The 54,953-nt window shown below is 64.5% G+C and carries 56 protein-coding genes, 1 tRNA gene and 3 pseudogenes (1 of these 60 running past the window's edge); 38 read left to right on the top strand and 22 right to left on the bottom strand.

Annotation, left to right across the window (positions count from 1 at the left end):
* On the top strand, positions 1 to 2,275 hold the 3' portion of the coding sequence (gene clpA, locus AUC69_RS12075) for an ATP-dependent Clp protease ATP-binding subunit ClpA (RefSeq protein ID WP_069442367.1). Its footprint begins 167 nt before the window's first position; the window shows 2,275 of its 2,442 coding nt (coding positions 168-2,442); its start codon lies off the left edge, out of view; its stop codon occupies positions 2,273 to 2,275.
* Here the strand turns inward: clpA and AUC69_RS12070 are convergent.
* Entirely contained in the window at positions 2,272 to 2,697 is a 426-nt protein-coding gene (locus AUC69_RS12070; RefSeq protein ID WP_069442407.1) for an HIT family protein, read from the bottom strand. The genes clpA and AUC69_RS12070 overlap by 4 nt on opposite strands.
* A 227-nt stretch (positions 2,698 to 2,924) precedes the next feature.
* Between AUC69_RS12070 and AUC69_RS12065 the strand changes: the two genes are divergently transcribed.
* Positions 2,925 to 3,128, top strand: a complete 204-nt coding sequence (locus AUC69_RS12065) for a dodecin family protein (protein WP_069442366.1) — start codon at positions 2,925 to 2,927, stop codon at positions 3,126 to 3,128.
* A 15-nt stretch (positions 3,129 to 3,143) separates the two neighbouring features.
* Here the strand turns inward: AUC69_RS12065 and AUC69_RS12060 are convergent, their stop codons facing one another.
* Genes AUC69_RS12060 through AUC69_RS12050 form a run of 3 tightly spaced genes read right to left on the bottom strand, consistent with a single transcriptional unit; the run spans position 3,144 to position 5,604 of the window.
* Positions 3,144 to 4,370: a GNAT family N-acetyltransferase gene (locus AUC69_RS12060; RefSeq protein ID WP_083239392.1), complete on the bottom strand. Its 1,227-nt coding sequence runs from the start codon at positions 4,368 to 4,370 to the stop codon at positions 3,144 to 3,146.
* Between the two features lie 2 nt (positions 4,371 to 4,372).
* Positions 4,373 to 5,116 carry a glycerophosphodiester phosphodiesterase family protein gene (locus tag AUC69_RS12055; RefSeq protein WP_069442365.1) on the bottom strand — a complete coding sequence of 248 codons (744 nt, stop codon included), beginning with the start codon at positions 5,114 to 5,116 and terminating at the stop codon, positions 4,373 to 4,375.
* Positions 5,117 to 5,139: 23 nt separating this feature from the next.
* Complete coding sequence (locus AUC69_RS12050; RefSeq protein ID WP_069442364.1) at positions 5,140 to 5,604, bottom strand: RidA family protein; 465 nt, start codon at positions 5,602 to 5,604, stop codon at positions 5,140 to 5,142.
* A 166-nt stretch (positions 5,605 to 5,770) separates the two neighbouring features.
* Between AUC69_RS12050 and AUC69_RS12045 the strand changes: the two genes are divergently transcribed.
* The 3 genes from AUC69_RS12045 (at position 5,771) to AUC69_RS12035 (ending at position 8,658) form a co-directional block, all read left to right on the top strand.
* The gene (locus tag AUC69_RS12045) at positions 5,771 to 6,637 is read left to right on the top strand and encodes a cell envelope integrity EipB family protein (protein ID WP_069442405.1); all 867 of its coding nucleotides are present in this window, start codon (positions 5,771 to 5,773) and stop codon (positions 6,635 to 6,637) included.
* A gap of 267 nt (positions 6,638 to 6,904) precedes the next feature.
* On the top strand, positions 6,905 to 7,279 hold the full coding sequence (locus tag AUC69_RS12040) for a response regulator (RefSeq protein WP_069442404.1): 375 nt from the start codon (positions 6,905 to 6,907) through the stop codon (positions 7,277 to 7,279).
* A gap of 2 nt (positions 7,280 to 7,281) precedes the next feature.
* The gene (locus AUC69_RS12035; protein ID WP_069442363.1) at positions 7,282 to 8,658 is read left to right on the top strand and encodes a PleD family two-component system response regulator; all 1,377 of its coding nucleotides are present in this window, start codon (positions 7,282 to 7,284) and stop codon (positions 8,656 to 8,658) included.
* 607 nt (positions 8,659 to 9,265) lie between these two features.
* On the opposite strand, the gene rpmG is transcribed toward AUC69_RS12035, so the two are convergent.
* The 3 genes and pseudogenes from rpmG to topA form a co-directional block, all read right to left on the bottom strand.
* Positions 9,266 to 9,433 (bottom strand): 50S ribosomal protein L33, encoded by a 168-nt coding sequence (gene rpmG, locus AUC69_RS12030; RefSeq protein ID WP_069442362.1) that lies wholly within the window; start codon positions 9,431 to 9,433, stop codon positions 9,266 to 9,268.
* 62 nt (positions 9,434 to 9,495) lie between these two features.
* A complete protein-coding gene (locus tag AUC69_RS12025; RefSeq protein ID WP_244500237.1) occupies positions 9,496 to 9,825 on the bottom strand; it encodes a DUF983 domain-containing protein in 330 nt (109 codons plus the stop codon).
* 361 nt (positions 9,826 to 10,186) lie between these two features.
* Positions 10,187 to 14,973 (bottom strand): annotated as a pseudogene (gene topA, locus AUC69_RS18650) (type I DNA topoisomerase); the annotation flags it as partial.
* A 263-nt stretch (positions 14,974 to 15,236) separates the two neighbouring features.
* On the opposite strand from topA, the gene AUC69_RS12010 reads away from it, so the two are divergent.
* Entirely contained in the window at positions 15,237 to 15,443 is a 207-nt protein-coding gene (locus AUC69_RS12010) for a hypothetical protein (RefSeq protein ID WP_069442360.1), read from the top strand.
* A gap of 4 nt (positions 15,444 to 15,447) precedes the next feature.
* On the opposite strand, the gene dprA is transcribed toward AUC69_RS12010, so the two are convergent.
* The 4 genes and pseudogenes from dprA to AUC69_RS11990 all read right to left on the bottom strand — a co-directional run bounded on the left by dprA (position 15,448) and on the right by AUC69_RS11990 (position 19,515).
* On the bottom strand, positions 15,448 to 16,599 hold the full coding sequence (gene dprA / locus AUC69_RS12005; RefSeq protein ID WP_069442359.1) for a DNA-processing protein DprA: 1,152 nt from the start codon (positions 16,597 to 16,599) through the stop codon (positions 15,448 to 15,450).
* Positions 16,574 to 17,209, bottom strand: coding sequence for a glycerol-3-phosphate 1-O-acyltransferase PlsY (gene plsY / locus AUC69_RS12000; protein ID WP_069442358.1), 636 nt, complete (start codon positions 17,207 to 17,209; stop codon positions 16,574 to 16,576). The genes dprA and plsY overlap by 26 nt, the downstream gene beginning before the upstream one ends.
* A gap of 31 nt (positions 17,210 to 17,240) precedes the next feature.
* Positions 17,241 to 18,494: pseudogene (gene pyrC, locus AUC69_RS11995) on the bottom strand (dihydroorotase).
* Between the two features lie 67 nt (positions 18,495 to 18,561).
* Positions 18,562 to 19,515, bottom strand: coding sequence for an aspartate carbamoyltransferase catalytic subunit (locus AUC69_RS11990; RefSeq protein ID WP_069442357.1), 954 nt, complete (start codon positions 19,513 to 19,515; stop codon positions 18,562 to 18,564).
* Positions 19,516 to 19,754: 239 nt separating this feature from the next.
* Here AUC69_RS11990 and AUC69_RS17670 point away from each other — a divergent pair, with 239 nt between their 5' ends.
* Together AUC69_RS17670 and AUC69_RS11980 are read left to right on the top strand one after the other, a co-directional pair.
* On the top strand, positions 19,755 to 19,910 hold the full coding sequence (locus AUC69_RS17670) for a DUF5993 family protein (RefSeq protein WP_204377325.1): 156 nt from the start codon (positions 19,755 to 19,757) through the stop codon (positions 19,908 to 19,910).
* Positions 19,911 to 19,925: 15 nt separating this feature from the next.
* Positions 19,926 to 20,483: a disulfide bond formation protein B gene (locus AUC69_RS11980; protein ID WP_069442355.1), complete on the top strand. Its 558-nt coding sequence runs from the start codon at positions 19,926 to 19,928 to the stop codon at positions 20,481 to 20,483.
* On the opposite strand, the gene ruvX is transcribed toward AUC69_RS11980, so the two are convergent.
* Positions 20,480 to 20,968 carry a Holliday junction resolvase RuvX gene (ruvX, locus tag AUC69_RS11975; protein WP_069442354.1) on the bottom strand — a complete coding sequence of 163 codons (489 nt, stop codon included), beginning with the start codon at positions 20,966 to 20,968 and terminating at the stop codon, positions 20,480 to 20,482. The genes AUC69_RS11980 and ruvX overlap by 4 nt on opposite strands.
* Before the next feature lie 23 nt (positions 20,969 to 20,991).
* Here ruvX and AUC69_RS11970 point away from each other — a divergent pair, with 23 nt between their 5' ends.
* The 11 genes from AUC69_RS11970 (at position 20,992) to AUC69_RS19410 (ending at position 29,035) form a co-directional block, all read left to right on the top strand.
* Positions 20,992 to 21,693, top strand: a complete 702-nt coding sequence (locus AUC69_RS11970; protein ID WP_069442402.1) for a metal-dependent hydrolase — start codon at positions 20,992 to 20,994, stop codon at positions 21,691 to 21,693.
* 105 nt (positions 21,694 to 21,798) lie between these two features.
* Positions 21,799 to 22,086 (top strand): Asp-tRNA(Asn)/Glu-tRNA(Gln) amidotransferase subunit GatC, encoded by a 288-nt coding sequence (gene gatC, locus AUC69_RS11965; protein WP_069442353.1) that lies wholly within the window; start codon positions 21,799 to 21,801, stop codon positions 22,084 to 22,086.
* Between the two features lie 12 nt (positions 22,087 to 22,098).
* Positions 22,099 to 23,586 carry an Asp-tRNA(Asn)/Glu-tRNA(Gln) amidotransferase subunit GatA gene (gene gatA / locus AUC69_RS11960; RefSeq protein ID WP_083239389.1) on the top strand — a complete coding sequence of 496 codons (1,488 nt, stop codon included), beginning with the start codon at positions 22,099 to 22,101 and terminating at the stop codon, positions 23,584 to 23,586.
* Positions 23,583 to 23,978 carry a RidA family protein gene (locus tag AUC69_RS11955; RefSeq protein ID WP_069442352.1) on the top strand — a complete coding sequence of 132 codons (396 nt, stop codon included), beginning with the start codon at positions 23,583 to 23,585 and terminating at the stop codon, positions 23,976 to 23,978. The genes gatA and AUC69_RS11955 overlap by 4 nt, the downstream gene beginning before the upstream one ends.
* Positions 23,979 to 24,023: 45 nt before the next feature.
* Entirely contained in the window at positions 24,024 to 24,167 is a 144-nt protein-coding gene (locus tag AUC69_RS19070) for a chorismate mutase (RefSeq protein ID WP_280136647.1), read from the top strand.
* The gene (locus AUC69_RS19065; protein WP_280136646.1) at positions 24,164 to 24,298 is read left to right on the top strand and encodes a chorismate mutase; all 135 of its coding nucleotides are present in this window, start codon (positions 24,164 to 24,166) and stop codon (positions 24,296 to 24,298) included. The genes AUC69_RS19070 and AUC69_RS19065 overlap by 4 nt, the downstream gene beginning before the upstream one ends.
* A 9-nt stretch (positions 24,299 to 24,307) precedes the next feature.
* A complete protein-coding gene (gene gatB, locus AUC69_RS11945; RefSeq protein ID WP_069442351.1) occupies positions 24,308 to 25,780 on the top strand; it encodes an Asp-tRNA(Asn)/Glu-tRNA(Gln) amidotransferase subunit GatB in 1,473 nt (490 codons plus the stop codon).
* Between the two features lie 52 nt (positions 25,781 to 25,832).
* Positions 25,833 to 26,807 carry a quinone oxidoreductase family protein gene (locus AUC69_RS11940; protein WP_069442350.1) on the top strand — a complete coding sequence of 325 codons (975 nt, stop codon included), beginning with the start codon at positions 25,833 to 25,835 and terminating at the stop codon, positions 26,805 to 26,807.
* 111 nt (positions 26,808 to 26,918) lie between these two features.
* Positions 26,919 to 28,643 (top strand): ArnT family glycosyltransferase, encoded by a 1,725-nt coding sequence (locus AUC69_RS11935; RefSeq protein WP_069442349.1) that lies wholly within the window; start codon positions 26,919 to 26,921, stop codon positions 28,641 to 28,643.
* Positions 28,644 to 28,778: 135 nt separating this feature from the next.
* Entirely contained in the window at positions 28,779 to 28,946 is a 168-nt protein-coding gene (locus AUC69_RS11930) for an SEL1-like repeat protein (protein ID WP_342018585.1), read from the top strand.
* A complete protein-coding gene (locus AUC69_RS19410) occupies positions 28,904 to 29,035 on the top strand; it encodes a hypothetical protein (protein ID WP_342018584.1) in 132 nt (43 codons plus the stop codon). Before AUC69_RS11930 ends, AUC69_RS19410 begins: the two co-directional genes overlap by 43 nt.
* Before the next feature lie 41 nt (positions 29,036 to 29,076).
* On the opposite strand, the gene AUC69_RS11925 is transcribed toward AUC69_RS19410, so the two are convergent.
* Entirely contained in the window at positions 29,077 to 29,808 is a 732-nt protein-coding gene (locus tag AUC69_RS11925) for a hypothetical protein (RefSeq protein ID WP_069442348.1), read from the bottom strand.
* A gap of 262 nt (positions 29,809 to 30,070) precedes the next feature.
* Here AUC69_RS11925 and AUC69_RS11920 point away from each other — a divergent pair.
* The 10 genes from AUC69_RS11920 (at position 30,071) to AUC69_RS11870 (ending at position 39,422) form a co-directional block, all read left to right on the top strand.
* A tRNA-Ser gene (locus AUC69_RS11920) sits at positions 30,071 to 30,163 on the top strand.
* 511 nt (positions 30,164 to 30,674) lie between these two features.
* A complete protein-coding gene (gene ccoN, locus AUC69_RS11910; protein ID WP_083239388.1) occupies positions 30,675 to 32,348 on the top strand; it encodes a cytochrome-c oxidase, cbb3-type subunit I in 1,674 nt (557 codons plus the stop codon).
* Between the two features lie 9 nt (positions 32,349 to 32,357).
* Positions 32,358 to 33,092 carry a cytochrome-c oxidase, cbb3-type subunit II gene (ccoO, locus tag AUC69_RS11905; protein ID WP_069442345.1) on the top strand — a complete coding sequence of 245 codons (735 nt, stop codon included), beginning with the start codon at positions 32,358 to 32,360 and terminating at the stop codon, positions 33,090 to 33,092.
* Between the two features lie 10 nt (positions 33,093 to 33,102).
* On the top strand, positions 33,103 to 33,279 hold the full coding sequence (locus tag AUC69_RS11900) for a cbb3-type cytochrome c oxidase subunit 3 (RefSeq protein ID WP_069442344.1): 177 nt from the start codon (positions 33,103 to 33,105) through the stop codon (positions 33,277 to 33,279).
* A gap of 3 nt (positions 33,280 to 33,282) precedes the next feature.
* Entirely contained in the window at positions 33,283 to 34,146 is an 864-nt protein-coding gene (ccoP, locus tag AUC69_RS11895; protein WP_069442343.1) for a cytochrome-c oxidase, cbb3-type subunit III, read from the top strand.
* Positions 34,147 to 34,249: 103 nt separating this feature from the next.
* Positions 34,250 to 35,686 (top strand): cytochrome c oxidase accessory protein CcoG, encoded by a 1,437-nt coding sequence (gene ccoG / locus AUC69_RS11890; protein WP_141700762.1) that lies wholly within the window; start codon positions 34,250 to 34,252, stop codon positions 35,684 to 35,686.
* The gene (locus AUC69_RS11885) at positions 35,683 to 36,279 is read left to right on the top strand and encodes a FixH family protein (protein WP_069442341.1); all 597 of its coding nucleotides are present in this window, start codon (positions 35,683 to 35,685) and stop codon (positions 36,277 to 36,279) included. The genes ccoG and AUC69_RS11885 overlap by 4 nt, the downstream gene beginning before the upstream one ends.
* Entirely contained in the window at positions 36,197 to 38,374 is a 2,178-nt protein-coding gene (locus AUC69_RS11880; RefSeq protein ID WP_069442340.1) for a heavy metal translocating P-type ATPase, read from the top strand. Before AUC69_RS11885 ends, AUC69_RS11880 begins: the two co-directional genes overlap by 83 nt.
* Positions 38,371 to 38,529, top strand: a complete 159-nt coding sequence (gene ccoS / locus AUC69_RS11875) for a cbb3-type cytochrome oxidase assembly protein CcoS (RefSeq protein ID WP_069442339.1) — start codon at positions 38,371 to 38,373, stop codon at positions 38,527 to 38,529. The genes AUC69_RS11880 and ccoS overlap by 4 nt, the downstream gene beginning before the upstream one ends.
* A complete protein-coding gene (locus AUC69_RS11870) occupies positions 38,529 to 39,422 on the top strand; it encodes a hypothetical protein (RefSeq protein WP_069442338.1) in 894 nt (297 codons plus the stop codon). Before ccoS ends, AUC69_RS11870 begins: the two co-directional genes overlap by 1 nt.
* Before the next feature lie 7 nt (positions 39,423 to 39,429).
* On the opposite strand, the gene AUC69_RS11865 is transcribed toward AUC69_RS11870, so the two are convergent.
* The 6 genes and pseudogenes from AUC69_RS11865 to AUC69_RS11845 all read right to left on the bottom strand — a co-directional run bounded on the left by AUC69_RS11865 (position 39,430) and on the right by AUC69_RS11845 (position 44,647).
* Positions 39,430 to 39,714 carry a hypothetical protein gene (locus AUC69_RS11865; protein ID WP_083239400.1) on the bottom strand — a complete coding sequence of 95 codons (285 nt, stop codon included), beginning with the start codon at positions 39,712 to 39,714 and terminating at the stop codon, positions 39,430 to 39,432.
* Between the two features lie 38 nt (positions 39,715 to 39,752).
* Complete coding sequence (locus AUC69_RS11860; protein WP_069442336.1) at positions 39,753 to 40,691, bottom strand: patatin-like phospholipase family protein; 939 nt, start codon at positions 40,689 to 40,691, stop codon at positions 39,753 to 39,755.
* A gap of 7 nt (positions 40,692 to 40,698) precedes the next feature.
* Positions 40,699 to 43,024 (bottom strand): annotated as a pseudogene (gene lon / locus AUC69_RS11855) (endopeptidase La).
* A 174-nt stretch (positions 43,025 to 43,198) separates the two neighbouring features.
* The gene (locus AUC69_RS18010; protein WP_204377324.1) at positions 43,199 to 43,402 is read right to left on the bottom strand and encodes an Hsp20/alpha crystallin family protein; all 204 of its coding nucleotides are present in this window, start codon (positions 43,400 to 43,402) and stop codon (positions 43,199 to 43,201) included.
* Complete coding sequence (locus AUC69_RS18005; RefSeq protein WP_204377323.1) at positions 43,399 to 43,554, bottom strand: hypothetical protein; 156 nt, start codon at positions 43,552 to 43,554, stop codon at positions 43,399 to 43,401. Before AUC69_RS18005 ends, AUC69_RS18010 begins: the two co-directional genes overlap by 4 nt.
* Positions 43,555 to 43,873: 319 nt before the next feature.
* Positions 43,874 to 44,647: a FecR family protein gene (locus AUC69_RS11845; RefSeq protein WP_083239386.1), complete on the bottom strand. Its 774-nt coding sequence runs from the start codon at positions 44,645 to 44,647 to the stop codon at positions 43,874 to 43,876.
* Positions 44,648 to 45,134: 487 nt separating this feature from the next.
* Between AUC69_RS11845 and AUC69_RS18000 the strand changes: the two genes are divergently transcribed.
* Positions 45,135 to 45,338 (top strand): hypothetical protein, encoded by a 204-nt coding sequence (locus AUC69_RS18000; RefSeq protein WP_204377322.1) that lies wholly within the window; start codon positions 45,135 to 45,137, stop codon positions 45,336 to 45,338.
* Here AUC69_RS18000 and AUC69_RS17995 read toward each other — a convergent pair.
* Positions 45,335 to 45,520 carry a hypothetical protein gene (locus tag AUC69_RS17995; protein ID WP_204377321.1) on the bottom strand — a complete coding sequence of 62 codons (186 nt, stop codon included), beginning with the start codon at positions 45,518 to 45,520 and terminating at the stop codon, positions 45,335 to 45,337. The two genes, AUC69_RS18000 and AUC69_RS17995, sit on opposite strands and share 4 nt — an antisense overlap.
* A gap of 125 nt (positions 45,521 to 45,645) precedes the next feature.
* On the opposite strand from AUC69_RS17995, the gene AUC69_RS17105 reads away from it, so the two are divergent.
* On the top strand, positions 45,646 to 46,038 hold the full coding sequence (locus AUC69_RS17105) for a hypothetical protein (RefSeq protein ID WP_141700760.1): 393 nt from the start codon (positions 45,646 to 45,648) through the stop codon (positions 46,036 to 46,038).
* A 158-nt stretch (positions 46,039 to 46,196) separates the two neighbouring features.
* Here AUC69_RS17105 and AUC69_RS11835 read toward each other — a convergent pair whose 3' ends face one another.
* Together AUC69_RS11835 and AUC69_RS11830 are read right to left on the bottom strand one after the other, a co-directional pair.
* Positions 46,197 to 47,396, bottom strand: a complete 1,200-nt coding sequence (locus tag AUC69_RS11835) for a FecR family protein (protein ID WP_069442334.1) — start codon at positions 47,394 to 47,396, stop codon at positions 46,197 to 46,199.
* A gap of 66 nt (positions 47,397 to 47,462) precedes the next feature.
* A complete protein-coding gene (locus AUC69_RS11830; RefSeq protein ID WP_069442333.1) occupies positions 47,463 to 48,680 on the bottom strand; it encodes a tetratricopeptide repeat protein in 1,218 nt (405 codons plus the stop codon).
* 311 nt (positions 48,681 to 48,991) lie between these two features.
* On the opposite strand from AUC69_RS11830, the gene AUC69_RS11825 reads away from it, so the two are divergent.
* From AUC69_RS11825 to AUC69_RS11800, 7 genes are all read left to right on the top strand, one after another.
* Positions 48,992 to 50,536 carry a bifunctional aminoglycoside phosphotransferase/ATP-binding protein gene (locus AUC69_RS11825; protein ID WP_244500236.1) on the top strand — a complete coding sequence of 515 codons (1,545 nt, stop codon included), beginning with the start codon at positions 48,992 to 48,994 and terminating at the stop codon, positions 50,534 to 50,536.
* Positions 50,537 to 51,024: 488 nt separating this feature from the next.
* On the top strand, positions 51,025 to 51,246 hold the full coding sequence (locus AUC69_RS18645) for a septal ring lytic transglycosylase RlpA family protein (protein ID WP_244500235.1): 222 nt from the start codon (positions 51,025 to 51,027) through the stop codon (positions 51,244 to 51,246).
* On the top strand, positions 51,159 to 51,494 hold the full coding sequence (locus tag AUC69_RS18640; RefSeq protein WP_069442331.1) for a hypothetical protein: 336 nt from the start codon (positions 51,159 to 51,161) through the stop codon (positions 51,492 to 51,494). Before AUC69_RS18645 ends, AUC69_RS18640 begins: the two co-directional genes overlap by 88 nt.
* Entirely contained in the window at positions 51,491 to 51,796 is a 306-nt protein-coding gene (locus AUC69_RS17515; RefSeq protein WP_069442330.1) for an SPOR domain-containing protein, read from the top strand. Before AUC69_RS18640 ends, AUC69_RS17515 begins: the two co-directional genes overlap by 4 nt.
* Positions 51,797 to 51,923: 127 nt before the next feature.
* Positions 51,924 to 53,102: a D-alanyl-D-alanine carboxypeptidase family protein gene (locus AUC69_RS11810; protein WP_083239383.1), complete on the top strand. Its 1,179-nt coding sequence runs from the start codon at positions 51,924 to 51,926 to the stop codon at positions 53,100 to 53,102.
* 8 nt (positions 53,103 to 53,110) lie between these two features.
* Entirely contained in the window at positions 53,111 to 53,758 is a 648-nt protein-coding gene (gene tmk / locus AUC69_RS11805) for a dTMP kinase (RefSeq protein ID WP_069442329.1), read from the top strand.
* 121 nt (positions 53,759 to 53,879) lie between these two features.
* The gene (locus tag AUC69_RS11800; RefSeq protein ID WP_158008103.1) at positions 53,880 to 54,926 is read left to right on the top strand and encodes a DNA polymerase III subunit delta'; all 1,047 of its coding nucleotides are present in this window, start codon (positions 53,880 to 53,882) and stop codon (positions 54,924 to 54,926) included.
* Positions 54,927 to 54,953 lie beyond the last annotated feature (27 nt).

Here is a 54,953-nt window from a genome sequence, read left to right as displayed (position 1 = left end):
GCGTGACAAGCTGACCGGCTATCTCGACAACGAGCTTTCGGGCCTGGTGCTCGACACCCACGGCGATGCCCAGCCGACGGCGGGCTTCCAGCGGGTGATCCACCGCGCCGTGGCGCATGTGCAGTCCTCCGGCCGCGAGGAGGTGACGGGAGCCAACGTGCTCGTCGCCATCTTCGCCGAGCGGGAGAGCCATGCCGCGTTCTTCCTGCAAGAGCAGCACATGACCCGCTTCGACGCGGTCAACTATATTAGCCACGGCATCGCCAAGCGGGGCGGGGCGTCGGAGCCGCGCACCGTGCGGGGCGTCGACGACGACGCGGCCACGGTCGAAGGCGGGGATGAGAAGAAGCGCGGCGCCGATGCGCTCGAGGTCTATTGCATCAACCTGAATCAGAAGGCGCGGTCGGGCCGCATCGACCCGCTGATCGGGCGCGGGCCCGAGATCCAGCGCACCATCCAGGTGCTGTGCCGCCGGCAGAAGAACAACCCGCTCTTCGTGGGCGATCCCGGCGTGGGCAAGACGGCCATCGCCGAGGGCTTGGCGCGGCGCATCGTCATGGGCGATGTGCCGGAGGTCCTGATGGACGCCACCATCTTCCAGCTCGACATGGGCGCGTTGCTCGCCGGCACCCGCTATCGCGGCGATTTCGAGGAGCGGCTGAAGGCGGTGATGCGCGAGATCGAGAACTATCCCGGCGCCATCATGTTCATCGACGAGATCCACACGGTGATCGGGGCTGGGGCCACCTCCGGCGGCGCATGGGATGCATCCAACCTCCTGAAGCCGGCGCTTCAGTCGGGCACGCTGCGCTGCATCGGCTCGACGACCTACAAGGAATACCGCCAGCATTTCGAGAAGGACCGGGCGCTCGTCCGGCGCTTCCAGAAGATCGACGTCAACGAGCCGTCGGTGCCGGACGCCATCGAGATTCTGAAGGGGCTGAAGCCCTATTTCGAGGACTTCCACCGCGTCCGCTATACGAACCAGGCGATCAAATCCGCGGTGGAGCTGTCGGCGAAATACATCCACGACCGCAAGCTGCCGGATAAGGCGATCGACGTCATCGACGAGAGCGGCGCCTCGCAGATGCTCGTCCCTGAGCGTCAGCGGCGCAAGACCATCGGCGTCAAGGAGGTGGAGTCGACCATCGCCACCATGGCGCGGATTCCGCCCAAGACGATCTCCAAGACCGACGCCGAGGTGCTGCGCGGCATCGATGAGGATCTGAAGCGCGTGGTGTTCGGCCAGGACAAGGCCATTGAGGCGCTGGGCGCGGCGATCAAGCTGTCGCGTGCGGGCCTTCGCGAGCCGGGCAAGCCGATCGGCAACTACATGTTCTCAGGCCCCACGGGCGTGGGTAAGACTGAGGTCGCCCGCCAGCTCGCGACGCTGCTCGGCGTCGAGCTGCTGCGCTTCGACATGAGCGAGTACATGGAGCGCCATACCGTGTCGCGCCTGATCGGTGCGCCTCCCGGCTATGTGGGCTTCGACCAGGGCGGCCTGCTGACCGACGGCGTCGACCAGCACCCGCATTGCGTGCTGCTGCTGGACGAGATCGAGAAGGCGCATCCGGACCTGTTCAACATCCTGTTGCAGGTGATGGATCACGGCAAGCTCACCGACCACAACGGCAAGCATGTCGACTTCCAGAACGTGATCCTGATCATGACCACGAATGCCGGCGCTTCCGACATGGCGAAGGCCGCCATCGGCTTCAACCGGTCCAAGCGCGAGGGCGACGACGAGGAGGCGATAAACCGCCTGTTCTCGCCGGAGTTCCGCAACCGGCTCGACGCGATCATCCCGTTCGGCGCGCTGCCGCCGGCAGTCATCTCGCAGGTGGTGGAGAAGTTCGTATTCCAGCTGGAGGCCCAGCTCAGCGACCGCAACATCACCATCGAGCTGACGCCGGAGCCAAATGAATGGCTGGCCGAGAAGGGCTACGACGACAAGTTCGGCGCCCGTCCGCTCGCCCGCGTGATCCAGGAGCACATCAAGAAGCCGCTGGCCGAGGAGATCCTGTTCGGCGCGCTGAAGGATGGCGGCACCGTGCGCGTGGTGGTCGAGGAGAAGGACGGCGAGAAGGGGCTTGGCTTCGAGTACATCAAGGCCGACGCGCCGATCAAGCCGCGCGATCCGGAGGACGACGAGTCCGAGGGGACCGAGACCTCGGCTAAGGCGGCGAAGCCGCGCGCCAAGAAGACCCGCAAGCCGCGCGGCGGCTCCAAGCCCAGCCCGAGCGCCGTGCCGAAAGTCCCTCTCGGCGAGGACTAGGCGCTCAGCACCTTCCGGATATTCTCCGCCGTCATGGCTAACTCGGCTGGATCGGCCATGTCGCCCGCATGCGGCTTCAGGGCGACTCCTTCCTTGACCGGCACGATGTGGACGTGGAGGTGGAACACGGTCTGTCCGGCCGCCGCTCCATTGAACTGCTGGATGAGCACGCCGTCGGCACCGACCGCCTGCTTGATCTTCGGTGAGAGCTTCTGCACGACAGCCATGAGCTTGGCGAGCCCTTTGGGCGAGACCGCGAACAGGTCCGCCGCTGGCTCCTTGGTGATGACCAGCGCGTGGCCTTCGGTGCGCGGCATGATGTCGAGGAAGGCGAGGGTGTCGTCGTCCTCGTAGATCTTGTGGCAGGGGATTTCGCCCTTCAGCATCTTGGCGAAGATGTTGCCCGGATCGTATGCCGCCATCGTGTTCCTCCGCTTCCCGCCGTTCGGCTTCCCGCATTTTTCGGAATCATTTCGATTCCTTAGACGCGTGCGGTCAACCGGATAATGAGGATGCGTGCCGGTCGCCGCCGTGTGCCTCATTCCGCCCATTGATTCCTGTCAATGCTAGGCGGCTACCGCTAGGGTAGCTAAGAGAAGGGAAAACAAAGAAATTTCCTAGACCCCGCATCCAAGGAGGAGCGCAACCCATGTCCATGCTCAAAGTGATCGAAGTTCTGGCCGAGTCCGACAAGAGCTGGGAAGACGCCGCGCAATATGCGGTGAACAAAGCCAATGACAGCGTGCGCAATGTGCGTTCGATCTACATCAAGAATTTCGAGGCCCAGGTCGAGAAGGGCAAGATCAAGAAGTACCGCATCAACGCCAAGATCTCGTTCGTTCTCGACGGCTAGCCGCCTCGCGACGCCTTAGGCTTTGTCCCGGCGATAGGGCGACTCCTCGGTGAGGAGCGCCGCTTCGTGGCTGACGGCCAGCCGCTCGCGCGCCAGATAGTCGGCGACGGCGCGCCGCAGGCCGGGATCGGCGATGTAATGGGCGCTGTAGGTCTCGGCCGGCAGGTAGCCGCGTGCGAGCTTGTGGCCGCCTTGCGCCGCGGCCTCGACGCGGGCGAGGCCGTGCCGGATGGCATAGTCGATGGCCTGGTAGTAGCAGACCTCGAAATGCAGGAAGTCGTGTGTCTCGACCGCGCCCCAATAGCGACCGTAGAGCGTGTCGGCGCCGATGACGTTCAGCGCGCCGGCGATGTAACGGCCGCCCCGTTTGGCCAGCACCAGCAGGAGCGCGTCGGCCATGCTCTGCCCCAGCAGGCTGAAGCATTGGCGCGTCAGGTAGGGCGTCCCCCATTTGCGGAGGCCGGTATCCGTGTAGAAGGCGAAGAACGCGTCCCAGTGCGCCTCGGTGAGGTCGCTCCCCGTCACCCATTCGATTTCGATATCGTCATCGAGCGCCGCGCGTCGCTCTTTGCGGATGGTCTTGCGCTTGCGCGATGAGAGCGCGCCGAGAAAGTCGTCGAAGGTCTCGTAGCCTTCGTTGAGCCAGTGGAACTGTTGGTCGGTGCGGCGCAAATAGCCGAGCCGGCCGGCCAGCTCCCACTCGGCACGCGTCATGAAGGTGATGTGAAGCGAGGAGACGCCGAGCTCCTTGGTCAGCGTCCGTCCAGCTTCGAGCAGGACCGCGTCACGCTCGATGGGGCTTGCGCCGGCACGCACCAGCAGTCTGGGCCCGGTCACCGGCGTGAACGGCACCGAGGCCTGGAGCTTCGGGTAGTAGCGCCCGCCGGCGCGCATATAGGCCTCGGCCCAACCATGATCGAAGACATACTCGCCTTGGCTGTGGCTTTTCAGATAGCAGGGCATGCAGGCCTGCAAGCGGCCGCTGCGATCCTCGTAGAGGAGATGCTGCGGCAGCCAGCCGGTCTCGCGCGTAGCCGAGCCGCTCTCCTCCAGGGCTTTCAGAAATGCGTGTGAAACGAATGGGTTAGGCTTGCGTGTTGACGTTTTGATCCCGACCCGCCGGCGCGCAGCGTCCCAGTCGCTCGCGGGCACGTCGGCGATACGGCGGGAGACGCGCACCACCACGCCTTCATCGGCGTCCAGCTGCGGCGCGTCTGCCGGGTCTCTCTCCACGTCGCCCATGCTCAGGGCTCGATCCCTTCGAAAATCATGGCGTCGGCATAACGAAGCGCACGCGCGCGATCGGCTTCGGTCCGTACGGTCCAGGTCAGCAGCGGCAGCCCGAACATGTACTTGGCAATGAGCGGCGCGACCGCCGGCAGCGCACCGATATCGTAAGCGATGAAGTGGGGCCGTGCGAAGGCGGATGTGAGGAGATGCCGCATGGCGAAGCGCTGGGGATGCGAGAGGTCCGCCCAGTGATCGGCGGCGGCGAAGCGGCAGCCGATCAGGCCGCGGGGCAGGGCGGGAGCCACCTCCCGGAAGGCAGCCACCGAATAAGGATCGAACGACATGACGGCGATTGGTCCGTCATAAGATGCGAGCTGCCCGGCGATGTTCGCCTCGAACTCGCCGTCACGGGTCCAGGTGCTCTTCACCTCGAGCACGAGCGGCACATAACCGCCCACCAGCGCCAGCAGGTCGGGAAGCGAAAGAATGCGGTTGGTCGTGCCGCGTAAGGGGATGGCGCGCAGCGCCTCGACCTCGCGGTCGGCGACCGCGCCGGTCTCGCCGGTGAGGCGGTCGAGGGTGGCGTCGTGAAACACGACCGGCATGCGGCCGGCGGCGCATTGCAGGTCGACCTCGATGGCATAGCCGTGCCCAAGAGCGGCCGTGACCGCGGCGGCGCTGTTCTCGATGACGCCGCTCGCGGCGTGGTGCAGACCGCGATGGGCGATCGGCCGTTTCAGCCAGTAGAGCTCGGCCATAATGCGGGGTCCCCGTTGGGGAGTTAGTCTATGGCAAAAACCGCATCGATCTCGACGGCTGCGTTCAAGGGTAGGCTGGCGCAGCCGACGGCGATGCGGGTATGGCGTCCCTTATCGCCCAGGATCTCCACCATGAGATCGGACGCGCCGTTGATCACCTTGGGATGATCGCCGAAACCAGGTGTGGCGCTGACGAAGCCGTTGAGGCGGAGAAGCTGCACGATGCGGTCGAGATCGCCGAGCGCCGCCTTGGCCTGGGCGAGGATGTTCAGGGCGCAGAGCTTGGCGGCCTCCTGGCCTTGCGCCACATCGACGCCGTCGCCAAGGGTGCCGGCAACCGCGATGGCGCCGTCTTTCATGGGCAACTGCCCGGAAATGAGGAGCTGGCCGCCAAAATGGACAAAGGGGACATAGGTGCCGATGGCGGCTTTGGCCTCGGGCAAAACGAGGTCGAGCGCCTTAAGTCTTGCTTCTATCTGCCCTGCCATGCTTCCTCTCACGGGTCGAAGGTCTCCCGACCATTGAGCAAATCGGGCGGGCTCGCAAGCCTTAGCTTGCCGCTCATCAGGCTCTTGTCGGGCGCGCGAGTTGGTGCCAAGAATCTAGGGTTCCACCGTGACCTACGGCGGGAGACGCAGAAGCGGGGCGAAGAGCATGCTGGCTGTGAAACGGACACTGGCGCTGGTGGCGGCCCTCGCGGCGGCTGGTGGGCTGGCTTGCGCGTTTCCGCAACAAGCGTCCGCGCTCGCGGCCAAGGCGCCGAGCAAGCTCGTTCCGCATCGCGCCATCTATGAGATGACGCTGGACGGCGCGCGCTCCGCGTCCGGCATCACCGGGATCGACGGGCGCATGGTGTTCGAATTCACCGGCTCGCCTTGCGACGGCTACTCGCTCAACATGCGCATGGTCACGCAGATGACCGACACGCAAGGCCAGACGAACTTGACGGATCTGCGCTCCTCGACTTGGGAGCAGGGCGACGGCAAGAAGTTCCGCTTCCAGTCGGCGCAGTATCTGAACGACAAGCTTGGCGACGTCACCATGGGGCGCGCGGTCCGCGCGGATCCCAGCGAGACCGTGAAGGTCAATCTCAGCCAGCCGTCGCGCGCCGAGCTCGATCTGTCGGGCCAGGTCTTCTTTCCTACCCAGCACAGCATCGCGTTGATCGAAAAAGCCGTCTCCGGGCAGTCCTTGTTCCAAGCCCGGATCTACGACGGCTCGGAGAAGGGGCGGAAGGTTTACGAGACGACGGCGTTTATCGGCACGGTCGTCAAGCCGGGCGCCGACGAGACGAAGCTCGAAGCGCCGGCCAAGGAGAAGAAGCTCGGTGAGCTTCCCTCATGGCCCGTGTCGATCGGCTATTTCGAGCCGAAGAACGGTGACCTCACGCCGAGCTATCAGATCGATTTCCGTCTCTATGAGAACGGCGTCAGCCGCGAACTGTTGATCGACTACGGCGACTTCTCGATCCAGGGCACGCTCACCTCGCTCGAATATCTTCAGGCCAAAGATTGCCGTTAGGCACCCTAGGTTGCATGGCAATTGGCGCGCGCGCGGGGGTTGATAGCCCGCGCAGCGGCTTCGGCGCGTCCCAGAATGACAAAGCCAAGGTTTTCGGCCCGTTTTGCCGGGCCTCTAAAGGGTTTGGTTACAGGTTGGCGGCGACACTCCGCGCAACACGGGGGACGGACTTCAATGTTCTGGAAGGTCAGGTCGGCTCCAGCTGCCATGGCACAATATGACCAGATCGCCGATCATGGACGGACCGAATCGCCGGGGCCGATGCCAATGACCAAGACTGTCTTGATTGTCGAGGACAACGAGCTGAACATGAAGCTCTTCCACGACCTCCTCGACGCCCATGGCTACAAGACGCTCCAGACCCGTAACGGCATGGAGGCGCTTGAGCTCGCGCGCGAGCACCGCCCCGATCTCATTCTTATGGATATCCAGTTGCCCGAGGTCTCCGGCCTCGAAGTGACGAAGTGGCTCAAGGAAGACGATCACCTGCGGGAGATTCCCGTGGTGGCCGTCACGGCCTTCGCCATGAAGGGCGACGAGGAACGCATTCGCGAAGGCGGTTGCGAGGCCTACATCTCGAAGCCCATCTCCGTGGCGATGTTCCTCGAAACGGTCAGGCAGTTCATTGGTGAAGCACGGTAGGGATAAATGACGGCGCGCGTCTCGTAGTCGACGATGTCGACGCCAATGTAAAACTGCTCGAAGCCCGGCTCACCGCCGAGTATTTCGAGGTGCGCACCGCCCATAGCGGCCCGGAAGCGCTGCAGATCTGCACGCGCGAGGGAACGGATGTCGTCCTACTCGACGTGATGATGCCCGGCATGGACGGCTTCGAGGTCTGCCGCCGGCTCAAGGCCGAACCCCGCACGCAGCATATCCCCGTCATCATGGTGACGGCGCTGGACCAACCCACCGACCGCGTGAAGGGGCTCGAAGCCGGCGCCGACGATTTCCTGACGAAACCGGTCGACGATCTCGCACTCGTCACCCGGGTCAAGAATCTGGCACGGCTCAAGCTGCTCACCGACGAGATGCTGATGCGTGCCTCGACCGAGGAGCAGATGGGATTCGCCGCGGTCATGGGCGCGCGGCTCGAGGAAGCCGGACGCGGCGGCCGCGTGATGCTGGTCGAGGACCGCGAGCGCGCGGCCGAGCGCATCATGAAGGCGCTCGAGGAAGAGCAATATGTGGAGCGCGAGGCCGATCCGGCGCGCGCTTTGCTGGAAGTGCCAGACGGCAATTTCGACCTCATGATCGTCAGTCTCAATCTGGAGAATGCCGACGGCTTGAGGCTCTGCTCGCAAATGCGGTCGCTCGACCGGACCCGGCATTTGCCCATCATGATCGTCGTCGAGCCGGGGGAGGAGGCACGCCTGCTTCGCGGACTCGATATGGGCGTGAACGACTATATCGTGCGGCCGGTCGATCCGAACGAGCTGCTGTCGCGCGTGCGCACGCAGATCAAGCGCAAGCGGTATACGGACCACTTGCGCACGCGACTCGAAGAGACCGTCGAGATGGCGATCCTCGATCCGCTGACGGCGCTCCATAATCGGCGCTACATGGCCAGTCACTTGAAGACCTTATTCGAGGAGTCGGCTCAGCGCGGCAAGCCGCTTTCGGTCCTCGTGCTCGACATCGACCACTTCAAGGTGATCAACGACAGTCACGGCCATGACGCGGGGGATTCAGTTCTGCGCGAATTCGCCGCGCGCTTGCGGCGCAATATTCGGGGGATCGATCTTGCCTGCCGGCTCGGGGGCGAGGAGTTCGTCGTCGTGATGCCGGATACGGATCTCGCCAAGGCCTATGTGGTTGGCGAGCGGCTCAGACAATGCATTGCCACCGCGCCGTTCTTCGCCGGTGAGCGGATTGGCGGTCTCGATGTCACCGCAAGCGTGGGTGTCGCCGCACTGGAATTCCCGGACGATACCCCCGACCTCATTCTGAAGCGGGCGGACCAGGCGCTTTACTGCGCCAAGCGTGACGGACGAAACCGGGTCGTCGCCGACGCGGCGTAGCGGACCCATCAGTGGTGCCGGCGCCCCGATGCGGCCGGGCGGGCGAATCACTTTTGCGCCCAATTGTCTCCGATCTCGCCCGAGGCCAGTCGGCTTGCTGATTTGCCACTTGACCTTGGAACTGAGGCCTTATGCTTAAGGCTTTACACTCGCTCATTTTTTGTCATATTAAGTACAAGGAGACGATTGATTTCGTTCCTCTGTCGATTGTTTTTATGATTTGACTTAGTTCAGACTGAATTGGTGCGGAGCGAGAAATGGCTAGGGGGCTAGCGCGGAGAACCGGCGCGCCTTCCTGAACGTTTCCTTCCAAACCTCAGAATAACCCTACGGAGTGCTCAGGTCCGCCGCATCTCCTGGGTCCGTGGGGTTCGGCTGGCCGGAACGCGGTTGAGTGGCCTCCTCGTAAGCGCCGCGTTTCGGCCGGCCACCCTTATTCGCCGGTCTACTGGCTTCTTCTCGAAAATTTGGGGTTCTTCGCCGCGTTTCTCGCGACGAGGGGCGGCTGCCCATGCGGCAGGCAGTGGTGCGCGCCGGGCGGACCATTGGCGTGGCTTGCCGAGACCTGCCCCTGGGCAGGGCCAAGTCTATCGGCGCGCCAAAGGCCTTATTTGATCTTGGCTTCCTTGAATTCTACGTGCTTGCGCGCGACCGGATCGTACTTCTTGAAGATGAGCTTTTCGGTCTGATTGCGCGGATTCTTCTTGGTCACGTAGTAATAGCCCGTGCCGGCGCTGCTCACGAGCTTGATCTTCTGGGTGACGGGCTTGGCCATGTCGTCCTCGGGTAATCGCTATAACGGATTTTCGGCGGAACCTAATAGGTCGCGGCTGGAAGTCAAGACGAGGGTGGGGCGAACTGGTCGCCGAGCTCCTCTTTGGCCTCGGGATCGAAGCCATGCATCAGAAGGGCCCATTGCAGGCCGACCAGCGCTCCCTTGACCGGCGCCAGCACAACGAGCGCCAGAAGGACGGTCAGGGGCAGCCATAGCGCCGCATGAAGCCACATGGGCGGGCGGTAGGCCATCTCCACGGCCAGAACCAGGCTGACCACCACATGGCCGACAATGACGATGGTGAAATAGGTCGGCGCGTCGTCGCGGTGATGATGCAATGCCTCGCCACAATGGGGGCAGTCATCCGACACCTTCAGATAGCGGTGGAACATGGCGCCCGTGCCGCAGGCCGGGCATTTGAGCCGGGCACCCGGAACAGCGATTGCCAGACGTCGCGGGGCCCGTCGATCGGCCGTTATGCTGGTGCGGCCGCGCGGGCTCAACTGACTTCTGCATTCCGTCATCCCTTCATGGCAGCGCTATCGCCGATCACCGGCGCTTGCGGGGGGCCCGGCCCTTGCCCTTGGTTTTCGGGCGTCCCTTTGCTTGCGGACGGCCCTTTGTCTGTGGGCGGCCCTGAAAGCCCGTGTTTCTCGGGCGGCCAGGCTTGATACCGATCTTGCGCCCTTCGCTCAACATGTCAAAGCGTAGCGCCCCCGCAGTCGGGATCGCCTCCACCAGCCGGACGTCCACGGGGTCGCCGAGCTGATAGGCAAGCCCGGTATCCTCGCCCACCAGCGCCTGCCTGACCTCGTCATGGTAGAAATATTCGTGGCCGATGCCTGAGGCGGGCACGAACCCGTCCGCGCCCGTCTCGGCCAGACGTACGAACAGGCCCGTCCGCACCAGGCCTGAGACGCGGGCCGGGAACTGCGCGCCGATCCGGGTCGCCAGATAGGCGGCGATGAGGCGGTCGGTGGTATCGCGTTCGGCCGCCATGGCCCGGCGCTCGGTGGCGGAAATAGCGGTGGCGATTTCCTCCAGCTCGCCGATCTCGGTGTCGGTCAAGCCGCCGGCGCCCAGATCGAGGGCCCGGATCAGCGCGCGATGCACGATGAGGTCCGCATAGCGGCGGATCGGCGAGGTGAAATGGGCGTAGCGGCGCAGGTTGAGCCCGAAGTGGCCGAAATTGTTCGGGCTGTATTCCGCTTGCGACTGACTTCGCAGCACCACCTCGGCGACGAGATCGGCCGTGGGCGTCGCCCGCGTTTCCGCCAGGATGCGATTGAACTGGGCCGGCCTCAGCGTGCCCGCCTTGGGGAGCTTGAGGCCGATCGTGGCCAGGAACTCAGCCAGTGAAGCGAGCTTCTCTTTCGACGGCTCGTCATGGACGCGGTAGATCAGCGGCGTGCGCTTGGCCTCCCAGGTCTCGGCGGCGGCCACGTTGGCGGCGATCATGAACTCCTCGATCAGCCGATGGGCATCGAGGCGCGGCGGGGTGGTCACGCCGCGGACCTTGCCTTTGTCGTCGAGCAGGATCTTGCGCTCCGGCAGATCGAGATCGAGCGGCCCACGCTCGGTTCGCGCCAGCACGAGGCTCGCATAGGCGCCCCAGAGCGGTCGCAGAACGGTGTCGAACAGGGGGCCTGTCGTCTCGTCCGTGCGGCCGTCGATGGCGGCTTGCGCCTGCTCGTAGCTGAGGCTCGCGGCGGAGCGCATCAGCCCGCGGACGAAGCGATGCCTTAGCTTCCGCCCGTCCTTGTCGAAGGTCATGCGGACGGCGAGGCAAGGGCGCGCCACGTCCTCTTTCAGCGAGCAGAGGTCGTTGGAGATGCGCTCGGGCAGCATCGGCACGACGCGATCGGGAAAATAGACGGAGTTTCCTCGTTTGCGCGCTTCCTCATCGAGTGGGCTGCCCGGCGTGACGTAGTGGGAGACATCGGCGATGGCGACGATGACGACCCAGCCGCCCCGGTTCTTCGGATCGGGATCGGCTTCCGCCCACACCGCGTCGTCATGGTCGCGCGCGTCGGACGGGTCGATGGTGACCAAGGGGATATCCCGTAAGTCCTCGCGGCGGCCGAGCTCGGGCTCCTTGGCGGCGTCGGCCGCGGCGATCACCGCCGTCGGAAATGTGTCGGGAATGCCGTGGGCATGAATAGCGATGAGGCTCGTGGCCTGCTGCGCTTCCGGGTTACCGAGCCGTTCGACGACGCGGGCGGTCGGGATGCCGTAGCGCGCCGAGCGCGCCATCTCGAAGCGCACGAGCTCGCCGTTCTCCGCATCGCCGGTCGAGCCGCGCGGCACCGTCCATTCTTTCAGCTGCTTCTTGTCGACGGGTCGATGACGCCGCGGCCGTCCTTCAGCGCGCGGAAGATGCCGAGCAGGCTGCGCGTGGTCCGCGGCAGACGTTTGATGGTGCGTGCCTGGTAGGGATAGTCGGCGTCGGCGCCGAGCGCGGTGAGGCGCCGCCAGCACCCGATCGCCGATGCCCGCCGCCGCAACAGCCCCATCGCGCTTGCTCTCGACCATGAGAATGCGGGGTGGTGTGCCGTGCTCCTCGTCCCACGTCGCCGGCCTGGCGATGAATTCGCCGTCCGCGTCGCGGGCCGTGATCTCCAGCACGGTGACCGGCGGCAGGTCGCCGGGCCGCGACAGCTTCCGCTGGAGCCTTCGATGAGCCTTCATCGGCCTGTCGCGCAAGAGCGCCTTGAGCGCAATGCGCTCGGCGCCCTTGATGCCGAAGGCGCGGGCGATCTCGCGCTTGCCGGCCTGCGCGGTCGACTCTTTCAAGAAGTCGAGGATCTCTTGCTTGGACGGAAGCTTGCCCGCGGCCTTGCTCCCGCTCTTGGCGGGCGCCGCCTTCTTTTTGGGGGCAGGCTGTTTCGGTCTGGCCACGTGCGCCGCTTAGCTCGCCGCCTCCTCGGCGGCCTCCTTGCTCTTGCCGGCTTTGCCGGTCTTGCGCACGGCCTTCTTCGCCGTCCTCTTAGCCGCGGTCTTCTTGGCTGGCGCCTTCTTCGCCACCTTCTTCTTGGCCGGCCCCTTGGCGGCCCTGGCGGCGATCAGTTCCACTGCCTCTTCCATGGTGACCTGTTCGGGCTCGCGGTCCTTGGGCAGGGTGGCATTGATCTTGGCGTGCTTCACATAGGGCCCGTAGCGGCCGCTCAGCACTTGCACCTTGCCGCCGCCTTCCGGGTGCTCGCCGAGTTCCTTGATAACGGTGGCGCCGCGCGGGCTCCGGTTCGCGGCCTTCTCGGCCAGGAGGCTGATGGCGCGATTGGCGCCGACCTCGAAAACCTCCTCGGGCGTGCTCAGGCTCGCATATTTCCCGTCATGGAGGACATAGGGCCCATAGCGGCCGTAGCCGGCCAAGATCGGCTTGCCGGTCTCGGGATGGATGCCCACCTCGCGCGGCAGAGACAAGAGCTGTAGCGCGCGCGACAGATCGATGGCGTCGGGATCGTTGCCTTTGGGGATCGACCCGCGCTTGGGCTTCTCGCCGTCAACGGCCTCGCCGAGCTGAACGTAAGGCCCGAAGCGGCCGGTGCGGACACTCACCTCGAGGCCTGTGTCGGGATCGGTGCCGAGGACCTTGCCGTCGGCGAGAGCGGCCTTGTCGCCGGTTTCGGCGAGCTGCCGCGTATAGCGGCAATCGGGATAGTTGGAGCAGCCGACGAAGGCGCCGAACTTGCCAACCTTGAGGCTCAAGCGGCCTTCGCCGCAGGACGGGCATGCCCTGGTGTCGCCGCCTTGGCCCGTGTCGGGGAAGATATGGGGCCCGAGCAGATCGTTGAGCGCGTCGAGCACCTGGGTGATGCGGAGATCGCCGATCTCGTTCACCGCGCCGATGAAGTCGCGCCAGAAGTCGCGCAGCACGTCCTTCCATTCGAGCTCGCCCGCGGAGATCAGATCGAGCTTCTCCTCGAGGTCGGCCGTGAAATCATATTCGACGTAACGCTTGAAGAAGCTTTCGAGGAAGGCGGTGACCAGGCGTCCCTTGTCTTCCGGATAGAGCCGCTTCTTGTCGATGCGGACATAATCGCGCTCGCGGAGCACGTTGAGGGTCGTGGCGTAGGTGGACGGCCGGCCGATGCCGAGCTCTTCCATCTTCTTGATGAGCGTCGCCTCGCTGTAGCGCGGCGGCGGCTCGGTGAAGTGCTGCTTGGCTTCGATGGTACGCGGATCGAGTGCGTCGCCTTGGGACAAGGCGGGCAGGGCGCCATCCTCGCCAACGACGTCGTCGACGCCTTCCTCGTAGATCTTGAGGAAGCCGTCGAAGCGGATGACCGACCCGGTGGCGCGGACGCCGTAAGGTTTGCCGTCCTTGCCGGCGACATCAATATCGGCGGAGGTGCGCTCGATCTCCGCGCTCGAGGCTTGGCTTGCGAGGGTGCGCTGCCAGATAAGCTTGTAAAGCTTGGCGGCGTCCGGCTCGAGATAGCGGCTGACCTTCTCGGGCGCCTTGCTGAAATCCGTGGGCCTGATTGCCTCATGGGCTTCTTGCGCGTTCTTGGCCTTCGCCTCGTATTGGCGCGGCGAGGGTGGCACGTAGCGGTTGCCGTAAAGGCCGGTGACCAGATTGCGGATCGCGCTCACGGCTTCGGGCACGATTTGCACGCCGTCGGTTCGCATATAGGTGATGAGACCTTCGGCCTCGCCGCCGAGATCGACGCCCTCATAGAGCCGCTGCGCGAGCTGCATGGTCTGGCGCGGCGAGAAGCCGAGTTTGCGCGACGCCTCTTGCTGGAGCGTCGAGGTGGTGAAGGGCGCAGCCGGATTGCGGCGCTGCGATTTGCTCTCGATGTTGCCGACGGTGAAGCGGCCGCCTTCGAGCGCGGCTTTGAGCCGCTCGGCGGTCTCTTGGTCGGGGATGTCGAACTTCTCGAGCTTCTTGTCTTCGGCCGAGACAAGTCTGCCTGGAAGGTCTCGGCCTTGCCGGTCGCGAGCTCGGCGATGATCGACCAATATTCCTGAGTCTTGAATTTCTCGATCTCGAGCTCGCGGTCGCACACGAGCCTGAGCGCCACCGACTGCACCCGGCCGGCGGAGCGGGCGCCCGGCAGCTTGCGCCACAGCACGGGCGACAGGGTGAAGCCGACGAGATAGTCCAACGCCCGGCGTGCGAGATACGCGTTGACCAGTGGTCCGTCGATCTCGCGGGGATGGCGCATGGCCTCGAGCACCGCTTCCTTGGTGACGGCATTGAACACCACGCGCTCGACGGGGATCTTGCCGAGCACCTTCTTGCGGTCGAGCACTTGCAGCACATGCCAGGAGATAGCTTCACCCTCGCGGTCCGGGTCGGTGGCGAGGATCAGCTTGTCGGCGCCCTTCACGGCCTGAGCGATCTCGCTCAGACGCTTGGCGGCTTTTGGGTCGACATCCCACAGCATCTCGAAGTCGTTGTCCGGCAGGACCGAGCCGTTCTTCGAGGGCAGGTCGCGCACGTGTCCATAGGATGCGAACACACGGTATCCGGACCCGAGATACTTGTTGACGGTCTTTGCCTTGGCTGGCGATTCGACGATGACGATGTTCATTGAGACTTCCTAGCCGCGCGAAATAGCGTCCGGCTCAGGGTTGGGTTCGGAATCGACCCTTGTACGCGCCGAAAATGGTGACTCGAACCGCCGCTGTCAAATTCAGCGAACGGACGATTGACAACTTCTAGCTGTGTATACTAACTAATAACAACTATAGGATGTTAAACTGAAGTGTGCTCTTGATGCGGCAACTGCCGCCGAATACAGCGATTCGGGGGTCGGCGATGGGGGCCAATGAGCACGAAGCAAGGCGAAATGGAATGGCAGGGTCCAACGCCCAGCCTCCGGAAAGCGCGGACCAGCTCGGCGGGGCATCCGCACCAAAGCGCCAGGAGGCGGCGGAATATATCGCGTCGTTGCTCGAAGGCTTGCGCCTCGTGGCGCATCGCGCCCAGTTGCCGTTCCTGGGTTATCTAATCGGTGTCGCCCTGGAAGAGGCCAAGGACGAAAAGTCGGAGCGCGACTGAGGCGTCACGATCCGGTCAGCGAGACGAGCTGCTGTCCATGGCGTTGCAGCCTGCCGGCCAGGTCGAGTTCCAACAGGATGATATGCACCTTTCGTGTCTCGACGCCGGTGGCCCGGATCAACTCGTCGATATCGACGGGAGACGGCCCGAGGGCGCCGATCACGATGCTGCGCTCGGTCGGCTCGACATCGGGAAGAGGGGCGGGTGTCTCCTGCGCGTCCGAAGACGAGAGCTCGATGGCTGGTGGGGCCGGGGCGCGTCCCAGGATCGGGGCCAGGGTTTCGACGATGTCGGCCGTGCTGGTGACCAGCGTCGCGCCTTGCTTCAACAGGTTGTTGGTGCCGGTTGCCCGCGGGTCGAGCGGACTTCCCGGTACGGCGAAGACTTCGCGTCCTTGTTCGCCGGCGAGCCGGGCGGTGATCAGCGAGCCGGAGCGCTCCGCGGCCTCGACCACGACGACGCCCAGGGAGATGCCGGAGATCAGCCGATTGCGGCGTGGGAAGTCCTTGCCGCGCGGTGAGAAACCGGGAGCACGTTCGCTGACGAGGAGACCTTGCTCGCCGATCGCCTGCTGCAAACCGTTCATTCTCCGGCGGATAGATGATGTCGATGCCGCCGCGACCACGGCAATGGTGCCGTGATCGAGCGCTGCGGTGTGCGCGGCAGTGTCGATGCCGCGGGCGAGCCCCGAGGCGACGACGAAACCCTCGAGGCCGAGCTCGTTGGCGATCTGGCGGGTGAATTTCTGACCGACGGCAGAGCCGTTGCGCGCGCCGACGATGGCGACGATCGGCATGTCCGCAAGATCGAGACGGCCTTTCACGTATATGAGCGGCGGCGGGGCATCGACCTGCGCCAGCGCCGGCGAGTAGCCGGGCTCGCCGAGCGCCACGAGATGCGCACCGATCCGATCCGCCGCATCGATCTCCGCCTCGGCTTCCGCCGCGCTGCATAGACGGATGGCTTGCGCGCGGCCACCACGTCTGGAAAGCGCCGGCAGGGCCTCGATGGCGGCTTCCGCGCCGCCGAATTGGTTGACCAGGGCGCGGAACGTGGCTGGGCCGACATTCTCGCTGCGAATTAGCCTCAGCCAAGCGAGGCGCTGACGGGCGTTGAGGCGCGCGCCGGCTCTAGCTTCCTTGCTTGCTCTGACCAATGCGCGTCTCCTGGCCCTTCATCAGCCGCTCGATATTCGCGGCATGGCGGACATAAAGAAGGATGGTGAGCACGAAGAACAGCGCCGCGAGCCACCATCTGCCGGTGACGGCGAACGCACAAACCGTGGCGGCGCTCGCCACCAGTGCCGAGAGGGAAGAATAGCGGGTGGTGACGGCGACCAGGAGCCAAACCACGCAGAAGGCGACCGCGGCCGGCCAATACAGGCCGAGCGCCACGCCGATAAAGGTGGCCACGCCCTTGCCGCCGCGAAAGCCGAGCCAGACCGGAAAGAGATGACCGAGGAATGCCCCGAGCCCTGCGGCGACCGCGGCCGCGGGGCCAAATTGCGCGCCGATCAAAACGGCGGCGGTGCCCTTCAGCACGTCGAGCAACAGGGTGAGCGCGGCCAGAGGCTTATTGCCGGTGCGCAGGACGTTGGTCGCACCGATATTGCCGGAGCCAATCTTGCGAACGTCGCCGCCGCCGGAGAGCTTGGTAAGGATCAGGCCGAACGGAATCGAGCCGAGCAGATAGCCGACGACAAAGCTGAAGAGGCATAATCCCAGCATGAACGGGAGAACGGCGCTCCAGTCCTCGGAAGCGGGCATCGATCATCCCCTTTCAATGCCGCGAGGCTGTTCAACCGTAGTGATAGACGGGACGTCCGGCAACGAATGTGACGAGCGCCCGGCCCTCGAGGCGCGCTCCGTCGAAAGGCGTGTTCTTGGATTTCGAGCAAAGCCGCTCGGGCTCGACCGTCCAGGGCATTTCGAGATCCATGAGGACGAGGTCGGCGGCGCGCCCTTGGACAAGCGGCCACTGCCGAGATCGAGGAGCTGGGCCGGGTTGGCGGACAGCGCCTCGAGCAAGCGGTGCAAGGTGACCTCGCCGTTGTGATAGAGGCGCAAGGCGGCGCCCAGTAGCGTCTCCAGGCCCCCCGCGCACTCGGCGGCCTCGGCGAAGGGGCGGCGCTTTCCTTCGGCGCCGCGCGGATCGTGGGCGGAGACGATCACGTCGATGTCGCCGCTCGCCACGCCCTCCACCATGGCGCGCCGGTCTGTCTTCGGCGCGCAGCGCGGCTTCATCTTAAAGAAGGTACGGTAGGAGCCGATGTCGTTCTCGTTCAGCGTGAGGTGATTGACGGACACGCCGCAGGTGACGGGCAGGCCGCGCGCCTTGGCGGCGCGGATGACATCGAGCGAGGCGCGGCGGAAATCTGGCCGGCGTGGTAGCGGCCGCCCGTCAGCTCGACGAGACGAATGTCGCGCTCCAGCACGATGGTCTCGGCCGCGGTCGGGATGCCGCGCAAGCCCAGCCGGGTCGCCACCTCACCCTCGTTCATCACGCCGTCCTGGGTGAGGGGCGCATCCTCCAGGTGGTGGACGATCAGCGCGCCGTAATCCCTGGCGTAAGCCAGCACGTTGCGCATGACGCGCGCATTGGCGACGGATGTCTTGCCGTTGGTGAAGGCAATGGCGCCCGCCTCCTTAAGGAGACCGATCTCCGCCATCTCCTCGCCGCGCAAATCGCGCGTCATGGCCGCCATGGGATGGACATGCACGAGGGCGGTGTCGCGGGCGCGGCGCAAGATAAAGTCGACCAGCGCCACGTCGTCGATGACGGGCTCGGTGTTGGGCATACATAAGATAGTGGTGCGCCGCCGGCCGCGGCGGCGCGGCTCGCCGTCGCCAGCGTCTCGCGGTGCTCGTGGCCGGGCTCGCCGGCGAACACCATCATGTCGATGAGCCCGGGCGCCACGGTACGGCCACCACAATCGAGAGACTCGGCGCCCTCGACCGAGCCTTCGGTGATGTGCATGCCGAGATCGGCGATGACGCCGTCGGCGATCAGCAGGCCGCCGAAGGCATCGAGGCCGGTCGCCGGATCGATCAGCCGCGCGTGACGAGGCTGAGCGGTCGGTGCGGGTTGCGATGATCGTGGTCGTGGGTTTGCATGGCGATCATTCGTTCGGCAGGTGGCGGGCAAGCGCCTGGAGCACGGCCATGCGGACGGCGACGCCCATCTCGACCTGCTCGCGGATGACGCTGCGCGGATCGTCGGCCACGTTGGAGTCGATCTCCACGCCCCGGTTTGGGGCCGGGATGCATGATGAGGCGTCCGGCTTGGCGCGGGCGAGCTTGTCGTAATCGAGCCCGAAGAAGTGGAAATATTCCCGGGTGCTGGGGATCAGGCTCGACACCATGCGCTCGCGCTGCAGGCGCAGCATCATGACCACGTCCGCATCGGCCAGCCCCTCGCGCATGGAGGTGAAGACCTCGACCCCGAGGCGCTCGATGCCGGCGCCGAGCAGGGTGGAGGGGGCGATGACGCGCACCCGGGCGCCGAGCGTGTTGAGGAGGAGGATGTTTGAGCGCGCGACCCGTGAGTGCAGGATGTCGCCGCAGATCGCCACGATCAGCCCTTGGAGCCGGTCCTTGTGGCGGCGGATGGTCAGCGCGTCGAGCAGGGCTTGGGTGGGATGCTCGTGGCTGCCGTCGCCGGCATTGATCACCGAGCAATCCACCTTCTGGGAGAGCAGCTCGACCGCGCCGGCGGCATGATGGCGCACCACCAGGAGATCCGGACGCATCGCATTCAGCGTGACCGCCGTGTCGATCAGGGTCTCCCCCTTTTGGATGGAGGAGGTGGGGATCGACATATTCATCACGTCGGCGCCGAGCCGTTTTCCGGCCAGCTCGAACGAGCTTTGGGTCCGGGTGGACGCCTCGAAGAACAGATTGATCAGGGTGCGGCCGCGGAGATCGTCACGCTTTTTATGGATTTGGCGGCCGAGCTTGGCGGCGTCTTCGGACAGGTCGAGCAGCGCCGTGATCTCGGAGCGCGAAAGACCCTCGATTCCAAGAAGATGGCGGTGAGGAAAGGAGGATGTGGAAGCTTCTGCCGCAATGCTCATTAAAGGGCACTGTATAAGCCTGCGCGATCCAAGCATCAAGCGCGGGCACGGATTTAAGGTAAGCCGTTCCTAACGGCACTGACGCAGGCGGGAAGGTTTGCCCTTAAGGAGATTCCCCATGACTGGGGGCTTGTCAGCGTGCCCAGATTCTCCATAGGTTGCAGCTTGAACGAATCAATAAGATCAAAAAGGCCAGCGGCGATGAACGCTGGCAGGGGGACGAACGGGAGAGCCGCGCGATGATGAGCTTACCCTTCCTCTTCTTTGCCTGCGCGTTGGGTGCGGCTTGGCTGCGCCATCGCGGCGTGGCCATGGGCTTCTGGGTCGTGGGACTCGTGGTGATGCTCGTGCTATTCCGCGTCCACGTCACCGAAGTGCTGAATATCGGGCTCTGACGTCAGGAGGTAAGCGTGACCGCCGACCTTTCGAGGCTCCTCAATGCCTTGGCGCTGATCGCCCTCGATACGGTGCTGGTCCTCGCTTTCGTCGATCAGTTGTGGTTCCGCGACCTGCCGTGTCCCTTATGCATCCTGCAGCGGGCGGGCTTCTTCGCCGCCGGCTTCGGCATCGCGCTCAATCTCTTTTTCGGTCCGAAGCCGAGCCATTACGGCATCGCCATTCTCGGGGCGATCGCCGGCGGCATCATATCGATGCGCCAGATCCTGCTGCACATCGTTCCGGGCACGGGGTCCTACGGCAACGCGATCTTCGGGATGCATCTCTATACCTGGGCGTTCATCGCCTTCGCGCTGATGATCGTGGGCTGCGCCGTCATGCTACTCGACGACCGGCAATTTTCCCGGGCCGAGCCCATTTCGATGCGCTTGAAGGTGCTGCCGCTGACGGCGCTTCTGATGTTTCTCGTGCTGGCGGTGACTAATGTCGCCTCGACCGTGGCGCTGTGCGGCGCCGGGTTCTGCCCCGACAGTCCGAAAGACTACATGCTGTTCGAGACCGCGACGAACTAGTCCGCGGGTGCGCTGAACCGCTTCATGCGGTCGAGCGCGCCTTGCAGGATGTAGGCGGCGGCCATGCGGTCGACCACCTCGGCGCGGCGCTTGCGCGAGGCATTTGCCTCGATCAGATGACGCTCCACGGCCGCGGTCGACAGCCGCTCGTCCCAAAATGCCATCGGCACGGCGACATGGACGGCGAGGTTGCGGGCGAAGGCGCGGGTGGATTGCGCCCGGGGGCCCTCGGACCCGTCAAGATTGAAGGGGAGGCCGATGACGAGGCCGCCGACCCCTTGCTTTTCGACCATTGCGGCAATGGTCTTGGCGTCGGCGGTGAACTTGCCGCGGCGCAGCGTCTCATAGGGCGTGGCGATCGTGCGCGTGACGTCGGACAGCGCCAGCCCGACGGTCTTGGTGCCGACGTCGAGGCCAAGCAGCCGGGCCCCGGGCTGTAGCGTCGAAGCCAAGTCTTCGATAGGAAGGGGTGGTTCTGCTGTCACGGGACAATCTAAGGGGTGAGATGATGAAGATTACGTGGTTCGGTCATTCCTGCTTTCGTATCGACACGGGCGCAAGCGGTATCCTGATCGATCCGTTTTTGACCGGCAACGCCATCTTCGAGACCTCCGGCATTCCCATGGACCAGGTGACGGAAGGCGTGACCCATGTGGCCCTGACCCACGGCCACGAGGACCATCTCGGCAATACCGTCGCTATCGCCAAGGAAACGGGCGCGCCCGTTATCGCGGTGCATGAGCTTGCCAGCTATCTCCAGGCGCAAGGGGTCGAGAAGGTCGATCCCGGCAATACCGGCGGCACCATCCCCCACGAGGATTTCGACCTTACCTTCGTGCCGGCGTTGCACTCGTCTTCGAACATGGTGGATGGGCGCCCCGTCTATCTCGGCAATCCGTGCGGAATCGTGGTCGCGGCCCGCAACGGCAAGACGGCCTACCATATGGGCGATACCGACATCTTCTCCGACATGGCTCTGATCAGCGAGCTGTACCGGCCGCAAGTCGGCTTCGTGCCGATCGGCGACCGCTACACCATGGGCGCCATGACCGCGGCGCTCGCCTGCAAGCGCTTCTTCAACTTCGAGACCGTGGTGCCGTGCCACTACGGGACCTTTCCGGTCATCGATCAGACGGCGGACAAGTTTGTCGCGGAGATGGGCGGAAACAGGGTCCTGGTGCCCGAGGTCGGGGTTCCCTTCGAGGGGTGAGGCTTTAGGTCCTAAAGCCGTGGTGACAAGCCAAGTTGCCGGTTTTTCGGCCCAGTGCTAGGAACGCCGCATCGGAAACCCCCCTCGAGAAGCCAGCTCACAGCCATGTCCGTCGACAGCGCCACAGTCCGCCGCATTGCCCGCCTTGCCCGCATCGCCATCACCGATGAGGAGGCGGCGCGGCTGGAGACCGAGCTTTCCGGCATTCTCGATTGGGTGGCCCAGCTTGATGAGCTCGATACGTCCGCGGTAGAGGCCATGACGCGGGTGGAAGCCATGACCATGAAGAAGCGCAAGGACGAGGTGACCGACGGCTTTTGCGCCGACGACATCCTTAAGAATGCGCCCAAGGCCGACGATCATTATTTCGTCGTGCCCAAGATCGTCGAGTAGGGAAGCCGGCTTGTGACCGACCTGACAGATCTCACCATTGCCGAAGCGCGAGATGGTTTGCGCGGCAAGTCGTTCACGGCGCGCGAGCTGACGCAGGCTCATGTCGATGCCATCGAGGCGGCCAACGCGGCGCTCAACGCCTATGTGCTGCCGACGCCGGAGCGGGCGTTGGAGATGGCGGCGGCGAGCGATGCCCGTCTCGGCAAGGGCGAGGGCGGCAGCCTCGAGGGCATTCCGCTCGGCATCAAGGATTTGTTCTGCACGAAGGGCGTCCGCACCACGGCCTGCTCGCATATCCTCGACGGCTTCACCCCGACCTACGAGTCCACGGTCACGACCAATCTGTGGGCGGAAGGCGCGGTGATGCTCGGCAAGCTCAATAATGACGAGTTCGCCATGGGGTCTCCAAACGAGACGAGCCATTACGGCCCGGTGATCAATCCCTGGCGCGGTCCGGCTCCGACGCGAAGCTCGTGCCCGGCGGGTCGTCCGGCGGCTCGTCGGCGGCCGGTTGCCGCCCGTTTGTGCATGGGCGCCACGGCGACCGATACCGGCGGCTCCATCCGCCAGCCCGCGGCTTTCACCGGCACCGTCGGCATCAAGCCCACCTATGGCCGCTGCTCGCGCTGGGGCATCGTCGCCTTCGCCTCGTCGCTGGATCAGGCGGGGCCCATCGCACGCACGGTGCGCGATGCCGCGATCCTGCTGAAAGCCATGGCGAGCCACGATCCGAAGGACACGACATCCGTGGACGCGGTCGTGCCCGACTTCGAGGCGGCGGTCGGCAAGGGCGTCAAAGGCCTCACCATCGGCATCCCGAAAGAATACCGCATGCCGGGCATGGCGCCGGAGATCGAGGCGCTGTGGCAGCAGGGGATCGCTTGGCTGAGGGATGCGGGGGCCGAGATCAAAGAGGTCAGCCTGCCGCACACCAAATACGCGCTGCCGTCCTATTATATTGTCGCACCGGCGGAGGCGTCCTCGAACCTCGCCCGCTATGACGGCGTGCGCTACGGATTGCGCGAGCCGGGCGCCGACGTGCTTTCCATGTACGAGAACACGCGCGAGGCCGGCTTCGGCGCCGAGGTCAAGCGGCGCATCCTGATCGGCACCTATGTGCTGTCGGCCGGCTATTACGATGCCTACTACCTTAAGGCGCAGAAAGTGCGGACCTTGATCAAGCGCGATTTCGACCAGGCCTCGGAAGGGGTCGACGCGATCCTGACGCCGACCACGCCGGGTCCCGCCTTCGCGCTCGGCGAGAAGTCGGGCGATCCGGTCGAGATGTATCTGAACGACATCTTCACGGTGACGGTGAACATGGCGGGACTGCCCGGCATCTCCGTGCCGGCGGGTCTATCGTCGGAAGGGACGCCGCTCGGGCTTCAGCTCATCGGCCGCGCCTTCGACGAGGAGACCCTGTTCCGCACAGCGCAGGTGATCGAAGATGCGACGGGGCCTCGTCCTAGCCCCGCAGATTGGTGGAGCAAATCAGCATGAGCCGGCGTCTCGTCAGTTCCGGAAGCCCATACGAGAAGACGATCGGCTTCAGCCGTGCGGTGCGCGTCGGCAATATCGTGGCGGTCAGCGGCACCACGGCCGCTTCGGGCGGCAAGCCCGTGGCCATCGGCGATCCGGCGGCGCAGACCCGCGCCATCTTCGAGACCATCGGCGCGGCGCTGGCGGAGGCCGGGGCGAGCTTCAAGGACGTTGTCCGCACGCGCGTCTATCTCGTCGACATGGCGGATTTCGACGCGGTGGGCCGGGTTCACGGCGAGGTTTTCGGCGACATTCGCCCCGCCAACACGACCCTTCAGGTCTCCCGTTTCGTCAGCCCGGACTGGCTGGTCGAGATCGAGGTCGAAGCCGTGCTACCTGAGACATCGGGATAACCAGAGAGTCTGCCATGCACGCGCGAAGCTCAGAAATGCCAGAACATGGACGAGGTCCGGGTCGAGATCGATCGTATCGACCAGGCCATGGTGGATCTCATCTGCGAGCGCTTCGCCTATGTGGACCGGGCCTGGCAGCTCAAGACGCGCCGGCCGACGCGCGGGTGCCCTGGCGCATCCAGCAGGTGATCGACAAGGTGAAGGCGCGCGCCACCGAGAACAACTTGCCGCCGGAGCTGGTGGAAGCGTTGTGGCGGCAGATGATCGGCTGGTTCATCCAGTACGAAGAAGAAAGACTGCGTTCGGATCGTAAGGAGTAGCGGCGGCCCATGGACGCCAAGACGGAAAAGTCGAACCTGATCGAAGGCGCCACCGGCGACTGGGAGATGGTGATCGGCATGGAGATCCATGCCCAGGTCACGTCGAACGCCAAGCTGTTCTCGGGTGCCTCGACGGAGTTCGGCGGCGATCCCAACTCGCATGTCAGCCTGGTCGACGCGGCCATGCCGGGCATGCTGCCCGTGATCAACGAAGGTTGCGTGGCACAAGCCATCCGTACGGGGCTTGGGCTCAAGGCGCAGATCAACCTGAACTCGGTGTTCGACCGGAAGAACTATTTCTATCCCGATCTGCCGCAAGGCTATCAGATCAGCCAGTACAAGAATCCGATCGTCGGCGAGGGCGAGGTCATCGTCGACCTGCTGAGTGGCGAGCGCGTCATCGTCGGCATCGAGCGGCTGCATCTGGAGCAGGACGCGGGCAAGAGCCTGCACGACCAGCATCCGCAGTTCTCCTATGTGGACCTCAACCGCTCCGGCGTGGCGCTCATGGAGATCGTGTCGAAGCCCGACCTGCGTTCGTCCGAGCAGGCGCGCGCCTTTGTGAGCAAGGTGCGCACCATCCTGCGCTATCTCGGCACGTGCGACGGCAATATGGAGCAGGGCAGTTTGCGCGCCGACGTCAACGTGTCGGTGCGGCGTCCCGGCGACGAGTTCGGCACGCGCTGCGAGATCAAGAACGTGAACTCGATCCGCTTTATCGGCCAGGCCATCGAGTATGAGGCCCGCCGGCAGATCGAGATTCTGGAGGACGGCGGCGAGATCCATCAGGAGACGCGGCTGTTCGACGCCAAGACCGGCGAGACGCGCTCCATGCGGTCCAAGGAGGAGGCGCACGACTACCGCTATTTCCCCGACCCAGATCTGCTGCCCCTCGAGCTGACGCAAGCCTTTGTGGACGACCTCGCCAAAGACCTGCCCGAACTTCCCGACGAGAAGCGCGCGCGCTTCATCGCCGAGTATGGGCTCACGCCTTATGACGCCGACGTGCTCGTGTCGGAGCGTGAAAGTGTCGACTATTTCGAGGCGGTGGCGAAGGGGCGCGACGCCAAGCAGGCGGCGAACTGGGTCATCAACGAGCTGTTCGGCCGACTCAACAAGGAAGGCGGCACCATCGTCGATAGCCCGGTGACGGCGGATCAGCTCGGCGCCATCGTCGATTTGATCAAGTCCGGCACCATCTCGGGCAAGATCGCCAAGGACGTGTTCGACATCGTGTGGACCGAGGGCGGCGACCCGGCGGAGATCGTCGAGGCACGGGGCTTGAAGCAGGTCACCGATACCGGCGCTATCGAGAAGGCGGTCGACGAGGTGATCGCCGCCAACCCGGACAAGGTGGAGCAGGCCAAGGAGAAGCCGGCGCTGATCGGCTGGTTCGTGGGCCAGGTGATGAAGGCGACCCAAGGCAAGGCAAGCCCGCAGGCGGTCAACGAACTGCTCAAAGCCAAGCTCGGCATCGACTAGCCGCTTTTACGGCCCAAAGCGCTCTTATGACCCATCTCGGAGGGATTGGACGATGACGCATGCGATCCGCGTCCACGACTATGGTGGGCCCGAAGCGCTTCAGTGGGAGGAGGTCGAGGTCGGCGACCCCGGCCCCGGCGAGGTGCGCATCAAGCAGACCGCGATCGGGCTCAACTATATCGACGTCTATCTCCGGACCGGGCTCTACCCTCAGGACCAACTGCCGTTCATTCCCGGCATGGAGGGCGCCGGCGTGGTGACCGCCATCGGCGAGGGCGTGCGCGATTTGAAAGTCGGCCGCCGTGTGGCCTATGCCGGGCCGGTCGGCGCTTATGCGCAGGAGCGGCTGATCGCGGCGGACCGCGTGGTGCGGATCCCCGAGACGGTGAGCGACGAGACCGCGGCCTCGATCATGCTCAAGGGCATGACGGCGCAATATCTGTTGCGCCGGACCTATAAAGTGGGGCCGGAGACGACACTTCTATTTCATGCGGCGGCCGGCGGGGTCGGGATGATCGCCTGCCAATGGGCGGCCTCGCTCGGCGCCACGGTGATCGGCACGGTCGGCTCGTCGGGCAAGGCGCTGATCGCGCGCTCCCACGGCTGCACCCACGTCATCAACTATCGCGAGGAGGACGTGGTCGCGAAGGTGAAGGACTACACCAAAGGCGAGGGGGTCGACGTGGTCTACGATTCCATCGGCAAGGATACCTTCCCGGCCTCACTCGATTGCCTCAAGCGGCGCGGCATGTGGGTGAGCTTCGGCCAGGCGTCTGGGCCGGTGCCGGAATTCCGGATCAATCTTCTGGCCCAGAAGGGCTCACTTTTCGCCACGCGGCCGGCGCTCGGCGATTATATCGCCACCCGCAAGGAGCTGGTCTCCACCGCCAACGATCTGTTCGGCGTCATCGCCAAGGGCAAGGTGAAGATCGCCGTCAACCAGACCTATCCGTTGGCGGAGGCGGAGCGCGCCCATCGCGAGCTCGAAGGACGGCTGACGACGGGGTCGACACTCCTCATTCCGTAAGGCGCGCGCTCGCCATCGGGCCGGGCGCCGCCTTACATAAATCTGATATGCAGCACCTGTAACGGGCTCTATTTGCACCCGAAATCTCGAACGCGGGGTTGGAAACCATCAATGTCGGTTCAAGCGCAGGGCCGGTCTTTTGGCTTGTGGGCCGTCATCCTGATTGGGGCGGTCTACGGCCTCGTCTTTGGCGGCATGCGGCTCGCGTTGTCCGACAACCTGACGCTCGACGATGCGATGGCCAATGTGCTCGCCCAGACATTGTCGCTTGGCTATGTCGAACGGCAGCCGCCTCTCTATGAATGGGTGCTGTGGTCGGTGCAGCAGCTCACCGGACCGAACCTCCTGAGCTTCCTTCTCATCAAATACGCGCTGCTCAGCGCGACCTTCGCCTTTCTCTATCTCGCCGCCACGCGGATCTTCAGCGACTGGCACTGGCAAGTCGTCGCCGGCGTGACGCCGCTGCTGCTGTTCCAGTTTGGTTGGAACCTGCATGAAGGCGTGACGCACACGATGATGCTGAGTTGCATGGTCGCGGCGTCGTTCTGGTCCTTCATGCGCTTGGTGGAGCGGGGTGGGGCGCGCGACTATCTCTTGTTCGGCCTCTTCATCGGCCTCGGCCTGCTCAGCAAATACAACTTCGTCGGCTTTCTGGTCATCCTGCTGATATGTGCGCTTCTGCAGCCGGCCTTGCGGGCGCGGCTGCTCGATTGGCGGATGCTTCTCTCATTGGCCATGGCCGCGGTCGTCACCGCGCCGTTCACGTATTGGCTAATCAAGGGGCAACGCGACCTGGTCGCCGTCTTCGACGATGCCGTTGCCCCGAGAGCATCGGAGTGGCTGAAGGCGAGGGCCATCGGCTTCGTGGGCGCGCTCTATGCGCCGTTCGGCTTTCTGTTGCCTCTCATCGCGATCTTGCTGGTGGGATTTCCGCGCATGGTGCCGCAGGGATGGGCGGCGCTCAAACAGAGCGTGCGGCCGCGCGACTGGCCGGGCAGCACACCGGACTGGCCGCTGCTCCTGCTGCATATGACGATTGGCGGGTTCGTCTTTCTGATTCTCGGGGCGTTGCTGACGGGAGCCACGCATTATCTCGAGCGCTACATGCACCCGTTCTTCCTGCTGACCCCGTTATGGCTGCTGGTGCTCGTGGAGCGTACCGGCAACGCCGAGCGCAAGGTGAAGGTGCTGGCGGGGCTGATCCTCGTGCTCACCGTGCTGGTCGCGCCGCTGCGCGCCTACGATCTGATGAACTCGATGGGCCCCGGTTGCGGTAAGTGCCGGATGGCGATTCCCTATGACGGGTTGGGTGAGGCGCTGCGCGCGGGTGGCTTCCGGTCGGGGACGGTCATCGCGACCAATCGCGATGACGCCGGCAATCTCCGCCGTCTCTTTCCGATGCGCGCATCGTCTGTCTGCGCAATCCGCACTACGCGCCTCCGGTTCGCCCCGTGGATCGCGAGACGGCAGGTGCCTTGGTCTGGCGCGCCGCCGAGGGTGAAGAACCCCCAAAAGGCGCGGCGGCGGAACTCGCCAAGATGGGGTCGGGCCTCGCGGGTGCATCGCAAGAGGTCCGCGTGCCCTGGTCGTCCTTCGGCTCGCCCAAGGCCGACCGGGACTGGTCCTGGCGCGTCACCTTCACGGCGCCGTCCCGCGCCACGCCGCAATAGTTTTTTCCGCAGGCCAGCCGACAACGTTTTTGCGTGGTTACCGGCGCATGACTCGGAATGGTCAAGAGAATCTTTCAAAACGCCAATCTTAATCAATACCCCGCGCAAACGCGTGCAGTGTAAACCAATATTACCATGCATTTTACCTTTAGTTATTTTGCATTAATCACGCCTCTTCAGGAGTTGTTGAAAGTGCTCTCGCATGATCCCCGTATTGAAGTTGAACAACACTCGATGAACCTTTGCGGGGGAAACGCAGGTTCCAAGATGAGTGCAAAGGGGGACGCAAAAAATGGCACGGATGGATATGTCGGCTGGGCATATGGAGCTCGCGGCGCAGACCGGTGGGGCCGACGCCCTGTTCGAGCTGGGGATGCTCTATTCGACGGGCCGGGTGGTGGATGCCAATCTCGTGGTGGCCCACAAATGGTTCAACCTCGCCGCCGCGCGGGCAACGCCACGGCTCTGACCTATCGCCTCGAGCTTGCCCAGGAGATGTCGGCGGATCAGGTCGCCGAGGCTCAGAAGCTCGCGCGCGAGTGGCTGCAGACCAACTAGCTTTCAGAGATTGATTGCTCGTAAGGGGAGGGGCGCCGGAGCTATTCCGGTGCTCCGTCTCCTGCTTCCTCGCTGCAATGGCGGAAGAGCGAGAGGACACAGTTATAACTCTTGCGCGCAAAGCCGCTCACGGCTGAGCCTGTGCTCTGGGCTGCCTGTTTGACGCGCCCGGCCGTGCTGACGCTCTCGGTGGGTTGCGGCGCGGGCGCCGGCGCTGCGACAGGCAGCGAGCCCGTCGTCGGGGCAGGGGCCTTAGCGGGTGCGGGGGCCGGATCATCGGACGATCCGCCGAGAGCCGAACGGGCGCCGCGCAAGCCTTTGGCCGAAGCGTCCACTGCGCGGCCGCCAAGCTCGAAGAGCGTCTTCGGGGCTTCGCCCTTGGCCTTGTCTGTGGGCTCGGCGAAGGTGCGCCGGTCTTGGTCGACCCTTTGCTTGAGCTCTCTCACGCGGGGGTCGGCGGCAACCTCCGGGGGCAGGGACGGGCCTTCATAATTATAGACCTTCGCCAGCCCGTTGCAGGCCGCGGATGCGACTTCCGCCTTGCACGAGGCATGGTTGCCGTCCTTGGCGGTGCGGATGACGCAATAGAGCTTCAGCGCATCGGTCGGCCTCTTGCCGACGCCGGTGATCTTGCAGCGATAGGTCTGATCGGGGTTCTTGCAGGTGACGCAATACTCGGCGTCGGCGGCGAGCGCGGCGGAACTCGCGCAGGCGAGAGCGCCGGCGATAAGCGCCGCGTGTAGAAACGGTCTTGGGCAAGCACGCCGGCCCATGGTGATCCCGTCATCCCCGTGAAGAAGTGCTGAAAATCCTAGCACATCCTCGGGCACAGCAAAACAGAAGGGCCGATAGACCACCGAGAGGCCGTTTCCAGCCATTTCTCATGAGCCGCTTGCAAGGCGCGGTGGCGGGCCGCAGGACAATGCCGGGCCCGGACGCCGGATTCGGCTGGCGTGAGGCGCCAAGTATCTCGCCGGGTGGGCACGGTGTCGTGTTGACCGCCCATCGCCGGATCAGTAAGCCTTTGCGTCGAACGGAGACGTGGCCGAGAGGCTGAAGGCGGCGGTTTGCTAAACCGTTATACGGTCAAAAGCCGTATCGGGGGTTCGAATCCCCCCGTCTCCGCCAGCCGCGCGCAGGCAAGCACCCAGCTCGGGGCCGCAGGCCCGACGATCGTCAAAAATCACGATGAAGACGTGGCTTAGGTGGGGCCCGTGATCTCACGGGTGAAGTCGGCCCAGATCGCTTGAGGCCCGAGGTCAGGTCGCTGATCCGCGCCCCGACAACGTCCCAGTTCACCATGTGCCGCTGCTCGGTCCCGTCGGCGCCCATGTCCACGATGTAGACGCCGATGATCGTGAGCACTGCGCCGAGAATGATTCCAACTAAAAGTCGCATGTGCCCCCACTGAACAATTCTGCAATGATAGTGGCTCGGGATGACGAGAGGAAGTTAGATTGAGCGAGGGGCGCTCGATCGCTCTGGTTGTCCTTGGCCTTGATACGCTTCTAGGGCGAACGGCTCGGCCATGGCCGTGGCCTGGTGCCTCTGTCGCAGGCTCTCTGTCGAGAGTTTGATCTTGGTCAAGGTTCCGGGCTCCAGCCTAGAGCAATTCTCACCAAGATGAGGGGATGGGCTAATGGCAGCAATGCTTCAGCGTGACGAGTGGAAGGCGTTCTCGGATTTCCTGGCGCTCGGTGCGGCGGGACTTCTCGTTGTCGTCGGCCTGATTCTGGCTCTCGCCGGCGAAGACCGGGTGATCGCGTTTCACGGCTGCATTCTGCTGGGCGCCGCGGGCCTTTCCTTCCTCTATATGCTGACGCAGATCATCGAGAAGAAGGAGCCGCACGACGCCACGAGCTATGCGGACGGCGTTATCCGGGCCGGCGTCATCGCCACCGTCTTTTGGGGACTTGCCGGCTTCCTGATCGGCGACGTCATTGCTTGGCAGTTGGCCTTTCCGGTCCTCAATCTCGATCTGCCCTGGACCAATTTCGGCCGTCTGCGGCCGGTGCATACCTCGGCCGTCATCTTCGCCTTCGGCGGTAACGCGCTGATTGCGACGTCATTTTATGTCGTGCAGCGCACGTGCCGCGCGAGGCTCGCCGGCAAATGGTCTCCGTGGTTCGTGTTCTGGGGCTATCAGCTCTTCATCGTGCTGGCCGCCACCGGCTACGTCCTCGGTGTCACCCAATCGAAGGAATATGCCGAGCCCGAGTGGTACGTGGATCTGTGGCTCACCGCCGTTTGGGTGGTCTATTTCCTTGTCTTCGTGGCCACGATCGCCAAGCGCCGCGAACCGCATATTTACGTCGCGAACTGGTTCTATCTCGCCTTCATCGTCACCGTCGCGATGCTGCATATCGTCAACAACTTGGCGGTCCCGATCTCGCTCGTCGGCACCAAGAGCTACATAATCTATTCCGGCGTGCAGGACGCCATGACCCAGTGGTGGTACGGCCACAACGCGGTCGGCTTCTTCCTCACCGCCGGCTTCCTCGGCATGATGTATTATTTCGTGCCGAAGCGCGCCGAGCGGCCGATCTATTCGTACCGGCTCTCGGTGGTCCATTTCTGGTCGCTGATCTTCATCTATATCTGGGCCGGTCCGCACCACCTGCATTACACGGCGCTGCCCGACTGGGCGCAGACGCTGGGCATGACCTTCTCCATCATCCTGTGGATGCCGTCCTGGGGTGGCATGATCAACGGCCTGATGACGCTGTCAGGCGCGTGGGACAAGCTCAGGACCGATCCCGTCATCCGCATGCTCATCGTGGCCGTCGCCTTCTACGGCATGTCCACCTTCGAGGGGCCGCTGATGAGCATCAAGTCGGTGAATGCGCTGTCGCACTACACCGACTGGACCATCGGCCACGTGCATTCCGGCGCGCTCGGCTGGGTCGCCTACATCACCTTCGGGGCGCTGTATTGCCTCGTGCCCTGGCTCTGGCATCGCAAGGCTCTGTACTCGCAGCGGCTGGTGGAGTGGCACTTCTGGATCTCGACGCTCGGCATCGTGCTCTACATCACCTCCATGTGGGTGTCGGGCATCCTGCAAGGGCTGATGTGGCGGGCCTACGACAGCCTCGGCTTCCTCGAATATTCCTTCGTCGAGACCGTAGAGGCCATGCATCCCTTCTACGTGATCCGTGCGGCCGGCGGCTTGCTGTTCCTTATCGGCGCGCTGCTCATGACTTATAATCTATGGCGCACGGCCCGCGGCGATGAGCCTGTCGACGCGAGGGATCAGCCGGCAGTTGCCGCGGCGCCTGAATTCCGGCCAGGCGAATATACGGCACCGGCCGAGTAGGGGGATGAGATGAGCTGGGCAAAACATCAAGTCCTCGAGAAAAGTTCGGTCCTTCTACTGATCGGCATTCTCATCGTTGTCGCCATTGGCGGCCTGATCGAGATCGCGCCGCTGTTCTGGCTGAGCTCGACCATTGAGAAGGTGCAGGGCATGCGGCCTTACACCCCGCTCGAGCTGGCCGGTCGCGACATCTATGTTCGCGAGGGCTGCTATCTTTGTCACAGCCAGATGATCCGCTCGCTGAAGGACGAGGTCGAGCGCTACGGCCATTACAGCCTCGCCGCCGAGAGCATGTACGATCATCCGTTCCAATGGGGGTCGAAGCGCACGGGTCCGGATCTCGCGCGCGTCGGCGGCAAATATTCCGACGAATGGCACCGCGCCCACATGACAGACCCGCGGGCCGTGGTGCCGGAATCGGTGATGCCTGGCTATCCGTTTCTCGCCAAGCGTGAGCTCGACTATGGCGATATCGCGGAGCGCCTGAAGGTCAGCGCCATTGTCGGCGTGCCCTATACCGAAGAGATGATCGAGAGCGCCAAGACGGACGTCGAGCTGCAGGCCGGCGCCAATACGGAGGGGCTCAAGGAGTTCCTCGCGCGTTACCCCAAGGCGCAGGTCAGGGAGTTCGACGGTGAGCCGGGTTACGTTTCCGAGCTCGATGCGCTGATTGCCTATATGCAGATGCTCGGGACCCTGGTCGATTTCGCGACGTTCGACGCCGCCGGACCGAACCTAAGGTGAGGATAGCACGATGACCTATGAGCAAGTGGCATCGATCAGCCAGGTGGCTGCGCTCCTGTTCTTCATCGCCCTGTTCGTCGGGGTTCTGGTCTATGCGTTTTGGCCCGGCAACAAGAAGCGTTTCGAAGAGGCGGCGAAGCTGCCTCTCGAGCAGGACCCTGAGCCAAAGAACGAGAAAGACGACTGAGCCATGGCCAAGAAAGACGGCGATACAGGGGATGCCGGCACGACCGGCCATGAATGGGACGGCATCCAAGAGCTGAACAAGCCGCTGCCCAAATGGTGGCTCTATACGTTCTATGCCTGCATCATCTGGGCAATCGGCTATTGGATCGTCTATCCGGCGTGGCCGCTGGTCTCGAGCTACAGCAAGGGCGTTCTCGGCTATAGCCAGCGCGAGAAGGTCTCCGAGGATCTGGAAGCCGCGCAGGCCGACAAGTCCACATTCCGGGATAAGATCGCCAGCGCCGACTTGGCGACCATCCAGGCCGATCCCGAGCTTCTGAACTTCGCAATGGCTGGCGGTGCGGCGGCATTCGGCGACAACTGCGCGCCGTGTCATGGCCGTGGCGCGCAAGGTGCCTTCGGCTATCCGAATTTGCGCGACGACGTGTGGCTGTGGGGCGGCTCGCTCGATGCCATCCATCAAACGATCAGCCATGGCATTCGGGCGGAAGACCCCACGACGCGCAACAGCCAGATGCCGGCCTTCGGCAAGCTCGGCATGTTGAAGCCGGATCAGGTTTCCGATGTGGCGGAGTATGTCTTGTCTCTCTCCGGCAATGCCGGAGACGACGCGGCCGCGAAGCGCGGCCAGGTGATTTTCGCCGCCAACTGCGCTATGTGTCATGGCGCGGAAGGCAAAGGCAATCAGGCGCTCGGTGCGCCGAACCTCTCTGACGAACTTTGGCTCTACGGTGGAGACAAGGCGACCGTCGTGGAGACGATTACCAATAGCCGCGGCGGCATGATGCCGGCCTGGACGGGGCGCCTCGATCCTGCGACGATCAAGGAACTTGCCATCTACGTCCACTCGCTTGGCGGCGGTCAGTAGCCTCTAGGCTCTCGTTGTGACTATGACCGAAGTGCAAGAACGATCCAGCGCGCCTAGTGGGCGCAATGGGGATTCAGCCCCCGTGGAAGCTGCGCCCGGCGTCATGCGGAGCGACACGCCCACGGTCACGGGCGAGGGCCGCTCGCTCTATGCCGGCCGCGTCAAGGTCTACCCCAAGGAGGCCCACGGGACATTCCGGACGGTCAAATGGATCGTCATGGCCGTGACGCTCGGCATCTATTATCTCGTGCCGTGGATTCGTTGGGACCGGGGGCCCTACCTTCCCGACCAGGCCGTGCTCATCGATTTGCCGGCGCGCCGCTTTTACTTCTTCTTCCTCGAGATCTGGCCCCAGGAATTCTATTACATCACCGGCCTGCTGGTGCTCGCCTCGCTCGCCTTGTTTCTCGTCACCTCGGTGGCGGGGCGCGTGTGGTGCGGCTACACCTGTCCGCAGACGGTGTGGACCGATCTGATGATCGCGGTCGAACGCTTTTGGCAAGGCGACCGCAACGCGCGGCTTCGCCTCGACAAACATATGTGGTCTTTCGAAACGCTGTGGCGGAAGGCGGCGACGCATCTGTCCTGGTTGCTGATCGCTATCGCCACCGGCGGCGCGTTTGTTTTCTATTTTGCCGACGCACCGACGCTTGCCAAACAATTCTGGGATTTCGACGCGCCGACGACGGCTTATCTGTTCGTCGGCATCTTTACGGCGACGACCTATGTGCTTGGCGGCATCGCGCGCGAGCAGGTCTGCATCTATATGTGCCCGTGGCCCCGCATCCAGGGTGCCATGTTCGACCGCGATTCGCTGCTCATCTCCTACCGCACGTGGCGCGGTGAGCCGCACGGTCCTCACCGGAAGGGCGAGACCTGGGACGGGCGGGGTGATTGCGTCGACTGCCGCCAATGTGTGGCCGTCTGTCCTACCGGCATCGACATCCGCAACGGACCGCAGCTCGAATGCATTCAGTGCGCGCTGTGCATCGATGCCTGCGATGAGATCATGACCAAGGTGAACCGGCCGACCGGTCTCATCGCCTACGATACGGTGCGCAATCTCGAGGCGGGCGATGTCGGCGCCGAGCCCCTCAATCTGTTCCGCCCCCGGGTCATCCTCTATGCCGTCGCCATGGCCGCGGTCGCCATCATCATGCTCATCGCGCTCCTGACGCGGCCCGAGCTCGACGTGAATGTTCTGCATGACCGCAACCCGCTCTACGTGCGGTTATCCGACGGCGGCGTCCGCAATGGCTACACGATCAAGCTGCTCAACAAGCTCTATCTGCCGCGGGCCTTCTCCATCGGCGTGGAGGGCTTGCCGGGCGCCACGCTCGATCTGATCGGACATGAGGGCGGCGCCGTGGTGCCGGTGCCTCCCGACAACCTCCAGTCCGTCCGAATCTATCTGACCCTCGACAAGCCTGGCGTGAAGGCCCTGACCTCGGCGGCGACTCCGTTCTCCTTCGTGATCACCGATATCGCCAGTGGCGCGCGGACCGAGCATGGGGCGACATTCCAGGGGCCGCCGCGATGAAGTCTGAAGGCGGTTTTTTGCAAGGCTGGTTCGCCAACGGCATCGAGGGGCGCCATGTACTCATGGGGCTCATCGTGTTTTTTGGGGTGATGCTCGCCGCCAATAGTCTGCTCGTCTACTACGCTCTCGACACCTTCAGCGGCGGCGATCGGCCGGACCCTTACCGCAGCGGTCTGAACTACAATGAGACGATCGAGGCGGGAAAGCGCCAAGCGGCGCTCGGCTGGCAAACCGAGATGGCCTATGACGACAGCCAGGGACGCCTGACGTTGAGCGTGCTGGATGAGGCGCAGGTGCCGGTCACCAATCTCGCGCTGGATGCCAAGGTGAGCCGGCCGGCCACCGACCGGGAAGACCGCGCCGTCGACTTCGTCGAAGTTTCGCCCGGCGTCTACGCGACGGACGTCGCGCTCGCACCGGGGACGTGGATCGTTTCGCTTGCCTCGCGCGCGGGCGCGGAGGGTGAAGCCAGCTACCGCCTCAAGCGGCGCTGTTCGTCGCTGACCGGCCATGACCGCCCACGTGCCTCCGGCGGCTCTCGCCGCGCAGGTGCCGGACGTCTCGCCAAATACTCTTGTTCTGGCCGTCGATGAGATGCATTGCGGCGCGTGTCTGCGCTCGGTGGAGCGGGCGGCTTTGCGCGTTCCGGGCGTGATAAGCGCGCGGGCATCGCTCGCGGCCAAGCGGGTCACCGTCACCTACGATCCGGGACGCGCCAGCGAAGTCGATGTGATCGCCGCGCTCGACCGCATCGGTTTCACCGCCGCGCCGATCGAGACGGCGAAGCAGGATCGCGGCGATGCGCGGCAGAAATATCTGCTGCGGCGGGTGGCGGTGGCGGGCTTTGCCGCCATGAACATCATGCTTCTGTCCATCGCCGTCTGGTCAGGCGAGGGCGGCGACATGGACCCGGCGCTCGCCGGATTGTTCCGCTGGCTGTCGGCATTGATCGCCTTACCCACCGTGGTCTATGCCGGGCAACCCTTCTTCACCTCGGCCGTTGCCGCGCTCAAGGGCCATCGCCTCAACATGGACGTGCCAATCTCGCTCGCCATCATTCTGGCGACGGGCATGAGCCTGTATCAAACCATGCTCGGCAACGAGCAGGTCTATTTCGACGCCGCCGTCACGCTGCTGTTCTTCCTCCTGGTCGGCCGTTATCTCGACGAGTCCTTGCGCGTGCGGGCGCGCGGCGAGGCACAAAATCTGCTCAGCCTTCAGGGCGGCGTCGCCACGGTCATCGACGCGGACGGGACCCGCCGCAAAGTGGCGGCCCATGCGCTGCGGCCGGGCGATCGCCTGCTAGTCGCGGCGGGCGAGCGGGTTGCCGCCGACGGCGTCGTGTCGGCGGGTAAGGGACAAGTCGACAGAGTCTTCATCACGGGTGAGACGGCGCCCGCCACCGTCGCCGCCGGGACCCAAGTCTATGCGGGAACCCTCAACCTGACGCAGGCTTTGGAGATCGAGGTCACCGCCGCCGACACCGCGACGCTGCTGGCGGAGATCAGCCGGTTGATGATGGCGGCGGAGCAGGGCAAGGCGCGTTACCGTCGGCTCGCCGACCGTGCCGCGCAAATCTACGCGCCGGCCGTGCATGGCTTGGGCCTCGCGACTTTTCTCGGCTGGCTGGCGTTCGGCGCCGGCTGGCAGACGGCACTCACCTATGCCATTGCCGTGCTCATTATCACCTGCCCCTGCGCGCTGGCGCTGGCCGTCCCTGCGGTGCAGATCGCCGCTGCGAGCCGTCTGTTCCGCCGCGGCATCATGGTCAAGGCGCCCGATGGGCTGGAGCGCATCGCCGAGATCGACATGGTGGTGTTCGACAAGACCGGCACGCTCACCCTCGGCAAGCCACAACTCATTGATAACGAGGCGGTTTCCGACGATTTGCTGGCGCGCGCGGCGGCCCTGGCGGCAGCCAGCCGGCATCCTTCGCGCGGGCCCTGGTCGCGGGCGCGGAGCAGCGGCTCGGCGCGGTCGTGCCCGCTTCGGGATGTGGCTGAGACCCCCGGCGAAGGCTTGGCAATCATGACGCCGCACGGGGAAGCACGTCTCGGCTCGGCGGCGTGGTGCGGCGCCGAGGGCGAGGAGAGTGAAGGTGCCGAGGTCTGGTACCGGCAGGGCGATGGTCGGCCCGTGCGATTCCGTTTCGTCGACACGATGCGGCCGGACGCGGCCGAGACGGTGGCGGCCTTGAAACGCCAAGCTTCGCGGTGGCGCTGCTCTCGGGTGACCGGACCGCCGCGGCGAGCAGCTGCGCGCGATGCCGGTATCGAGACGTGGCACGCGGAGCTCAAGCCCGCCGGCAAGATTGCCTGGCTGGAGGCGCGCGCAGATGAGGGCCACAAGGTTCTGATGGCGGGCGACGGCCTCAACGATGCGCCTGCGCTCGCTGCGGCGCACGCTTCCATCTCACCGGCCACGGCCGCCGATCTCAGCCAGCGCGCCGCGGATTTCGTGTTCCAAGGCGCGAAGCTGGCGCCCGTGGCCGAGGCGATCGGCACGGGCAAGCGCGCGCACGCCATGGCCATTCAGAATTTCGGCGTGGCGGGGGTCTACAACATCATCTGCGTGCCGCTCGCCATGGCCGGCTTCGTCACGCCGCTCATCGCGGCCATCGTCATGTCGAGCTCCTCGATCCTGGTAACGCTCAACGCGGCGCGGCTGGCGGGGAGAGGGCGGTCATGACGGCGCTCGCTTGGCTCATTCCCGCCGCGCTTGTGTTGGGTGCGCTCGGCCTCGGCGCCTTCCTGTGGGCGCTGCGCTCGGGCCAGTTCGACGATATGGAGGGCGCTGCCTATCGCGCGCTCGAGGACGATCCTCCGGACGACGAGATCACCTGATGCGGGGGCTTCAGGACATCGACACCGTCCTGAGCAAGCTCGCATGGTTGCGCGCCGAGCATATTTGGCCGAACGGCCTGCGCTATCTGTGGACGGACGCATTCGGCGTCGTCCTGCTCGCCTCGCTCTACGAAGCGACAAAAGACCAGAGATATCTCGATGAGGCCCTGTGGGTCGTGTCGGAGGTCAAGCGTGTGTTGGGGCGTAAGCGTGGCATCCGCATCGGCGAGGAGCCCGACCGCGACGGCCAGTATTTCCATTATCTCGCCATGTGGCTCTATGCGCTCCACGTGCTCGGGCGCTTCGATCCAAAATTTCGCGAGGAGGGCGTCGCGCTCGCCCGCGATATTCATGGACCCTTCGTGATCCCCGGCCGCGGCGTCGTCTGGAAGATGCAAGAAGACTTGAGCGGGCCGTATCCCGGCTACGGCTTCGGCGCACTCGATGCGTTCGACGGCTATGTGTCCTACCGGCTGCTCGACGAGACGGCGTTGGCGCCGGAGATCGCAGAGATGAAGACGATCATCGATCAGATCGCCGGCGAGCTCGCCATCACCCAGGATCTCGGGCTCGGCATGATGCTATGGATGACGCAGTTCTTCCCGGACGAGGACTGGGCGGTGATCCAGCGCCGGCGCTCGCTCGACATGCTGGACCGCGTGTGGATGCAGGAAGGCTATTTCGCCCGCGAGCCCTATCTGCCGCATGTGCGGATCGCCTTCGCCAATTACGGGGTCTCGGTGGGTTTGCAGGCCGTGGTCGCCATGCCGGACCGGGTGGATGCGCTCAATGCCTATTTCGACCGTTACCGGTCGGGCGACGAATATGACCGCGCGGCCATCACCCATGTAATGGCGTGCAACTCTCACTTCCCGGGGCTGTTGCTGCGCTAGAGCGCGCTCACTCGAAGTGATAGAACGTATCGTTCAGATATTTGATGAGGTCCTGCATCTCGCTCGCGGAGAAGTCCTTCTTTGCCATATGCGTGCAGCTGGCCACCTGCTCCTTCAACCCCTCCAGCGACTGAACGCTGCGATCCTTGCGGGTGTAGACATCGGTTTGGTGGCACTCCATGCAGTTCGCGTCGAGCAAGCGCTTGCCCTCGGCGCTGTCGCCCGGCAATGAGGCGGCGTAGGCGCTCGGCATCAGCATCAACGTAAGCGATGCGCAGAAAATGCTTCTCATGGTTCGCTCCCGGTTTGCCGCGGGCCACATGCCCGCGCTCACAGATACTCGCGCAAGGTCGGCAGCGCGCGCTCGACACAGGCGCGGCCTTCGTCGATCGCCTCCTTGGCGCGGTTGAACTCCAGCAGTCCGACATGCGCCAGGCGCGGCACCAGCAGCACGTGCGGTGGCTCGCCAGCAAGACGGGTGCGCGTGATGTGATCCTGCATGATGTTGATGGCCGTGGCGATCACCTGGAAATAACCGGGGTTGCGCGCCTCCGGCTGCAGCAGCTTGGGCGCGAGAACGTCGATCTGCTGCCGGATCGAGGCCGGCATCTGACTATGAAGCTGGGCGAAGAAGTCATTGGACGGACGCTTGGATTCGCTGCCAGCCTTGGGAGGCTTGGCCTTGAAGCGTCGGCCTAGGAGGTCGCCGTTGGGGTTCACGGCGATGATGATCTCGGCCCCCAGAGCGCGGCAGGTCGAGACCGGCACGGGATTGACCAAGCCGCCGTCCAGCAACCATTGATCGCCGATCTTATGGGGCCGGAAAATGCCGGGCAGGTGATCGACGCCGCGTACCGCGTCGTCGATGGGACCGGTTTGCAGCCAGATCTCGCGTCCGGTCACGAGATCGGTGGCGATCGCGGCGAATTTCTTCGGGTAGCTCTCGATGGGTGCCGAGATGTCCAGGCCGCGCAAGAAGGTGACAATCTGCTTGCCGTCAACCACGCCGCCGCCGGACAGGCGAATGTCCACGAGGCGCATGATCTCGCGCCAGCTCACGGCCTCTGCCCAATTTCGCAAGTTTGGCAGCCGGCCGGCCACGTATGCGGCGCCAACCAGCGCCCCCATCGACGCTCCACAAATCACGCTGGGCTTGAAGCCGGCCTCCACGAGGCCATCGATGATGCCGATATGCGCCCAACCGCGCGCCGCACCGCTACCAAGTGCAAGTCCGACTTTATGGGTTGGCTTGGCAGGGCCGGGGGGCACGGTGGGGTCAGCCGGCGGACGCGATGGCGCCGGCGGTCTCGGCCGCGGGCTCCAGCGCCGCCTCGATCGCGTCATCGACCGTCGACATCCAGACGAAGCGCACCGCTTCGCGCGCCGCCTCGGGCACGTCCTCGTAGTCCTTCTTGTTGCGCGCGGGCAGCATCACCGTGGTGATGCCGGCGCGCACCGCCGCCAGGACCTTGTTCTTGACGCCGCCGATGGGCAGCACGAGGCCGCGCAGCGAGATCTCGCCGGTCATGGCCGTATCGCTCTTGACCGTGCGGCCGGTGAGGAGAGACGTCAGGGCGATGAACATGGCGACGCCGGCGCTCGGGCCGTCTTTCGGGATGCGCCGGCAGGCACGTGCAAATGGATGTCCGAGTTCTCGAACAGGCTTTGATCAATACCGAGGGTTGCCGCGCGCGCCTTCACCAAGGACAGCGCGGCTTGAGCGCTTTCCTTCATCACGTCGCCGAGCTGACCGGTCAGGATCAGCCCACCCTTGCCGGGCACGCGGGCGCACTCGATGAACAGGATGTCGCCGCCGCTCGGCGTCCAGGCAAGGCCGGTGGCGACACCGGGCACGCTGGTGCGCATGGCCACCTCGTTCTCGAATCGGCGGGCGCCGAGAATCTCGTGGAGATCCTTCGCCTCAATGCGCATGCGGGTCTCTTTGCCCTCGGCCACGCGCATGGCGACGTGATGGCAGATGGCGCCGATCTCGCGCTCGAGATTGCGCACGCCGGCTTCCCGCGTGTAGTCCTCGATCACCGCTCGGATCGCGTCCTCGGTAATCTCGCACTGCTCCGGGGTGAGGCCGGTATCTTCGAGCTGGCGCTTCACCAGATAGCGCTTGGCGATCTCGACCTTCTCCTCCTCGGTGTAGCCGGGGATCTCGATGACCTCCATGCGGTCGCGCAGCGTCCCGGGATCTGGTCGAGCACGTTGGCAGTGCCGACGAACATGACGCCCGACAGGTCGAACGGGACGCCAAGATAATTGTCGCGGAAGGTGGAATTCTGTGCCGGATCAAGTACTTCCAGCAACGCCGCGGACGGGTCGCCATGGAAGCTCTGGCCGAGCTTGTCCATCTCGTCCAGCATGAGAACCGGATTGCGGGTCTCGGCCTTGCGCAGCGCCTGGACGATATTGCCGGGCAACGCGCCGATGTAAGTCCTTCTGTGGCCCCGGATTTCGGCCTCGTCGTGAACCCCGCCAAGGCTGATGCGGCCGAATTTGCGGCCCATGGCGCGCGCGATGGACTGGCCGAGCGAGGTCTTGCCGACGCCGGGCGGGCCGACGAAGCACAGGATCGGGCTCTTGCCTTCCGGGTTCAGCTTGCGCACGGCGAGATGCTCGAGAATGCGCTGCTTCACCTTGGGCAAGCCGTAATGATCCTCGTCGAGGATGCGCCGCGCCTCGGCGATGTCGATGCGGTCGTCCGACAGTTTCGACCAGGGCAGCTCGATCAGCCAATCGAGATAGGTGCGGATCATGCCGTGCTCGGCGCTCGCCTCGGGCATGCGCTCCAGACGCTTCAGCTCCTTGTTGGCCTGCTTCTCGGCCTCCTCGGGCATACCGGCCTTGTCGATCGCCTCGCGCAGCTCGGCGATCTCGGCCTGGCCCTCCTCGCCCTCGCCGAGCTCCTTTTGAATCTGGCGCAGCTGCTCGCGCAGGATGTGCTCGCGCTGGCGGCCCGAAAGCGACTCCTGTGTCTGCTCGCCGATCTGCTTGGACAGGCGCAGCACCTCGATCTGCTGGGCGAGCTCGCGCAGCAGCTTGTCGATGCGCTCGGAGACGTCGAGGGTCTCCAGCAGCTTCTGCTTCTCGGTCGGCGAGATGTCGACCACATTGGCGATGAAATCGGCAAGCGCCGAGGGCGACTGCAACTGCTCGACGGCGCCGGCGATCTCTGCCGGCACGTTGGGCAGCAGGGCAATGGCTTCGCGGGCGCGCTCGCGCAGCTGATGGACGCGGGCGGAAAGCTCGGTCGAGCTGACCTCGCTCTCGCCGATCTCCTCCACGCGGGCGGCAAGGAAGGGGTAGCCGGAGAGGAACTCCAGCACCTTGAAGCGCCGGATGCCACGCACGACCACATGATGGCTGCCGTCGGGCGCCGTCACGTAGCGCATGATCTCGGTGACCGTGCCGATCCGATAAAGATCGTCGGGGCCAGGGTGGTCGGCGGACGGATCGCTCTGCAACAGGATGCCGAGCGGCTTGTCGCTCTGGGCCGCGGTCTGGGCGCTGGCGATGGACTGAGCCCGGCCGAGGGTGAGCGGTGCCACGATGCCCGGAAAGAGCACGGCGTTGCGTGTCGGCAGCAGGATCATCGCGCCTTCCGGCAACTCCGGATGAGGCGCGGTGCCGCCCGAAGGCTCCGCCGCCGGCACCGTCGCGCCGGCGTCGTCCTGCATCTTCAAGCTTTGTTCTTCGTCGTTCATGGTCCGGACTTCTGTCTTAAGGTTAGCCAGCCTTAGTGAAGGTGAGCACCAGGCAACCATTCTTCAGTTCGCGGGCGCAGCTCGATGACGGCGCGACAGTGAGATTCGCCGCTCGAAATGGCCGTAGGGAATCTCGAGCCGCACGATATTGGCGCGGCGCCCGGCGGTCGGCAGGGGCCGCGTGCCGGTGATGATCAGGGTCTGGCCTTCAATCTCGGCGCGGACATCCTCGGGTGCGACACCGGGAAGCGCCGTGATGATCGTCAACTCCCGCTCGGTCTCGAAGACATCGACAGGCGGCTCCCAGCGGGCCGTGCGCGCGCCTCGCGGGACGGCTCGAAGAACTGGCGGTGAAGCTGCTCGGCCTGCTTGATGAGGGCGCAGGCCTCCGCGAACATCAGATGTTTTGGGTCACGCATGGCGCCTCGCTGTGGTCTCCCGTCCGCTTTGCCCGACCGATGTTAACGTCAAGCAAAAGCCTTAGAGAATGAGGCAGGTCAAGTGGCAGGCCCGACGACCGGCTGGGCCGCGCGGTCCCATTATCTGGGAACGATGAGGCCGCGGTGCAAGGGCTCGAGAACGCCGGAGGCCGAGAGGCTGACCTCGCTAGCAGTTCGGGCAGCGCGGTGATGTTCGGAGTATGCGTGACCGGGGGCAGCGGGTTGGTGATGGGCGGCGGCGGCGTGTGCGGCGTGACGTGGGGGATATTATTCGGAACCGTCGGCACCGGCACGCGCGTCAGACGCCCCGTGAACGGCCCGTCGTAATAGAGCTCCTTGATGAAAGGCTCGTCGGGGTACCGGCCGGTGGGCTGGATGCCGTAATAGAACGGCCAGCCAGTGCCTTTGACCCGATAGAGCTTCGTGCCGAAGCTGCGCCCGGAGACGGCGGCGAGAATGAGATTGGTGTCGGCGGCGTTGGTCGGCCGCATGATCGGCGCGCGGCATTGCCGATGGCGAAGAGATTGCCGGACTGGTTGAGCGTATAGCGGCGGCCATGGCGGTTGAGCGACAGATGGTGGCCGAACACGAACGCGAACACGGCCTGATTGGAACTGCGCACGATGCCTTGGAAGATGCCGCCGCGCACGGTCAGCGTGCCGGCGGGAGTCTTCACCTTCACGCCGGGCTCGTTCTTGGACAGCTTGCCGCCGACAAAGCGCAGCGCGCCCTTCGAGAAGCTGGCGGCCAACTCGCCCGTTCCGGTGCTGGGGTTATAGACGAATTTGTCGATCACGAGATCCGAGCCCGGGCCGACCGTGAAGGTCGAGCCGTCGAGCAGCAGCACTTGCACCACGCCGTTGGCAGAAGTGGCGATGCGCTCGTTGTAGACGACGGACTTGCCGATCTTGAGGGTTTTGCTCGCGCCGCCCGGCGGCTGGCTGGTGGCTTGCGGGGTGACCGCGGCGGCGACGCCGATCTTCTCTCCGGCCTGGCTCGGCTCGGCGGCAAGGCTCGAAAATAGGAGCGCCGCGAAAGCGGCCGACGTCGGCAGGATCACTGATGTTTGCATGGGTCCCCGTCCAATCGTGACCAGGGCTATATGGGGACGGGCAAGGGGGCGGGCAACCCCCAAACCTACGCTTTAAGTATCTGATTCCTCGTTCATTTTTCTGCCACAATGAAAGTCGTCCGGTCCACGCCGGTATTGCCGTTGGCCGGGTTATAAGCATAGACCGTGACGTCGTAGAGCCTGCGCCGAAGACGGAAATGTTGCCCGAGAACTGACTGGTTTCGCCGGCATATTTGAGCGCCACGGGGGGGCAGCGCTTCCCATTGCGGATGACAATCGCCCCGACCTCCAGCGCGTCGGCATCCCACAGCTTGCCGGGCTCGATGGGGCAGCCGCACATCAGCGCCACGTTGGCGCGCACGGCCACTGTGTTCGTATCCGGCGGCAGCTTCACATGGGCCGGCGGCGCCAGCACGTCGACCACGAAGCCAGGCAGCTCCAGGACCCAGCCGTCGCCGCCGGTGATGTTCTTGCCCGGCACGACCCAATGGGTGGCGGTGGCGCGGCCCGCGCTCTGGCGCTGTGCGAGCGGCCCAATGACCTCCGCCTCGAGCAATCGGGGCTCATCGAGATTGAGCGTGGCGGTGAACTTGGCGGCGCTGTCGTCGGAGAGCGTGGCACGGCGGCCGCCGTCTTCATGCATGATGCGCGCGGTGTCGCCGGTGCCGCCGGCCGTGACGCCTTGCGCTAGAATCTCTCCGGTGTCGGCGTCGCGCAAAATACGCGGGCGCCGCCCATGCTGGTGCCGACGAACTTGCCGTCCTTGCTCAGTACACGGATCGTTATCTCGGTGGGCTCGGCGAGGGCCATGCCGGGGACGAGAAGGGCGAGGCCGGCGGCGAACGCCAGAGAAGCAAGAGGTGTGGCGCGCATGGGGAGTCTCCTAAGCGTGCGGAAACGGCGCCCGAAGAGAGCAGGCGCGAGATGGCTATCACTGTTCAGGATTGCGAGGGAATGACCTTGAGGCTGGTCAAGGGGTAGGTAGGTAAAAAGGCCGATTGCTCGGCACGTTTATGGCACACGGCTCCGCCGAAGATGCCGTTAGCCTTCCAGTTGTTGTTTCCAACACCAAAGTTGCCGATGACCCCGGCAGCTTTTTCCGGACCATTGTTTACGAAGGAACCAATAGCGGCGCCCTTCAAGTCGCCCGCGCCGGAGAGTGGTCCAGCGAATTGGTTATTGCTGCACAACACATTTGCACCGCACAGCGGGCCCCCGAAACTCCGATTGTCGAAATTCGTAATGTCAATCCGACCGTCCCGGGTACCGAAGTTCCAGGTCATATTCATGTCGCCGGTCGCGACATATCTTTCCCACTCTCGCCGCCCAATTTTGTTGGCGACATTACCAACCGCATGGCCCTGATAAGTAGCTTCCCCCTGGAGAGGTGAAAGATCGTCATCAGAGGAGATGTCGCCCGCGACCCACCAACCATTCAGCGCATCGGTGAATTTAAAAGGCCCATATTTGTAATTAATTGTATTGGCCCAAGCGCCCCATTTGATGAAGTCGCACGACTCGCAAAGCCCATCCGGGGAAACGTCACTTGCTATCGCGCCTTGAGCGGAACCCGTCGTTGTAATATCCCAAACCAGGATCCGTGTTGCGACACCGGCTTCTGGGTTGCTAGGTGCGGAGAATGAATAGTCATTGACGTAGTCGCTCCGCCAAAGCTCATGTCATAACTCGTCGATACTAATCCACCAGCAAGGAGTTTGAGAAAACTTGTCGGGTCAAACTCCTTGACTTTGAGGCCAGCGGTGACACCGTCGGGACTATCCGGAGGCAGGGCTAGCTGAAAATCTTGTGGCGAAAGATTCGCTACCAAGCTTGGTTCCCGAGAACCATTCAAACGGAATCCTGCAGCGTAACCGTTAAAGGTTCTAACCGGCGGCTCTTCTTCGCCGCCAGGTGTCCCGCCTCCAGGCGTTCCACCATTGGGCGACGTAGTGTTGCCCGTGGGGGTCTGCGTAGACGCCGTCTTGAGCTTGCCCAACGTATTTAGAATATCGTCCTGCAGACGCGTCGCAGTGGCAGTGCTGATAATCTCATCAGGCTCGCCCTCGCTGAAAAAATTAGTCGCGTCAGGGGTCGCGCTTGCAGCGCGAGCCGTATCATTTCCACCGACCTGCCAGTTCGTATTCTTATTGGTCAAGGCGACAAGAATGGCATTGATATCGGCGCGGGTTGTCGGCCGGATATTGGAGCCGTGCCCTGAGAAGTCGAACGAATAGCCGGGCTGGAAGATGGTTTGGGACTGTCCGTTACGGCCGCTGAAGGTGAGCGAGTGGCCGTACAGGAAGGAGTAGATCCCGCGCGAGGTGCTGCCTTGGAACATGCCGCCGCGGATGGCGAGCGCGCCCGACGGCGTCTTCACCGTGACGCCGCCCTCGTTCTTGGAGAGCTTGCCGCCGATGAAGCGCATGGTGCCCTTGGAGAAGGTGGCGATCATCTCGCCGGTCTTCTTCTTCGGGTCGTAGACGAATTTGTCGATGACGAGATCGGAGTTCGGGCCGACCGTGAAGGTCGAGCCGTCGAGCAGCAGCACCTGCACCAGGCCGCTCGCCGTGGTGTTGATGCGCTCGCTGTAGAAGATGTTCTTGCCGATGCTGAGCTGCTTGTTGGGCGTGCCGCTCAGGCTGGAGAAGGCGTCCGGATTGACGGCCGCGGCGACGCCAACCTTCTCGGCTTGGGCCGGGCCGACGGCCGCGCCAAGGCCGGCGGTGAGCCCGACAACCAGGCCAAGCATAAGGGCAGCCGTGCGCGTCCCGCGCGAGCCGGCCACGTCAGCAGACGAGTATGTTGCCGTCATCCCTCAGAACCTCTTCTGCACCCCGAGAAGAGTGGTCAGATTGTCAAACGTCCTTATATCATAGTTAGAACTCTGATCGCGATATTCAACCTGTGGGACCAGGGCCCAGGTTTCGGCCACCGGCAGCACTAGGGCCGTGCGGGTCCACCAAATATCGTCCTGCTCGGCCTGGGTGATGTCGATGGTCGGGTCGGGATCGTCGTAGTCCCGGCGAATCATTCCGCCGCCAAGCTGCCAGGTCCAAGGATATTTGCCCTGCCACAGCGGGTTGGCGAAGGTCCAGGCGAAGCCGCCGGAGAAGGCCACTTCCCAATCGGAATAGAAGTCCGCCTCGACATCTTCGCGCTGGGCATAGCCTTGAACGGTGCCGACGAAGCCGGGCGTGAAGTAATAGGAATAGGTGGCGCCGACCCGGGTCTGGGGGCCGTCGCGCAACGAGTTGGTGGGCAGCTCGCTCGAGTCGTTGAACTCGCGAATGCGGGTCTCGATTCGTGCATCGAGCACGCTGCGCTCGGCGGCGAAGCTCAGGAAGCGGATACCGGCGCCGGGCGCGTGAAAATAGTTGTCGTAGCCGAGATAGGCGAGATCGCCGATCGCGTAGACATACAGCCGGCTCGAATTCATGCCCCAGCGCTTCAGGTTGAACGAGGGGCCGAGCGTGACCTCGAAGAAGTCGAGATCGATGTCCGACAGGTCGTTGTCGAAATAGGCCGTCGAATAAGCGAGGAAGTCGAACTCGATACGGTCGCCCTGCTTCTTCAAATCGTAGGAGTAGTGCAGGGTGCCGATATTCAGCGCGCTCCAGCCGGGCTTGCCCACCGCCTGATCGTCGAGGGTGAAGTCGATGCCGTTCAGCGTGACGCTGTTGGTGCCGGGACCGGCCGTGGCGTTGGTCTCGTAGCGGATGGCGCTGAAGATCGACGCGGAGAAGGCGGGCGGGTCGGCGGCGATCGAAAGCTGCTGGATATAGAGACGCACTTGGTCGGCGATGTCGCGCGGCACGTTCGGATTGGCGTAGACCTGCTCGAAATAGCTGCGCGCCACGTCATAGGCGCCGAGGCGGTAATAGAGGATGCCAAGCTCGAGCTGAATGCGCGGTGTATTGGGCGCGTAGATCAGCATGCGCTCCATGGTGGAGATGGCGCCTTCGTAGTCGCCGGCATCCGAGGAGAGCTTGGCATATTCAAAAGCGAGGTCGAGGTCGTTGGGGCGCGCGAGCATTTCCCGCAACAAGGTCTCGCGGCGTGACTCCAGGCCGGCCTCCGCAGCGAAGGTAGGTACCGTCCCGCCCGCAACGAGACAGGCAACCGCGATGGCGATTGCCAGTTTTCCCCATACCCTCATATTCCGCTCGGCCTTTCCGAGGAGCGTTGCGGTTGATCCCGCAAAATCCGCCCACGCGCAAAAAACGTTAGCTAGTTAACCCTTTGGCGGCAAGTGGGCCCTCGCGTTTTACGAGTGTTTTCAAGGCCTCTGTGTCTCTGGGGGCACGGGATTGTCATGCTATGGTTAACGTAAGGGGGACGCAGAGTTTGCAACAGAAAAAGGTGTTGAATTTCCTGGGTGGGGCGGCGGCGTACAGCCTTGAGCCCGCAACCGTCGATTGTATCGAGACCCACGCCTCCTTCGTCTTCTTGGCCGGGGACTTCGCCTATAAGGTGAAACGGGCCGTCAAATACCCCTTTCTCGACTTTTCGACTTTGGAGAAGCGCCATGCGGCCTGCGTCAACGAGCTCCGCCTCAATACCCGCACCGCGCCTCAGCTCTATCTTGAGGTCGTACCGGTAACCGCCCAGCCGGACGGCGGTTTACAGCTTCGTGGCGCCGGGACGGTGGTGGAATGGGTGCTGGTGATGCGCCGATTCGATCAAGACGGCCTGTTTGACCGCTTGGCCGAACGGGGTCGCTTGCCGGTCGAGGCCATGGGGGACCTGGCGACGGCGATCGCCGCCTTGCACGCGGCGGCGGATCGGGATCTGACCGCCGATCAAGCCGTGCGGCCGCTGCGCGGCGTCGTCGCCGATCATGAGACGGTCTTGGCCGAACGGTCGGACGTATTTGGGACGGAGGCGGCGCAAGACTTGGCGCGCCGGACCCGCGAGACATTCTTGGCCTTGATCGGCACGCTGCGGGAGCGGGCGCAGGACGGCTATGTGCGCCACTGCCACGGGGATCTCCATTTGCGCAACATCGTGGAGATCGATGGCCGGCCGGTGCTGTTCGACGCGCTTGAGTTCGACGATAGTCTCGCCACCATCGATGTCCTCTACGACCTCGCCTTTCTGCTGATGGATCTCGGCAAGCGCGGGCTTCGGCCCCACGCCAATGCTGTCCTCAACGCCTATCTCGATGGCGGCGACAGCTCGGGAAACCTCCTGGGGCTCGCGGCGCTGCCGTTCTTCTTGTCGCTGCGGGCGATGATCCGCGCCAAGGTCGAGCTATTGCGCGCGGACGCGGCGGAGGCGGGCACCGCGGCGCAGATACGCGACGATGCCCGTGCCTATTTCGATCTTGCCCGCGGCTTCCTCGCGGCCGGCGCGCCGCCCAGCTCGTCGGCCATTGGCGGGTTGTCGGGCAGCGGTAAATCCGCCGTGGCCCGGGCCATTGCGGCCGACATCGGCGCGTTCCCAGGCGCGGTGCATGTGCGCAGCGACGTGGAGCGCAAGCGCTTGTTCGGCGTGGCGCCCGACTCGCGGCTGCCGCAACGCGCCTATGAGGCGAGCGTGTCGCCGCAGGTCTACGCCATGTGCCGCAAGCGCGCCGGCTGGGCGCTCTCCGCCGGACGGTCGGTGATCGTCGATGCGGTCCATGCGAAGCCTGAGGAGCGGGATGCGGTGGCGGCGCTCGCGGCGGCTCATGGTGCGGACTTCACCGGACTGTGGCTGGAGGCGCCGCTGGACGTAATGCGCGGGCGGGTCGCCGACCGGCGCGGCGATGTCTCCGATGCGACGCCCTCGGTGGTCGATGCGCAAGCGGCCTACGATCTCGGTGTGGTCGATTTCGATCGCATCGATGCGAGCGGCGACGTCGATACGGTCGCGGCGGCTTGCTTGGCGCGCATCGCCGCAAAAGTCTGACGCCCGCGCGCAACGTTCACCCTTTGCTAACGCGCTGTGGCCGACAGTGCGTGTGCGCTAAAGGAGGAACCCGCTTGGTTTTGCGTTCGAGGTTCCTCCGGCGCATCCTTTAAGTATCCCTTCCGGGGGTCGGGAACGTTGCGTGGGGTGGGTCAGCTCACGCCGGCACATGGTGCGGGCGGGTGTAAGTATTTCGTGGGCGTGCGCGCGCCGGCGCGCGTGGCGTTGTCCGCCGTTCTCGTTGCAAGTCTGACATTGGCAATCGCGGCTTGCGGCCGCGACAAGAGCGCGAGCCTCGGCGAGCGCGTCGTTCCGCTCGGCCAGCCGGTGCCGAAGGGCGGTGGGCGCTACATGGTGGGCGAGCCCTATCAAGTGGCCGGCGTCTGGTACCGTCCGCGCGAGGAGCCGAGCTACAACCGGGTGGGCCGGGCGCCTGGTATGGCGAGCTGTTCCACGGCCGCCGCACGGCGAATGGCGAAATCTACGACATGGACCGGCTGTCCGCGGCGCATCCGACGCTGCCTTTGCCGGTCTATGTGCAAGTCACCAATCTCGCGAACAATCGATCCATCGTGGTGCGGGTCACGACCGGGGGCCGTTCGCCAATGACCGGATCATCGATTTGTCGCGGCGCTCGGCGGATGCGCTCGGCTTCCGTCGCAACGGCACGGCCAATGTTCGGGTCCAGTATCTGCGCCGCGCGCCGCTGAACGGCGACGACAGCTATGAACGCAAGATCCTCGCAAGCCGGGGCTTGGGCCAATATGCCGCCGTCGACAAGCCGGCCGCCGCTCCACGCACGACAGGAGTTGCGCAAGACCCGATCGCCACGGCCAGTCTCCCCGGAACATCGCCGCCGCTTCCGCAACGAGTAACGCGGCCGGTCGAGACGGCGGCGCTGCCGACGCCCCGCGAGACGCGGGACGATGTGGCGGCGCTCGGCTGGCCGGCGCGGTGAAGGCCTCGCCGGAATCGACCGGCTCGATCGCGCCCCTGGTTCCGGCGCGGCCGCGCCTTGTGGCGTCGTCAGGCGGTCCGGCGATTCAGGCGGGCTCCTTCAGGAACCGGGACAATGCCGAGCGGGCGCGGACCACGCTCGCGGCCATCGGGCCGGTCGACGTGTCCGAGATCGACGTCGGCGGAGAGGTGTATTTCCGGGTCCGTGTGGGGCCTTTCAGCGATGAAATGGCGGCCGCGGCGGCGCTGCCCAAAGTGGCCCGAGCCGGCTATCACGGCGCCAAAATCGTCATGCGAAACTGAGCCTTGCGCCTGTGCCGGTTGATTTTTCGGCGCGGGCGTTCGATAGTGGTTAAAGGCTGCCGCAGCCGATGGCGGCGTTTGACCCCAGCTCTATTCGAACCGATTTGCCCGTGTGCGCTCCGCGTAGATTGATGAACATCATCTTGGCCGGTGCCGTTCTCGCCTTTGGCGTCGGCGGCATAGCCGGTGCCGTGGGCGCCGCCTCCAGGCGACGGACGCCTTCGAGACCAAGGCGACGCATGCCATTATCTTGGATTCCGGCGCCAATCTCGCGCTCTTCGAGAAGGACGCGGACGCGCAGTTCGTGCCGGCGAGCATGAGCAAGCTCATGACGCTCGCCGTGGTGTTCCGTCAGCTCAAAGAGGGCCGGATCAAGCTCGACGATACGTTCGTCGTCTCCGAGAATGCGTGGCGGACCGGCGGGGCGCCTTCCGGCACCGCGGCAATGTTCGCCCCGCTTGGCGATCCCATCACCGTCAACGATCTCATTCAAGGCGTCACCGTGCAGTCCGGCAACGATGCCTGCATCATTCTGGCTGAAGGTATTGGCGGCACGGAGGCCGGCTTCGTCAAGATGATGAACGATTACGCCAAGGAGCTCGGGCTCACCCAGTCGACCTTTGCGAATTCGAATGGCTTGCCAGCGGAGGGCCATATGATGTCAGCGCGCGACCTGGCGACGCTGGCCAAGCATCTCATCGATACCTACCCGGAGTATTATCACTATTTCGGCCAGAAGGAGTTCCGGTATCGGGACAAGTTCACGTTCCGCAACCGCAATCCGCTGGTGTGGGCCGACATTGGCGTCGACGGCTTGAAGACCGGCTATCTCAAAGAATCCGGCTATGGGCTGGTGGCGAGCGCCGTGCGCGGCGATCAGCGCTTGATCCTCGTGGTCAGCGGTCTGGAGTCGAAAAATGACCGGCAGTCGGAAGCGCGCCGGCTTCTGGAATGGGGCTTCAAGAGTTTCAAACCCTTCAGGCTGTTTGGCGCGGACGAGAAGGTGAGCGACGCGCTGGTCTGGGGCGGCGAGAAGCATTACGTGCCGCTGGTCGGCGACGGCGAGATCGATCTCATTCTCCCGGTCACCTCGACCGGCGCCGTGTCGGCGTCGATCCTCTATGACGGGCCGCTCAAGGCGCCGATCCGCAAAGGCGATCAGGTGGCGACACTTCGGGTGAGCGCGGCTGAATCCACGGCCACGAATGAAATTCCGCTTTATGCCGGTGAGGATATCGGCCAGAGCAACTTCGCCATGCGCGGCATCGACTCGTTGCTCGTCCTGGCCTTTGGCTGGCTCCTATAGTCGCTCCCATGCAGCACGGCGTTGAAATCGGCAGGTTCATCACCTTCGAAGGCGGAGAGGGCTCGGGCAAATCCACCCAAGCCGGCATCCTCGCCAACCGGCTGTCGCGCGCCGGACGGCCGGTGTTCGCCACGCGCGAGCCGGGCGGGTCGCCGGCGGCCGAGGAAATCCGCGAGGCGCTGCTTTCGGGGCAGGTCCGACAATTCGGGCCGTTGGCGGAGGCGATCCTGTTCTCCGTGGCGCGCGCCGATCACATCGACTACGCGATCAAGGACGCGCTGCAGCAGGGCCGCTGGGTCGTGTGCGACCGCTTCATCGATTCCACGCGCGCTATCCAGGGCGTGACAGCGGGTGTTCCGCGCGGTCTCATCAGCGCGCTCGAGCGGCTGACCGTCGGCGCTGTGTCGCCGGACATCACCTTCATTCTCGATCTCCCAGCCGAGGACGGAGGCGGGCGCGGCGCAGGAGCGCGCCGAGGCGCCGAACCCGACCGCTTCGAGGGACAGGAGCTCATGCTGCATGAGCGAGTCCGCCGGGCGTTTCTCGACATCGCCGAGGAGGAGCCGGGGCGTTGCGTCGTGGTCGATGCGAGCCAGCCCGAGGCCATGGTGGCCGAGGATGTGTGGGAAGCGGTGCTGCATCGTTTGAATCCATGAGCGGCTTGAACAGATGAGCGGCGTGACGCCATGCGCCGCGTGACACCATGAGCGCCGTCGCCGACCGCGCCCGTGCGCGGTCGCGGAGCCCGACCGGCTGGGTGGGGTTCGCGGAGCCGTCGTGAAGTGGACCGGCGTGTTCGGTCACGACGAGGCGCTCGCCGAATTCGCCGGCGCCTTGCGTAGCGGACGCATGCATCACGCCTGGCTGCTGGTGGGGCCCGAGGGCGTCGGCAAGGCGACGCTGGCTTATCATGTCGCGCGCGCGGTGCTGGCGCATGGCGAGGGCGGGGACGCCGCCGGCGAGGTTCATGCGGAGCATCCGGTGTTCCGCAAAGTCGCCGGCCTTCAGCATCCCAATCTCCTCCTCATCCGCCGCTCGTGGATCGAGAAGACGAAGCGCTACTCGCAATGGATCGGCGTCGACGAGGTGCGGCGCTTGCGCGCGTTTCTCGGCAACACCGCGGGTGAGGGCGGCTGGCGGGTCGTGATCGTCGACCGGGCGGACGAGCTCAATCAAAACGCGGCCAACGCGCTGCTCAAGGCGCTCGAGGAGCCGCCGCCGCAGACCTTGTTCCTGCTGATCTCGAGCGCGGAGGGGCGTCTGCCGGTCACATCCGGTCGCGGGCGCGCACGCTGCGCGTGCCGGCGCTCGCCACGGAGGATTTGCAGCGCGCCGGTTGCCGCGGCGCTTGAGCGCGACGGCCACGCCGCCGACGACAAGACGCTCAAGCTGGCGATCGCCCTCAGTCAAGGCAGCGTGCGCCGCGCGCTCGAGCTCGTCTCGGGCGAGGGCATCGGCCTCTACAAGGACATCATGGCGACCTTCGACGGGCTGCCCGAGCTCGACGGCGGGCGCTTGCACAAGCAGGTCGAGAAGCTCGCGGGCGCCGGCGACACGGAGCGGCTAGAGCTTTATCTATCTCTGCTGCTCGGCCTGATGGAGCGGCTGATCCGCAGCGCCGCCACGGGCGAGGGGGCCTTGGAGGGGGAGAGGAAGCTCGCCAAGCGTCTCGTTTCAAAGCGAAATCTCGCCGAGTGGGCGAAGGCCTGGGAGGGCCTGTCGGAAGCCAGGGCCGAGGCCTTCGCGCTCAATCTGGACCGCAGCCTGTTGCTGCTGGACACGTGGTTCCGGTTGCAGCAACTCGTGCGTGAGCACCCTGTTTAGGGCGATGTTCGAGCATGCTTGCCCGTG

The organism is Methyloceanibacter superfactus, from assembly GCF_001723305.1.
GTDB lineage: Bacteria > Pseudomonadota > Alphaproteobacteria > Rhizobiales > Methyloligellaceae > Methyloceanibacter > Methyloceanibacter superfactus.
Note: the sequence above shows the minus strand (reverse complement) of the source record. Positions and strands in the feature narration are given on the sequence as shown.

What these genes read in the sequence shown, in the direction of transcription:
- AUC69_RS12070 (WP_069442407.1), bottom strand. Translation starts at nt 2,697, where the DNA reads ATGGCGGCATACGATCCGGGCAACATCTTCGCCAAGATGCTGAAGGGC.
- AUC69_RS12065 (WP_069442366.1), top strand. Translation starts at nt 2,925, where the DNA reads ATGTCCATGCTCAAAGTGATCGAAGTTCTGGCCGAGTCCGACAAGAGC.
- AUC69_RS12060 (WP_083239392.1), bottom strand. Translation starts at nt 4,370, where the DNA reads ATGGGCGACGTGGAGAGAGACCCGGCAGACGCGCCGCAGCTGGACGCC.
- AUC69_RS12055 (WP_069442365.1), bottom strand. Translation starts at nt 5,116, where the DNA reads ATGGCCGAGCTCTACTGGCTGAAACGGCCGATCGCCCATCGCGGTCTG.
- AUC69_RS12050 (WP_069442364.1), bottom strand. Translation starts at nt 5,604, where the DNA reads ATGGCAGGGCAGATAGAAGCAAGACTTAAGGCGCTCGACCTCGTTTTG.
- AUC69_RS12045 (WP_069442405.1), top strand. Translation starts at nt 5,771, where the DNA reads ATGCTGGCTGTGAAACGGACACTGGCGCTGGTGGCGGCCCTCGCGGCG.
- AUC69_RS12040 (WP_069442404.1), top strand. Translation starts at nt 6,905, where the DNA reads ATGACCAAGACTGTCTTGATTGTCGAGGACAACGAGCTGAACATGAAG.
- rpmG (WP_069442362.1), bottom strand. Translation starts at nt 9,433, where the DNA reads ATGGCCAAGCCCGTCACCCAGAAGATCAAGCTCGTGAGCAGCGCCGGC.
- AUC69_RS12025 (WP_244500237.1), bottom strand. Translation starts at nt 9,825, where the DNA reads ATGTTCCACCGCTATCTGAAGGTGTCGGATGACTGCCCCCATTGTGGC.
- AUC69_RS12010 (WP_069442360.1), top strand. Translation starts at nt 15,237, where the DNA reads ATGGCAGGGTCCAACGCCCAGCCTCCGGAAAGCGCGGACCAGCTCGGC.
- plsY (WP_069442358.1), bottom strand. Translation starts at nt 17,209, where the DNA reads ATGCCCGCTTCCGAGGACTGGAGCGCCGTTCTCCCGTTCATGCTGGGA.
- AUC69_RS11990 (WP_069442357.1), bottom strand. Translation starts at nt 19,515, where the DNA reads ATGAGCATTGCGGCAGAAGCTTCCACATCCTCCTTTCCTCACCGCCAT.
- AUC69_RS17670 (WP_204377325.1), top strand. Translation starts at nt 19,755, where the DNA reads ATGATGAGCTTACCCTTCCTCTTCTTTGCCTGCGCGTTGGGTGCGGCT.
- AUC69_RS11970 (WP_069442402.1), top strand. Translation starts at nt 20,992, where the DNA reads ATGAAGATTACGTGGTTCGGTCATTCCTGCTTTCGTATCGACACGGGC.
- gatC (WP_069442353.1), top strand. Translation starts at nt 21,799, where the DNA reads ATGTCCGTCGACAGCGCCACAGTCCGCCGCATTGCCCGCCTTGCCCGC.
- AUC69_RS11955 (WP_069442352.1), top strand. Translation starts at nt 23,583, where the DNA reads ATGAGCCGGCGTCTCGTCAGTTCCGGAAGCCCATACGAGAAGACGATC.
- AUC69_RS19070 (WP_280136647.1), top strand. Translation starts at nt 24,024, where the DNA reads ATGGACGAGGTCCGGGTCGAGATCGATCGTATCGACCAGGCCATGGTG.
- gatB (WP_069442351.1), top strand. Translation starts at nt 24,308, where the DNA reads ATGGACGCCAAGACGGAAAAGTCGAACCTGATCGAAGGCGCCACCGGC.
- AUC69_RS11940 (WP_069442350.1), top strand. Translation starts at nt 25,833, where the DNA reads ATGACGCATGCGATCCGCGTCCACGACTATGGTGGGCCCGAAGCGCTT.
- AUC69_RS11935 (WP_069442349.1), top strand. Translation starts at nt 26,919, where the DNA reads ATGTCGGTTCAAGCGCAGGGCCGGTCTTTTGGCTTGTGGGCCGTCATC.
- AUC69_RS11930 (WP_342018585.1), top strand. Translation starts at nt 28,779, where the DNA reads ATGGATATGTCGGCTGGGCATATGGAGCTCGCGGCGCAGACCGGTGGG.
- AUC69_RS19410 (WP_342018584.1), top strand. Translation starts at nt 28,904, where the DNA reads ATGGTTCAACCTCGCCGCCGCGCGGGCAACGCCACGGCTCTGACCTAT.
- AUC69_RS11925 (WP_069442348.1), bottom strand. Translation starts at nt 29,808, where the DNA reads ATGGGCCGGCGTGCTTGCCCAAGACCGTTTCTACACGCGGCGCTTATC.
- ccoN (WP_083239388.1), top strand. Translation starts at nt 30,675, where the DNA reads ATGGCAGCAATGCTTCAGCGTGACGAGTGGAAGGCGTTCTCGGATTTC.
- ccoO (WP_069442345.1), top strand. Translation starts at nt 32,358, where the DNA reads ATGAGCTGGGCAAAACATCAAGTCCTCGAGAAAAGTTCGGTCCTTCTA.
- AUC69_RS11900 (WP_069442344.1), top strand. Translation starts at nt 33,103, where the DNA reads ATGACCTATGAGCAAGTGGCATCGATCAGCCAGGTGGCTGCGCTCCTG.
- ccoP (WP_069442343.1), top strand. Translation starts at nt 33,283, where the DNA reads ATGGCCAAGAAAGACGGCGATACAGGGGATGCCGGCACGACCGGCCAT.
- ccoG (WP_141700762.1), top strand. Translation starts at nt 34,250, where the DNA reads ATGCGGAGCGACACGCCCACGGTCACGGGCGAGGGCCGCTCGCTCTAT.
- AUC69_RS11885 (WP_069442341.1), top strand. Translation starts at nt 35,683, where the DNA reads ATGAAGTCTGAAGGCGGTTTTTTGCAAGGCTGGTTCGCCAACGGCATC.
- AUC69_RS11880 (WP_069442340.1), top strand. Translation starts at nt 36,197, where the DNA reads ATGACCGCCCACGTGCCTCCGGCGGCTCTCGCCGCGCAGGTGCCGGAC.
- ccoS (WP_069442339.1), top strand. Translation starts at nt 38,371, where the DNA reads ATGACGGCGCTCGCTTGGCTCATTCCCGCCGCGCTTGTGTTGGGTGCG.
- AUC69_RS11870 (WP_069442338.1), top strand. Translation starts at nt 38,529, where the DNA reads ATGCGGGGGCTTCAGGACATCGACACCGTCCTGAGCAAGCTCGCATGG.
- AUC69_RS11865 (WP_083239400.1), bottom strand. Translation starts at nt 39,714, where the DNA reads ATGAGAAGCATTTTCTGCGCATCGCTTACGTTGATGCTGATGCCGAGC.
- AUC69_RS18005 (WP_204377323.1), bottom strand. Translation starts at nt 43,554, where the DNA reads ATGCGTGACCCAAAACATCTGATGTTCGCGGAGGCCTGCGCCCTCATC.
- AUC69_RS11845 (WP_083239386.1), bottom strand. Translation starts at nt 44,647, where the DNA reads ATGCAAACATCAGTGATCCTGCCGACGTCGGCCGCTTTCGCGGCGCTC.
- AUC69_RS18000 (WP_204377322.1), top strand. Translation starts at nt 45,135, where the DNA reads ATGGGTGGCGGTGGCGCGGCCCGCGCTCTGGCGCTGTGCGAGCGGCCC.
- AUC69_RS17995 (WP_204377321.1), bottom strand. Translation starts at nt 45,520, where the DNA reads ATGCGCGCCACACCTCTTGCTTCTCTGGCGTTCGCCGCCGGCCTCGCC.
- AUC69_RS11835 (WP_069442334.1), bottom strand. Translation starts at nt 47,396, where the DNA reads ATGCTTGGCCTGGTTGTCGGGCTCACCGCCGGCCTTGGCGCGGCCGTC.
- AUC69_RS11830 (WP_069442333.1), bottom strand. Translation starts at nt 48,680, where the DNA reads ATGCTCGCGCGCCCCAACGACCTCGACCTCGCTTTTGAATATGCCAAG.
- AUC69_RS18645 (WP_244500235.1), top strand. Translation starts at nt 51,025, where the DNA reads ATGGACCGGCTGTCCGCGGCGCATCCGACGCTGCCTTTGCCGGTCTAT.
- tmk (WP_069442329.1), top strand. Translation starts at nt 53,111, where the DNA reads ATGCAGCACGGCGTTGAAATCGGCAGGTTCATCACCTTCGAAGGCGGA.